This window comes from Xenorhabdus sp. Sc-CR9 (genome assembly GCF_963897815.1).
Classification (GTDB): domain Bacteria; phylum Pseudomonadota; class Gammaproteobacteria; order Enterobacterales; family Enterobacteriaceae; genus Xenorhabdus.
Map to the genome: position 1 here is coordinate 1 of NZ_CAWQTY010000168.1, position 43,948 is coordinate 43,948.

Annotated in this window: 36 protein-coding genes, 1 rRNA gene and 1 pseudogene; 21 read left to right on the forward strand and 17 right to left on the reverse strand. The window is 41.4% G+C overall.

What is annotated here, in order from left to right:
- Positions 1–10 precede the first annotated feature (10 nt).
- Positions 11–126: ribosomal RNA gene (gene rrf, locus AACQ81_RS08850) — 5S ribosomal RNA — on the forward strand.
- Between the two features lie 163 nt (positions 127–289).
- Here rrf and AACQ81_RS08855 read toward each other — a convergent pair.
- Entirely contained in the window at positions 290–955 is a 666-nt protein-coding gene (locus AACQ81_RS08855; protein ID WP_443089541.1) for a GntR family transcriptional regulator, read from the reverse strand.
- 531 nt (positions 956–1,486) lie between these two features.
- Here AACQ81_RS08855 and AACQ81_RS08860 point away from each other — a divergent pair.
- The 4 genes from AACQ81_RS08860 (at position 1,487) to AACQ81_RS08875 (ending at position 7,907) form a co-directional block, all read left to right on the forward strand.
- Positions 1,487–2,254 (forward strand): LamB/YcsF family protein, encoded by a 768-nt coding sequence (locus AACQ81_RS08860; RefSeq protein WP_237386964.1) that lies wholly within the window; start codon positions 1,487–1,489, stop codon positions 2,252–2,254.
- Positions 2,255–2,297: 43 nt separating this feature from the next.
- A complete protein-coding gene (locus AACQ81_RS08865; protein ID WP_237386965.1) occupies positions 2,298–3,896 on the forward strand; it encodes a 5-oxoprolinase subunit B/C family protein in 1,599 nt (532 codons plus the stop codon).
- A complete protein-coding gene (locus AACQ81_RS08870) occupies positions 3,893–5,692 on the forward strand; it encodes an ATP-binding protein (RefSeq protein ID WP_237386966.1) in 1,800 nt (599 codons plus the stop codon). The genes AACQ81_RS08865 and AACQ81_RS08870 overlap by 4 nt, the downstream gene beginning before the upstream one ends.
- 154 nt (positions 5,693–5,846) lie before the next feature.
- Positions 5,847–7,907, forward strand: a complete 2,061-nt coding sequence (locus AACQ81_RS08875; protein WP_237386967.1) for a TonB-dependent receptor domain-containing protein — start codon at positions 5,847–5,849, stop codon at positions 7,905–7,907.
- An 80-nt stretch (positions 7,908–7,987) separates the two neighbouring features.
- Here the strand turns inward: AACQ81_RS08875 and frdD are convergent, their stop codons facing one another.
- From frdD to frdA, 4 genes are read right to left on the reverse strand one after another with little or no spacing between them, the layout of a single operon-like run.
- Positions 7,988–8,341 (reverse strand): fumarate reductase subunit FrdD, encoded by a 354-nt coding sequence (frdD, locus tag AACQ81_RS08880; RefSeq protein ID WP_237386968.1) that lies wholly within the window; start codon positions 8,339–8,341, stop codon positions 7,988–7,990.
- Positions 8,342–8,357: 16 nt separating this feature from the next.
- On the reverse strand, positions 8,358–8,753 hold the full coding sequence (frdC, locus tag AACQ81_RS08885) for a fumarate reductase subunit FrdC (protein ID WP_237386969.1): 396 nt from the start codon (positions 8,751–8,753) through the stop codon (positions 8,358–8,360).
- Positions 8,754–8,767: 14 nt separating this feature from the next.
- A complete protein-coding gene (locus tag AACQ81_RS08890; RefSeq protein WP_237386970.1) occupies positions 8,768–9,502 on the reverse strand; it encodes a succinate dehydrogenase/fumarate reductase iron-sulfur subunit in 735 nt (244 codons plus the stop codon).
- Positions 9,495–11,291, reverse strand: coding sequence for a fumarate reductase (quinol) flavoprotein subunit (gene frdA / locus AACQ81_RS08895; RefSeq protein WP_237386971.1), 1,797 nt, complete (start codon positions 11,289–11,291; stop codon positions 9,495–9,497). The genes AACQ81_RS08890 and frdA overlap by 8 nt, the downstream gene beginning before the upstream one ends.
- Positions 11,292–12,141: 850 nt before the next feature.
- On the opposite strand from frdA, the gene AACQ81_RS08900 reads away from it, so the two are divergent.
- The 5 genes from AACQ81_RS08900 to epmA all read left to right on the forward strand — a co-directional run bounded on the left by AACQ81_RS08900 (position 12,142) and on the right by epmA (position 15,330).
- Entirely contained in the window at positions 12,142–12,459 is a 318-nt protein-coding gene (locus AACQ81_RS08900) for a hypothetical protein (protein WP_237386972.1), read from the forward strand.
- 62 nt (positions 12,460–12,521) lie between these two features.
- Positions 12,522–12,869: a hypothetical protein gene (locus AACQ81_RS08905; protein ID WP_237386973.1), complete on the forward strand. Its 348-nt coding sequence runs from the start codon at positions 12,522–12,524 to the stop codon at positions 12,867–12,869.
- 297 nt (positions 12,870–13,166) lie between these two features.
- Positions 13,167–13,496: a hypothetical protein gene (locus AACQ81_RS08910; RefSeq protein WP_237386974.1), complete on the forward strand. Its 330-nt coding sequence runs from the start codon at positions 13,167–13,169 to the stop codon at positions 13,494–13,496.
- A gap of 68 nt (positions 13,497–13,564) precedes the next feature.
- Positions 13,565–13,915 (forward strand): hypothetical protein, encoded by a 351-nt coding sequence (locus AACQ81_RS08915; RefSeq protein WP_237386975.1) that lies wholly within the window; start codon positions 13,565–13,567, stop codon positions 13,913–13,915.
- A 437-nt stretch (positions 13,916–14,352) separates the two neighbouring features.
- The gene (gene epmA / locus AACQ81_RS08920; RefSeq protein ID WP_237386976.1) at positions 14,353–15,330 is read left to right on the forward strand and encodes an elongation factor P--(R)-beta-lysine ligase; all 978 of its coding nucleotides are present in this window, start codon (positions 14,353–14,355) and stop codon (positions 15,328–15,330) included.
- A gap of 47 nt (positions 15,331–15,377) precedes the next feature.
- On the opposite strand, the gene glpQ is transcribed toward epmA, so the two are convergent.
- Positions 15,378–16,457, reverse strand: a complete 1,080-nt coding sequence (gene glpQ / locus AACQ81_RS08925) for a glycerophosphodiester phosphodiesterase (protein WP_237386977.1) — start codon at positions 16,455–16,457, stop codon at positions 15,378–15,380.
- Positions 16,458–17,233: 776 nt separating this feature from the next.
- Entirely contained in the window at positions 17,234–18,586 is a 1,353-nt protein-coding gene (glpT, locus tag AACQ81_RS08930) for a glycerol-3-phosphate transporter (RefSeq protein WP_237386978.1), read from the reverse strand.
- Positions 18,587–19,557: 971 nt separating this feature from the next.
- On the opposite strand from glpT, the gene AACQ81_RS08935 reads away from it, so the two are divergent.
- Positions 19,558–22,728 carry a thioester reductase domain-containing protein gene (locus AACQ81_RS08935; RefSeq protein WP_237386979.1) on the forward strand — a complete coding sequence of 1,057 codons (3,171 nt, stop codon included), beginning with the start codon at positions 19,558–19,560 and terminating at the stop codon, positions 22,726–22,728.
- On the forward strand, positions 22,725–22,907 hold the full coding sequence (locus tag AACQ81_RS08940) for an MbtH family NRPS accessory protein (protein WP_237386980.1): 183 nt from the start codon (positions 22,725–22,727) through the stop codon (positions 22,905–22,907). Before AACQ81_RS08935 ends, AACQ81_RS08940 begins: the two co-directional genes overlap by 4 nt.
- A gap of 158 nt (positions 22,908–23,065) precedes the next feature.
- Here AACQ81_RS08940 and AACQ81_RS08945 read toward each other — a convergent pair whose 3' ends face one another.
- The 3 genes from AACQ81_RS08945 to AACQ81_RS08955 all read right to left on the reverse strand — a co-directional run bounded on the left by AACQ81_RS08945 (position 23,066) and on the right by AACQ81_RS08955 (position 27,689).
- Positions 23,066–24,166: a glycerol dehydrogenase gene (locus AACQ81_RS08945; RefSeq protein WP_237386981.1), complete on the reverse strand. Its 1,101-nt coding sequence runs from the start codon at positions 24,164–24,166 to the stop codon at positions 23,066–23,068.
- A 330-nt stretch (positions 24,167–24,496) separates the two neighbouring features.
- Entirely contained in the window at positions 24,497–26,245 is a 1,749-nt protein-coding gene (locus tag AACQ81_RS08950) for an acyl-CoA dehydrogenase family protein (protein WP_237386982.1), read from the reverse strand.
- A 778-nt stretch (positions 26,246–27,023) separates the two neighbouring features.
- Positions 27,024–27,689 (reverse strand): 7-cyano-7-deazaguanine/7-aminomethyl-7-deazaguanine transporter, encoded by a 666-nt coding sequence (locus AACQ81_RS08955; protein WP_237386983.1) that lies wholly within the window; start codon positions 27,687–27,689, stop codon positions 27,024–27,026.
- 170 nt (positions 27,690–27,859) lie between these two features.
- Between AACQ81_RS08955 and tusA the strand changes: the two genes are divergently transcribed.
- Positions 27,860–28,114: a sulfurtransferase TusA gene (tusA, locus tag AACQ81_RS08960; RefSeq protein ID WP_237386984.1), complete on the forward strand. Its 255-nt coding sequence runs from the start codon at positions 27,860–27,862 to the stop codon at positions 28,112–28,114.
- Between the two features lie 209 nt (positions 28,115–28,323).
- Here tusA and AACQ81_RS08965 read toward each other — a convergent pair whose 3' ends face one another.
- From AACQ81_RS08965 to rsmD, 4 genes are all read right to left on the reverse strand, one after another.
- Complete coding sequence (locus AACQ81_RS08965) at positions 28,324–30,564, reverse strand: zinc/cadmium/mercury/lead-transporting ATPase (RefSeq protein WP_237386985.1); 2,241 nt, start codon at positions 30,562–30,564, stop codon at positions 28,324–28,326.
- Positions 30,565–30,757: 193 nt separating this feature from the next.
- Entirely contained in the window at positions 30,758–31,384 is a 627-nt protein-coding gene (locus AACQ81_RS08970) for a lysoplasmalogenase (protein WP_237386986.1), read from the reverse strand.
- A gap of 226 nt (positions 31,385–31,610) precedes the next feature.
- A complete protein-coding gene (locus AACQ81_RS08975; RefSeq protein WP_092548321.1) occupies positions 31,611–31,880 on the reverse strand; it encodes a DUF1145 family protein in 270 nt (89 codons plus the stop codon).
- Between the two features lie 29 nt (positions 31,881–31,909).
- Positions 31,910–32,500, reverse strand: coding sequence for a 16S rRNA (guanine(966)-N(2))-methyltransferase (gene rsmD, locus AACQ81_RS08980; protein ID WP_237386987.1), 591 nt, complete (start codon positions 32,498–32,500; stop codon positions 31,910–31,912).
- Between the two features lie 231 nt (positions 32,501–32,731).
- Between rsmD and ftsY the strand changes: the two genes are divergently transcribed.
- The 6 genes from ftsY to AACQ81_RS09010 all read left to right on the forward strand — a co-directional run bounded on the left by ftsY (position 32,732) and on the right by AACQ81_RS09010 (position 38,094).
- A complete protein-coding gene (gene ftsY, locus AACQ81_RS08985) occupies positions 32,732–33,997 on the forward strand; it encodes a signal recognition particle-docking protein FtsY (RefSeq protein ID WP_237386988.1) in 1,266 nt (421 codons plus the stop codon).
- Positions 33,998–34,003: 6 nt separating this feature from the next.
- Positions 34,004–34,669, forward strand: a complete 666-nt coding sequence (gene ftsE / locus AACQ81_RS08990; RefSeq protein WP_237386989.1) for a cell division ATP-binding protein FtsE — start codon at positions 34,004–34,006, stop codon at positions 34,667–34,669.
- Positions 34,662–35,642 carry a permease-like cell division protein FtsX gene (gene ftsX / locus AACQ81_RS08995; RefSeq protein ID WP_237386990.1) on the forward strand — a complete coding sequence of 327 codons (981 nt, stop codon included), beginning with the start codon at positions 34,662–34,664 and terminating at the stop codon, positions 35,640–35,642. Before ftsE ends, ftsX begins: the two co-directional genes overlap by 8 nt.
- Positions 35,643–35,855: 213 nt before the next feature.
- Positions 35,856–36,710, forward strand: coding sequence for an RNA polymerase sigma factor RpoH (gene rpoH, locus AACQ81_RS09000; protein WP_237386991.1), 855 nt, complete (start codon positions 35,856–35,858; stop codon positions 36,708–36,710).
- A gap of 55 nt (positions 36,711–36,765) precedes the next feature.
- A complete protein-coding gene (locus AACQ81_RS09005) occupies positions 36,766–36,948 on the forward strand; it encodes a hypothetical protein (protein ID WP_237386992.1) in 183 nt (60 codons plus the stop codon).
- 12 nt (positions 36,949–36,960) lie between these two features.
- Positions 36,961–38,094, forward strand: coding sequence for a glycerate kinase (locus AACQ81_RS09010; protein WP_237386993.1), 1,134 nt, complete (start codon positions 36,961–36,963; stop codon positions 38,092–38,094).
- A gap of 247 nt (positions 38,095–38,341) precedes the next feature.
- On the opposite strand, the gene AACQ81_RS09015 is transcribed toward AACQ81_RS09010, so the two are convergent.
- Positions 38,342–39,517: an MFS transporter gene (locus tag AACQ81_RS09015; RefSeq protein ID WP_237386994.1), complete on the reverse strand. Its 1,176-nt coding sequence runs from the start codon at positions 39,515–39,517 to the stop codon at positions 38,342–38,344.
- Positions 39,518–39,688: 171 nt separating this feature from the next.
- On the opposite strand from AACQ81_RS09015, the gene AACQ81_RS09020 reads away from it, so the two are divergent.
- Positions 39,689–40,159: a MarR family transcriptional regulator gene (locus AACQ81_RS09020; RefSeq protein ID WP_237386995.1), complete on the forward strand. Its 471-nt coding sequence runs from the start codon at positions 39,689–39,691 to the stop codon at positions 40,157–40,159.
- A 106-nt stretch (positions 40,160–40,265) separates the two neighbouring features.
- Here AACQ81_RS09020 and AACQ81_RS09025 read toward each other — a convergent pair whose 3' ends face one another.
- On the reverse strand, positions 40,266–40,568 hold the full coding sequence (locus tag AACQ81_RS09025) for a helix-turn-helix domain-containing protein (protein WP_237386996.1): 303 nt from the start codon (positions 40,566–40,568) through the stop codon (positions 40,266–40,268).
- 1,595 nt (positions 40,569–42,163) lie between these two features.
- On the opposite strand from AACQ81_RS09025, the pseudogene AACQ81_RS09030 reads away from it, so the two are divergent.
- Positions 42,164–42,784: pseudogene (locus AACQ81_RS09030) on the forward strand (terminase TerL endonuclease subunit); the annotation flags it as partial.
- Between the two features lie 579 nt (positions 42,785–43,363).
- Here the strand turns inward: AACQ81_RS09030 and AACQ81_RS09035 are convergent.
- Positions 43,364–43,795, reverse strand: a complete 432-nt coding sequence (locus AACQ81_RS09035) for a hypothetical protein (protein ID WP_237386997.1) — start codon at positions 43,793–43,795, stop codon at positions 43,364–43,366.
- Positions 43,796–43,948: the final 153 nt, after the last annotated feature.

Below are 43,948 nucleotides of genomic sequence, written 5' to 3' on the forward strand. Positions count from 1 at the left end.
ACAGGATTTGTCTGGCGGCAAGAGCGCGGTGGTCCCACCTGATCCCATGCCGAACTCAGCAGTGAAACGCCGTTGCGCCGATGGTAGTGTGGGGTCTCCCCATGCGAGAGTAGGGCACTGCCAGACAATTATTTGCCAGAGAAGCCATCCTTTACCGGATGGCTTTTTTGCGTTTTAGAACTTAGTAGCCAACTAAACTACCACATCACCGCATTTCTTTAACCCTGCTTAGAATTTTTTGCGAAAAAAACGCATGTTAAAATATATAATTAGTTGATTTAAATTGGCCTTATGATTTTTGATTATTTTTACGTGTATAAGCTGCTAATATTGTTCTTTCTGATAGCTCCAGATAGTCTTTCATTTTTTTAGCAGCAAGTTCATTTTGCCCAGAATTAAGAAGTTCCAGAATATGGGTGTTTTTATCGATATAGGGCGCATATAAAAGTTCTGGATCGTTCAAAATACCAAAAGCCAGTCGAAGTTCCGCAGAGATATTGCGATAGAACGCAATCAACCTTTCACTATCAGTTAATTCCACAATTGCGGCATGAAAACGCATATTGGCCGTTCCGGCACCAATCCAGTCTTTTTTATTACGGCATTGTTCGGCTGTTTCGACGGCTTTTGTCATCTTGGCAACACTGGGATGTATTGAATAAGCTTGAGCAAGTGCCTGACACTCAACCAGTTGTCGAACCCGATAGATATCAATAATTGATGCAATATCGGGAGTCGCAACAAATACACCACGATTAGGCTCATGTTTGAGCAGGCCCTCTTGAGTGAGAAGCCGGAATACTTCACGTAATGTATTCCGTGAAATTTCAAGCTGTTCACTCAGAGTAGCTTCTGATAATCGCTGTCCCGGCAATAACTCCCCAGCAACCAACTTATTTCTTATAGTTTCGGAGATTCTATTGCTCAAAATCTGGGGGAAATGGTCTTTTTTCATAGTCATCCATTAGGTTAGTTGCTGATAACGAACACCTTCGAAGCCTCATAAACAAAAATCTTCACATATTCCCTGAAATCCAGCGAGTTATCGCCATTGAACCAATATAGGGTGATTTCACTGTATGCCTTGGACTAGATTGTGCATCTTGGCAATAAATTCAACAGTAAATGTTAATAAAGTGATCTCCCTTGGACTTTTGCAATTGATAGCATAATTTTGTTTGCTTATTTACTCACCAGATAGTATTTATTGTTCAACAATATGTTTTCTTTGATTAAACAATTTTTAATTTGGTTACATAATGGTACGAATATTGCCTAGAACATAATAAGTATAATAACGATGACAGGGGAGAATGAGCAATCTTTGTTTATGTTGGCTGGAAACGCGCTGATTTGATGGAAGGGTGTGTCTACCCACGCTGGCTTCTGTGGTCAAGTGCGATGACTTGTATGCTGACATAGTACATGGGCGTGATATCTATCGATTCTATCTTTGAGTTTTTGAAATCAGCTTAAGGGAATCATCATGATAAAAACAATCGATTTAAATAGTGATCTCGGTGAAAGTTTCGGTCAATGGTGTATGGGAAATGATGAAGCAATATTGGAGATTGTCAGTAGTGCTAACGTTGCCTGTGGTTTTCATGCGGGAGATCCGGTAGGAATTTTGCGTACCCTAAAATTTGCCCAAAAAAATAATGTGGTGATTGGTGCTCATGTTTCTTACCCTGATTTGGTTGGTTTTGGACGGCGTAAAATGGATATCGCTGCACATGAACTTACAGCAGACGTTATTTACCAGATTGCTGCCTTGCAAGGATTGGCTAAAGTGGCAGATACAAGGGTGAGCTATGTCAAACCTCATGGTGCGCTTTATAACACAATTGCAAATGATGAATATCAGGCGATTGCTGTTATTGAAGGTATTTTAGCGATTGATCCTAATCTTATTTTGGTTGGTTTGGCAGGATCAAACATCTTAAGATTAGCTCGAGAAAGAGGGTTGAAAACCATCGCAGAAGCATTTGCTGATCGTGCCTATACTTCTAAGGGGGAATTAGTCTCCCGTCGTGAAACGGGTTCTGTTCTGCATGATGCAGATCTTGTTGCTCGGCGCATGTTGCAATTGGTGACAGAGGGAGGTGTTGAATCGATTGATGGAAAATTCACATCCATTCAGGCGGATTCTATTTGCGTACATGGTGATAGCCCTGATGCGGTAGAGATGGCAAAACAGGTCAAAACCGTTTTGCAACAGGCCGGAGTTACCATCCGATCATTTGTTCATCCATAAATATGGTTTGAACTGACACGGTTGATAATTTAGGGAGATAGCCTTGCGTTTTTTACCTGTTAATTTTAATGCCATCATGGTTGAGCTAAGTGGGTTGGCAGAAACACTGGCACTGTTAGATTCAATGAGTGTGTCTCCTATTTTTGGGATTGAAGAAATTATTCCGGCCGCGAGAACTTTGATGATTCGTTTTCGGCCGACAAAAATATCAGCCCAGCAACTAGCGACAGAAATCAGTTGTCGTGATTTGCAGGCACGTGGTTATGCAATAGGAAAACATATTGAAATCCCGGTGCACTATAACGGTGATGATCTTACAACAGTTGCAGAAATATTGGGAATAACTGTTCAGGAAGTTATTCGTCAACATACGGAAAATGAATATACCGTAGCCTTTACTGGGTTCGCTCCCGGCTTTGCTTATCTGGCATCGGATGCCTCGCAGTGGAATATTCCCCGCCAAAAAACACCAAGAACACGTATTCCGGCAGGTGCCGTTGCCTTGGCGGGAGAATTCAGCAGTGTTTACCCACAAGCAAGCCCTGGGGGGTGGCAAATTATCGGTATTACAACCGAACGGATGTGGGATCTTTCCCGTTCATCCCCCGCCTTATTGCAACCGGGTTATCGTGTTAACTTTCGGGATACCGGGCATCTTCCTACAACAATAAGTTTGCCAGAAGTGCCTATCAAGCATGCAGTTTCATTACCAGAGTCCTCTTGTTATTTGGAAGTTTTGTCTGTGGGGTTACAAACTCTGTTCCAGGATTTGGGGCGCGTTGGTCAGTCAGGGTTAGGGATCTCAGAATCTGGGGCGATGGATAAAAGTGCTTTGCGTAGTGCAAACCGTATTGTTGGTAATTCTTCCGATCAAACCTGTCTGGAGATAGTACAGGGAGGCTTTAAGGCAATCGCACATGGGAAGATGTTAGTTGCAATTACGGGGGCACCATGTCCAATGAAGATAAAAACACCATTGGGAGAAACGTTATATGTGAATACTCACCAACCTATTGATCTCAACGATGGTGATGAAATTTCGTTAGGTATACCGAATGCTGGAATGCGCTCTTATGTGGCAGTACGCGGGGGTTTTGTTATTCCTGCCGTCTTATCCAGTCACTCATTTGATACTTTGTCGAATATCGGGCCTGCACCATTGAAAGTAAGTGATAACTTGGCCGTCAGAAAAGCCTCTCACTGCGCAGCGGTATCTTTCTCTGAAACACCGGCTTTTGACATGCCAAGTAGAGATGACGTCGTAGTATTAGATATCATTCTTGGTCCTCGTACAGATTGGTTTACCCAAAAAGCCATCGATTTATTGAGCAACCAAATTTGGCAGGTAACTCCTCAATCCAACCGTATTGGCTTGCGATTAAGCGGTAAGCGTTCACTATCACGCCTTAAGCAACAAGAACTACCCAGCGAAGGAACTTGTGCGGGAGCAGTTCAAATTCCTGCCAGTGGGCAGCCTGTCTTATTTCTAGCTGACCATCCACTCACGGGCGGATATCCGGTTATTGCCTCAGTAGCCGATTATCATCTTGATCTTGCTGGTCAGGTTCCTGTCAACGCCAAAATTCGCTTTAACCCCATCAGCCAATTCCAAGAAATTCAAGGGAGCAAAAGTTCTCTATGAGCACAGCAAATAATCAATTTAAGAACAGTCAATTTAAGAACAATCAATCTAAGAAAGTACTGATCGCTAACCGTGGTGAGATTGCTGTTCGTATTATCCGTGCTTGCCGTGATTATGGAATACAGACAATCGCCGTCTATGCGGATGTAGATATCAATGCACAGCACGTACAACTGGCAGATGAGGCTTATGGTCTGGGTGGGAATAGCCCCACAGAAACCTATCTCAATATTCCCCGTTTACTGTCGGTGGCAAAGCAATCTGGGGCAACGATGGTGCATCCGGGGTATGGCTTTTTGTCTGAACGGGCTGAATTTGCTCGTGCCGTGATTGACGCAGGATTGATTTGGATTGGTCCTGACCCTGAAACCATTGATGAGTTGGGCGATAAAATCAAGGCGCGTAAAATTGCCCAGAAAGTAGGGGCTCCACTGGTGGTTGGAACAGCAGAGCCAGTTAAAGAAGTACAGGAAGTTGTCGCTTTTGCGGAACAGCATGGCTTGCCGATTGCCATTAAAGCTGCATTTGGTGGTGGTGGCCGTGGCTTGAAAGTAGCTTGGCGATTGGATGAAGTGGCAGAACTTTATCATTCGGCAGTGCGTGAAGCGACAGCTGCATTTGGGCGGGGCGAGTGCTTTATTGAGCAATTTTTGGATAAACCTCGTCATATAGAGGCGCAAGTGATTGCGGATAGGCAGGGTAACGTTGTGGTGCTGGGAACCCGAGATTGTTCCTTGCAGCGTCGAAATCAAAAACTGGTGGAAGAAGCTCCGGCTCCATTTTTAACGCAGTCACAAAGAGAACGTATTCATCAGTCAGCAAAAGCAATTTGTGCGGAAGCCAATTATGTGGGTGCTGGCACAGTAGAATTCTTGTTAAGTGCAGATGGAACGCTTTCTTTCTTAGAAGTAAATACTCGCTTACAGGTTGAGCATCCGGTGACGGAAGAAACAACAGGTATTGATCTGGTTATCGAACAGTTGCGAGTGGCGGAGGGTTATCCGTTGAGCATTCGGGAAACACCAGTACCAAGAGGACATTCGTTTGAATTTCGCATTAATGCGGAAGACGCAGGTAAAGGTTTCTTGCCGACATCTGGCATAATCAGCGAATTTATCCCGCCTTCTGGTCCCGGTATTCGTCTGGATTCAGGAGTGATAACGGGTTCCACCATTCCGGCTACTTTTGACTCATTGATGGCTAAATTAATCGTCACGGGGGAGACTCGTGAACAGGCCATTTTCCGTGCCCGCCGGGCATTACGGGAATTCAAAATCCGAGGGGTAGCATCGGTATTGCCTTTCCATCAAGCGGTGATGGAACATCTTGATTTTATTTCCAGTGATGCGTTTCATGTCCATACCCGCTGGATAGAAACAGATTTTGCCAATGAACTGGAAAGCTCACCACGCCAGGTTGTAACAGAAGATAAAAGCATCACCCGCACATTTATCGAGATTGATGGCCGCAGGCACGAGTTGGGATTACCGTCGAATTTATTGACTGGATTGGCGCAGTTAGCCCCTACGAGTGAGCAATCATTTTTTCATCCCCAATCTTCCACAAAGGAAAAAACATCGGCAGATCCCCATCAGGTGAAAGCCCCCATATCCGGTATCTTGCATTCATGGCTGGTCACAGAGGGCGAGCAAGTCAGTGAGGGTGATGTGATTGCCGTGATGGAAGCGATGAAGATGGAAGTACAAATCAGTGCTCATCGTTCGGGAAAAATCACATTTTGCGTTCGGGCAGGGGGTTATCAGAATGTAGAGTGTGCTCTGGCTCACATATACTAGTCGTATAGAGTAACCATATTGGTTAAAACAGCAGGATCTGTTGATCTTGCCTTTCATCCCCAGATATGTCCTATGTTCGCTTTTAAAGTTATTTACATTTTCTATATAAATGTAAATAATAACGATTCTCAATAGTATTTTTGATTGAAAATAAATGTCTAAAATTACCCAGATTTACGCTAGCCTGGCTAAAAGTGGCCTGTGTGTTCCTTTGATGTCAGCATCTATGTTGACAGTTGCTATCTCTACCAATGCATTTGCAACCACGGGAGAGTCAATCAAGAAATCAACGGTAACTGGCGATACACTCGTCGTTATTGCAGATAACAATGCAGAACAAGATAATGGAAAAGTCAACCGTAACGAAATCAAAGTCAGACAGGCACAAAGTGTCGGTGAGATTTTAAAGAATGTACCGGGCGTCCAAGCGGGTCACCCCAGCGCTTTAGGGCAGCGTTTTAAAATCCGTGGCATGGATGATCAATTCATCAACGTAACGGTTGATGGTGCACGACAAGAGGGATATCACTTCCATCATTCGGGTAGCTACGGCATCGATCCTGAAATGCTGAAGCAAATTGATGTCAGTGTCGGTACTAACAGTATTACTTATGATACGGGAGCCCTTGCTGGCGCATTAAAATTTGAAACCGTTGATGCTGGTGATTTATTAGAACCGGGCCAATTATTTGGTGCAAAAGGTAAATTAAGCTATGTCAGTAATGGTTCTGAGTTCCAGCAATCTTTAGCAACTTATGGAAGAGTGGGAGCAGTTGATTTATTAGGCTATTTTAATCATCGTGATATAAATGATGCTGATTCGGGCAGAGATAACCGCGGAAGAAGCTCAATTCCTACCGATGGGAAACTGGTTAATTATTTATTAAAAGCGAAATTCAACCTGACTGATGAGCAGTATATCAATGTATCAAAAGAACATTATCAAAATGATGCGGAGACTAATTTCAGATTGAATTTTGGTTCGGATATCAATAAAGGGAGAAAAGGAAAGTACGCTTCAGAGCGTGATGCCTATAATCTCACTTACAGATATGTACCAGTCGATAATGACCTCATTGACTTAAAAGTTTCTGCCTATCACACAGAACAAAACTTCAACCACATGAGGGAAATCGGTGGGCCTGGAAAGGGATTCGACAGTATTGTTGAAACCCAAGGTATTAGGGCGCGTAATGTCTCTAATTTTGATACCCAGAAATTATCCCATGTTTTAACTTATGGGTATGAATATTTTGATACCAGAATGGCGTACACTGATGTATCAGAAAATGTACACAAAAAAGCAGTAGAAACAGGAAAATCATCATCTGTTTATTTGGAGGATGACATTCAATTTTCTGATTTTCATGTTATTCCGGGTGTCAGATGGGATCACTACCAATACAATACCATTAATAAAAATGATAAGCCTTTTGAGAGAACTTATGTCCATTTCTCAAAAGCACTGGGTTTGAAATACGAACTTGGCGCGTCAACAACATTATTTGCCAATTATACCGAACTTTTCAGAGGCCCATTGGGTAAAGAGATTGGTATGGGGCAAAGTAATCACAACGCCAACTTAAAAGCGACGACGGGTTACAACTTAGAAACGGGTGCAGCGGGAACATATTCTGATGTTTTTGCTGAAAATGACTCATTCACTGTCATTGGTAAGGTCTTCCAAACCAATTTCAAAAATCTGGCTACAACTTTAGCTAAGAGTGAGCTGAATAATATCCCTAAATCCAGATTGGAAGGGTTTGAATTATCGACCAAATATCAGTTGGATAACCTATCTTTAAGAGCGACTTACGCGAAAGCGAATAACAAAATCCTTACAGGCAGTGCGCTATTTGACACAAGACGAGAGTTTACCCCAACTATAGGTGATGCTTTCACTATTGGCGGAAGCTACTTATTTGATAAAACTGATATTGAACTTGGTTGGAACTCTCGATTTGTCCGTGCCACAGATGCAAACGGGACTGATGATGGTAAGATTGTAAATATACATAAGCCTGGCTATGGTGTCAGTGATGTGTATATTTCCTGGGCACCGAAAGCCGGTTCATTTAAAAACACAGAAATTCAGCTTGGTATCGATAATGTCTTCGATAAACGTTACAACGAGCAGTCTTACTATCTGAATACTTATAAAGGGCAGGAAGAGAAAGGTCGTTCTTATAAAGCGACTGTTTCTTATAAGTTCTAAAGACAATGCCTTAATTTGTAGTACAAAGTCTGCGGGTAAGCCGCAGACTTTTTTCAAGATCATTCTTCCGATTATCACAATTACAGTGTAAACGTCCCAATCAAAGCGATAACACTCAAAATAGCTGCTGCACCATAGAACACCCATTGACTGGCTGGAATATGAATTTGCAGATCGTGCATTCCGTGATGGATTCGGTGCATACCGCACCATAGAGGTAGGCAGATCATCAGCAGCAAAAAGATACGACCAATAAAGCTCTGGCAGAATGTCAGGATGCGTTCATAAGAGAGTGATTCTGGCACCAGACCGAGTGGCAGCAAAATACCCAGCAACAAAATAATTGCAGGGCCAACAATGGCACTCCACATCCCGCCGGCACCAAACAACCCCCAGAAAATCGGTTCGTCGGAACGCTTAGGTACTTGATTCATTGGATCCTCCTTGGGGTCAGAAAAATAGCGCAATGCCGAGAATCGCGGCAGTAGCAATAATCATGGTTGCCCATAACAGCTTGATGATGGGACCCGGGGTCATTTTTTCATTTTTTACGATGATATTGAGCGCTTTTGGTGCCAGCTCAAACCACGTTTTCGTATGCAGCAAGGTTGCCAGCAAGGTGATGATATTTATCAATAACACGGCCGGATGTTGCAGAAAAGAGACAAAACCCGCCCAGCTTTCTGGGCCATTTTTCAGGGCAAATAAACCGTAAAGCACAAGCAGGCTGAACCACACGGTAGGAATAGATGTGCCTTCGCGCAGCATATAAAAGCGATAAAATCCCAGCTTATGCCACCAATTAGGCTTCATGCTGCGCACATAAGGTTTACGTTTCGTTGTCATTACTTCCTCCTCCCTTATTGTGGTTTCAGCATAGAGATAAGAAAATCTTTGGCACTTTCTGCCTTGCTTTGCTGAATGGCACCAGCCGGATCGACATGTTTCGGGCAGACTTCAGAGCAATAGCCAACGAAAGTACAAGACCAGACTCCATTGTTACTATTGATTTGCGGCATACGTTCTTTCTTGCCGTTATCCCGGTTATCAAGGTTATAGCGATGTGCCAGTGTGACTGCGGCAGGCCCGATGAACTCAGGATTCAGGCCAAATTGAGGGCAGGCAGCATAACACAGGCCACAGTTAATACAGCCTGAAAACTGGTGATACTTTGCCATCTGTGCCGGAGTTTGCATATTCGGGCCATCAGCGGGTTTGCGTTCATTGCCGATGATATAAGGTTTGATGGCTTCGAGGCTCTCAATAAAGTGTGTCATGTCCACAACCAAGTCCCGTTCAATCGGGAAATTACCCAGTGCTTCGACTTTCATTCCTTGTTCATAATCACGCAGAAAAGTTTTACATGCCAGTTTTGGTACGCGGTTTACCATCATGCCGCAGGAACCACAAATTGCCATGCGGCAAGACCAGCGATAGGAAAGATCAGGTGCCAGATTATCCTTAATGTAGCCCAACGCATCCAGCAGTGAGATTTGATCATCGTAAGGCACTTCATACGTAACAAAATGAGGTTCATTGTCAGTTTCCGGGTTATAGCGCATGACTTCCATTTTCAGGTTTTTTAGCTCAGCCATTCGCCTGCTCCTTCTGTTTTTTCTCTTGTGCTGCCGCTTCGCCACCATATACTCGCTTCGCTGGCTGAGATTTGGTGATTTTCACATCACTGTATTCCAGACGGGGAGAACCTTCAGGGTTATAGAAAGCCAGCGTGTGCTTCAAGAAATTTTCATCGTCACGTTCGGTACAGCCTTCATCAAGGCGCTGGTGGGCACCACGTGATTCTTTGCGATTCATCGCTGAATGCGCCATACATTCAGCAACATCAAGACCGAATCCCAATTCGATGGTATAAAGCAGATCGGTATTGAATACGCTGGAACGATCGCTAATTTCGATATGCTTGAAACGCTCTTTGAGTTCGGCAATTTTGTCGATGGTTTTCTGCATCAACTCTGGTGTACGGTAAATGCCGCACCCTTCTTCCATTGAAGTTCCCAGTTCATCGCGGATTTTCGCCCAATTTTCACCACCTTTCTGATTCAGCAGTTTATTGAGCTTATCTTCGATATCACGGACTTGGGCAACCAGTGCGCTGTCATTAGCTGGTTTCACATGCTGAATATACTTGACCGCTTCTTCCGCTGCCAGACGCCCAAAAACAACCAATTCTGCCAGAGAATTAGAACCAAGGCGGTTTGCACCGTGGAGGCCGACAGATGAACATTCACCAATAGCGAATAGCCCTTTGATGCTGGTTTCACAACGCTGATCAGTTTCGATTCCACCCATAGTGTAATGCGCGGTTGGGCGAACAGGGATTGGTTCTTTGACAGGATCAACGCCGACATAGGCTTTTGCCAGTTCACAGATAAACGGCAGACGTTCGAGCAGTTTTTTCTCACCCAAGTGGCGTAAATCCAGGTAAACCACATCACCGCGTAGCGTGGTGATAGTACGGCCCGCTTGCCATTCATGCCAAAAAGCCTGAGATACCTTATCGCGCGGGCCTAGTTCCATATATTTGTTTTCGGGCTGCCCGAGTGGAGTTTCTGGTCCCAAACCATAATCTTGCAGATAACGATAGCCATCTTTGTTCACAAGAATCCCGCCTTCACCACGGCAGCCTTCGGTCATTAAAATACCGGAACCCGGTAATCCCGTCGGGTGATATTGCACAAATTCCATATCACGCAATGGTACACCGTGGCGGAATGCCATACCCATACCATCACCGGTAACAATACCGCCATTGGTATTGTAACGATAGACACGCCCTGCACCACCTGTCGCCATAATGACCGCATTGGCACGGATCTGAACTTTTGTGCCTTCCATCATATTCAGTGCAACCAAGCCGCGAGTCTGTCCTTCATCTACCAGAATATCGAGTACAAAATACTCATCAAAACGCTGGATCTGAGGATATTTGAGGGATGTCTGGAACAGCGTATGGAGCATATGAAAGCCAGTTTTATCGGCGGCAAACCACGTGCGTTCAATTTTCATGCCACCAAAACGACGTACGTTCACGGAGCCATCTTCTTTACGGCTCCAAGGACAGCCCCATTGTTCCAGTTGGATCATTTCTGTCGGGCAATGTTTGACAAAATACTCAACAACATCCTGTTCACACAGCCAGTCACCACCGGATACGGTGTCATTGAAGTGAAAGTCATAGGAATCGTGTGATTGAGTGACTGCGGCTGAACCACCTTCTGCGGCCACAGTGTGACTGCGCATGGGATACACTTTTGAGATCAGGGCGATCTTGAGCTGGGGATTGGCTTCAGCAGCAGCAATGGCTGCTCGCAGTCCTGCGCCACCAGCTCCGATAATCGCGAGGTCGACATTGACGGTTTGCACTGCGCTTCTCCATTGTTCAAGTGGGAGCAAACAAAGTAAATAAAAATAACGATTTAGTTTTACTATCTGTTACTTTTTGTATGGTTTAATTATAGCGAATAGTGTTGGGGGTAAATTTGATATGAATGCGTATTTTGTGTGATTTTCTGTGTGATTCTCCCTATAAAATGTGATCTGAGACAAATTTTTACTTATTGGCATGATATGTGTGATGATGAAAAATAAAGTATCAAATTTTTTGATAAAAGTAATATATAAACATACTGCTATAATTAAGGACAAATTTATTTTTTTAAAAGTTATCAATCAGAATATTAATTGAATAAAAATACTTATTAAATAAGGCGTTTAATAATAAGGCATGTCCGTATTATATTTTCATGGTAAAGCTTTTTATATTATTTTATTTAATGTAACTATGGAGTTAAATATAAATATTGTTTTATTTTGATAATCGGAATTTTGTGATTTTTTATTACTGGTGGTTTCAATTGTTTTCTTTGACATATCAAGAATCATCATCTAACTTTTATATATAACTTTTTATTAGAATTTATCTCTTGGGTTCATTTAATAAGTTCTCAGTTTTATACTTATCCTAGGTTTAGGCTGGTAGAAATGGAATGTAATATATTCTACTGAATGGGAGTGAGAGAATTATTTCATAATCATAAATCAATATTTTTATCTCTATTCTATATAGGGACTTAGCGCCAATTAAAAATAGGGGGTACTTCCACTTAATTGATGGTTATATTCTGATGATATCGTGATTTTCAATTCAGAACTAGATCTCTACTGAATTTTGTTTGTATTTTTTATATAAATAATTATCTAAAGGAATAATCATATGAATATCAAAGATAAAACAACATCAGCCAATGAATTAACAGCTGGTGAGGTATATTACGACGTAAAAATTCTTAGGTTGCAGATTTTCGGTATGGAAAGCAGAGGTAGTGGTGTTAGGATCACAGTCCATCATGAGGAATATGGTGTTCTTTTTTATGAACTTTCAGCTCCTAATCAGGAGATAGGCGGAGTTACAGTATATATGGGGTTATTGGAGGCTTTACTCAAAAAATCTGTAGTGAGAATAAAAGCCACCGGATATCATGGTGAGGCAGTAGTTGGTTTTATTTCAGGTGCTACGTTTAGTAAAGTGTAAAAATAATCTTGACTAATCTATTTTTAAAATATTTATTAAAAATTAGTTAAAGGGGTAATTACATGAGCAGCAATGATAAATCAGTATCAAATAAGATACTAGAAGATAATGCTACAACTATTTACAATGTAAAAATTGTTGGAGTAGAGGCTGATGTTTTTTTTAGTAATGTTGAAATAAAGTTTGTGGATTCACACGGGCTTAATTTTGACGAATTTTATTTAGCATATCCTGAACACCGTATAAGTGGTGAAGGCATATATTTCACATTACTGTTAGCTTTAAACGGTTCATTTCTTGTATCATTAAAACTCACCAAATCTACTTATCCAGCAATGTCTCGTTATATCTCAGGTGTTAGAGTTGAAGTTCCGGATGTAATACCTGATCCTCATGATCCTTGGCATTAAGATGATAGACATTTTTCTATTTTCTATTTTCTATTTTCTTTTATTTCAATAGAATCCTTGGATTGAATTATTTTGGTGTGCCACAATAACAGGCTAACTTACATATATTTTGATGGTGATTTATTTTTTGATTAATGATGTTGGTGATTTTTTATTCATAATAATATATGATTCTCCTGAAAATATGCAAGGAGTTTTTAAGATAATCATAAATAAATGTTTTTATATCTTTTTTATATGGTGTATTACCACTATAAAAAAGTGATTAAAGTTTCTTTTCATTTAACAGGTGATTATATGAATATTAAAGATAAATCAGATTTAGTTGATACTTCAAAATTAGATGAAGAAAGTGAAGATGAAATAACTTATTACAATGTAAAAATTCGGAGGTTGCAGCTTTACCAAAAAGCGGATGGGACTTATGATATTAGAGTCACGATTTATGATCCACAATATAGGTATCTTTATTTTGAATTCTATTATCCTAATGAGGAGATGAGGGGAATTGCAACATATGCAGGGTTATTGGACGCTTTAGTCAAAAGCTATTCAGTATCATTAATAGCCACTAGATATCATGGTAGTCAGGAAGTTGGTTTCATTACAGGTGTTGAAACCTATTAGTCTTGAATTCATAGCTCACTCACTCACTCACTTATTTATTATTAGGGATAATTTTAAGGAATAATCATATGAACAGCAATGATAAACTAGGAAAATCAATATCAGACGATATGGCAAAAAATGATGATACAATTATTAGAAATGTAACAATTGATAGGATGCAAACTGATTATTTAAATAATAATCTTCTCGTGAGAATTAGAAGTCCTAATTTCTCTGGGTATCGCGAATATCTTTTAGCATATCCGGATCATAAGATAAGTGGAAGTGGAATATACCTCACGTTATTGGCAGCTATAAAAAATTCATTTACTGTATCATTAAAACTCACTGGATATGTTCCACCTAAAGATGGTTACATTTCAGCCATTATGATTGAGAGTCAGGGCATACCACCTGATCCATTCGCTCCTTGGTGACCCGTATCTTATTTAGGATTAAGATTAGGTTAATTTTTCTCTTGTTATACCTATTATCTTTTATCTTTGATTCTAAATAGTATCTTTTGGTATTTGGACACGGAGGTCCATATTAATCAATGGAACCACAACGAAGTTTTTACATTTTCTTTATAAAAATTAAATTAATCTGACTTTTATAATTCTTTTTGTAATTATTTTTTATTATCATGCTGGCATTTATCTCCAACAAAATCAGAGAATATGTTTAACAAAACTTTATCTTTTATGCCTTATGATTTTCCATATTCCCATATAGAGATAAAGGGTTTTCTATTCACTTGTATCGCAGAGAATAGCAGGAGAAAATGTGTTCACCCATTTAGTGTTGAAAATTTGTCTGGCGGTCTTGATATGAGTAAACTGCGCGTTTTGTTTTATTTTGGAGTCATAGGAATATGAACGAAATCGCGAATTGGCAGCCAAGGGCCCCTATCGCCAATTTATTGAAAAGGGCGGATATCTTAGCAGAAATACGGCGCTTTTTCGCAGATCGCGGGGTGTTGGAGGTTGAAACACCTGCCATGAGTCAAGCGACTGTCACCGATGTTCATCTGGTCCCTTTCCAGACACAGTTCGTTGGGCCTGGTGCGGCGGATGGCTTGCCCCTGTACCTGATGACCAGCCCTGAATACCATATGAAGCGCCTGCTGGCCGCGGGCAGTGGTTCCATTTATCAGATGGGGAAAAGTTTCCGTAATGAGGAAGCGGGTCGCCATCATAACCCGGAATTCACCATGCTGGAGTGGTATCGTCCACATTACGACATGTATCGCTTAATGAATGAAGTGGATGATCTGCTGCAACAGATTTTGGATTGTGAAAGTGCTGAATCACTTTCCTATCAACAGGCATTTATTCGCTATCTGAATATTGACCCACTGACTGCCAGTAAAGATAAACTGCGTGAAATTGCGGCGAAACTTGATCTCAGCAATATCGCTGCTCAGGAAGAAGATCGGGATACTTTGCTGCAATTACTTTTCATGATGGGAGTGGAAACTCAGATAGGTATTGAAAAACCGACGTTTATCTATCACTTTCCTGCATCTCAAGCGTCACTGGCAAAAATCAGCAAAGAAGATCACCGGGTTGCGGAACGTTTTGAAGTCTATTTTAAGGGTATGGAACTGGCGAATGGTTTTCATGAACTGACTGATAGTGATGAACAGCGCCTACGTTTTGATCAGGATAACCGTAAACGTGAAGCAATGGGGCTGACAGTTCAGCCGATAGATGAATACCTGCTTGCAGCTCTTACGCATGGTATGCCGGATTGTTCTGGTGTGGCATTAGGCGTGGATCGTCTGATTATGCTGGTGCTGGCTGCCGAGCGGATTAGTGAGGTGATTGCCTTTCCGGTGGGAATTTCTTAATCATGATTGGGGCAGTTTTAGGCTGCCCCTTTGATGATTTATTCTGATTATTTGTGTTCGTGGTGTTTTTCCAGAAATTTCACAGCTAAATCAGGGAAATCAGTGAACGCACCATCGACATTGGCTTTGTCGAAAATGATATCAAACAATTGGTTACCGTTGGTTGCATATTTTGGCAATTGATCGATACGAATGGTATACGGATGTACAGCCAGATGGCTTGCGTGAGCCTCTTTCACCATTCCGGTTAATTTAATGTTAGTTGGTGTAGAATCACTGGCGATCAGCATATGGTAATCAGGGCCAATACCGTCAGCGTATTTTGCTACTTCTTTCATTGCACCTGGTTTAAACATCCAGTCATAACTGTAATTTTGCCATGTACCATCTGTTTTTTGTTCGTAGGTTTCATTCCAGTCAGTGTAAGCAATAAGCTGAACCAGTTTCAGATCCATGCCCAGTTTCGGTTCCAGTTCATTTTTGATGCGTTTCAGTTCATTGGCATCAAAACATTGTAAATAAGCTTTATCACTCTTTTTGGTATAGCCATATTGTTTCAGAACTTCCAGCACCTTGGCGGTAATATCCTTACCCTCTTGGCGATGGAACCACGGTGCTTTAATTTCAGGGTAAATACCAATATCCTTGCCAGTGGATTTATTCAGGCCCTGAATAAACTCCAGCTCTTCCTGAAAAGTATGAATATGGAAATCCGATTCTCCCATTGGAAAACGTCCGGGATAGCTCTGTACTTTCTTGCCATCTTTGATATCAAAGCCTTCAGTGAATTTTAGTGACTTAATTTCTGGCAGAGTAAAGTCGATGGCGTAATAGCGACCGTTAGCACGGGCACGGTTTGGAAAACGTTCTGCGACATCCGTTACGCGATCGAGATAATGATCATGCAGTACAATGAGCTGGTCATCTTTAGTCATGACTAGATCTTGTTCAAGATAATCAGCACCTTGTGCATAAGCCATAGCTTTGGCGGGTAATGTGTGTTCAGGTAAATAACCGCTAGCACCACGATGGGCAATAACAATCTTATCTGCTGCTGCATGTACAATGCCTGACATTGATGATGCTAACAAAATACCTGCCATGATTGCCTTGATAGGGGTCTGCATTGGGATTCTCCATTTATTCTAATAAAAATCTTAAACAAAAAATGATGTTACTTATTGTTTCGCTGAATTTCAGTCAGCAGCCAGAAAAATAGGTTATTCATTCAAGTCGCTTTTTATATAAAATCATGGCATAACACAATCCTGAAATGTGATTTTATCAGCAGTATGTCACAGTTTTATGACATAAAAATTTCTCTTTGGATTATGTTTATATTTAGTCTATTTATTACTGTTATTAAATGAACAATATTATAGGGTGGAAAGGTTTTTTTATATTGAAATAAGAATTAAATGGCCACTATAAATCCTATGAATAGGCGATGACAAAGGAAGAAATGTTTAATAATATTTAATGTAGATGTAAATCTGAAACTTACGTTATCACTATTCTGGACTAAACTGAACCGTGAGATCTACTAATAAATAGATTTTCATAATAGGGGTATATTCAAATTATGAAGTTTACTTACACCTCGCCACGCAGGGTAATGTAAGCGATCGATAATTTTAGAATGCTACTTATACCAATGATTTATACGAATGATTTTTCTGAGTTAACGTTAAAAATTCTGAACATTCTATTGTTTGTTGAGCGAAATATTAATTCTATATTTGCTTCAATGAATATATGCCCTTATGAAAACAACAGATATAATCAAGAACAGATTAATGTGGTCAGGAGATATTCCAGAAAATCAGCGTTAAATCTATTTAATGAAATCGCAGTACAATAAACTGTACTGCGATTGATATTAATCAGTATTTTTGTCCCAAAGTTACTGACTCAAGTGAGACATTTCCTGTTTATGTTTGTTTTCACTTAACATAACAAACAGCAACAAAACAACAGACAATGCACTACCACCGATCATGATCATAAAACCACCATTCCAGCCAAAGTAGTCAACGGTGTAACCAACGATGGCGCTGGCAGCCACTGAGCCACCCAGATAGCCAAACAGACCGGTAAAGCCAGCCGCTGTTCCGGCCGCTTTTTTCGGTGCCAGTTCAAGGGCATGCAAGCCAATCAGCATGACAGGGCCGTAAATCAAGAAACCGATAACCAGCATACAAAGCGTATCGATAGTCGGGTTACCTGCCGGGTTCATCCAGAATACGATAGTGGCAATAGTCACCAATATCATAAAGAATACGCCGGTTGCCCCACGGTTGCCCTTAAACACTTTGTCAGACATCCAGCCGCACAACAGCGTACCCGGAATACCCGCATACTCATACAGGAAGTAGGCCCAGGAAGATTTATCCAGCGTAAAGTGTTTCACTTCTCTTAAGTAAGTTGGTGACCAGTCGAGGATGCCGTAACGCAGCAGGTATACAAATACGTTGGCAATCGCGATCATCCACAGCAACTTGTTGGGTAGAACATACTGCATGAAAATTTCTTTTGCAGTCAGTTCTTTTTCGTCTTTTTCAGTGTAATCAGGTGGATAATCATTTTTGTACTCTTCGATTGGTGGCAGACCACAAGATTGTGGTGTATCGCGCATCAAGGCAAAACTAATGATAGCCACGAGGATAGCTGCAAATGCAGGCATATACAGAGCAGCTTTCCAATCATTAAACCAAGCCATACCTAATAGGAACAATAATGGCGGTAAACCACCACCAACGTTATGGGCACAATTCCATATAGAAACAATCCCGCCACGTTCTTTTTGTGACCACCAGTGAACCATTGTGCGTCCACAAGGAGGCCAACCCATGCCTTGGAACCAACCACAGAAGAACAGCAATATAAACATAATAGCAATGCTGGATGTTGCCCATGGAACAAAGCCCATAAACAGCATGACGGCCGCAGCCATTATCAGACCAGCAGGTAAGAAAACACGTGGGTTCGAACGATCGGAAATAGAACCCATGATGAATTTTGAGAATCCGTATGCAATTGAAATTCCGGAAAGAGCGAAGCCAAGATCTCCTTTGGAAAAGCCTTGCTCTACTAAATAAGGCATCGCCAGAGTAAAGTTTTTTCTTACCAGGTAGTAGGCAGCATAACCAAAGAAGATCCCTATAAAAATTTGCCAGCGTAAGCGACGATAGAGTGGATCTATCTCTTGCACAGGCAATTGGGCTTTATGGGGAGCCGGTTTAAAAATACTTAACATGTCTGTCTCCACGTGACTTCTGTATGAGCGAATCACCACTTATTGAGCAATTGAGCAGTGATGGCATTAAACGAAAAAACTTAACAAAATATTTTCTATATCGAAGGAAATATTAGCCAAAATAACCTAATATGACAGTGAGGTATCGCTAGCATATAGATATAATTTCGTAAAGTTGATGATTTTGAGTGATTTAGAGGGTTTTTAAAATAGAATTTATTCATATTATCGTGATGTACGTCACAATAAAATGCTTTTCTTATTGTTTTTGTACGTTTAAAGTTCGTTTATGTTCTTTATCCTACAAAAACTCATTATTATTAAGGATACTTTTCCCACTAATCATAAATCTATATCAAAATAGTCCACGTAAATACAAATATTATAAGTTTAATTTAATAATGAATGGTGGCATTCTTGTGTCTGTAGGTGAGTGAAATATACTGTTTATCTAACAGTATTATTTAAATTATGTTTTGATTTATTCATCGGTATTTATTTTTTTATTTACATGTTTTGCGTTTTTTATAATGGGATTACAAATAAAATTATTGAAATTAAAATTCAAAATAATAGATATTACCACAAATAGTTATTCGTACTCATGATCGCAACGTTTATGCAGTATAGAATAGCTATTTAATATTAAAATTATAATTATATCAGTATGTTATGTGAGTTTGGCGACAGATTGTATAGGCGTAATACACACTGTTTCCGATAAACAAATAGCTTTATATAAGTTGATTATTTTATTAGCTAAGTATCACAAAATAATACTAATTAATATGTTTATTAAATTCATACTAAACTTTTGCAGTTTATTTTATTTGCTTCAGTTAAAGTCAACATAAGGTATTTAAAAATGCCGAATGTAGACCAAGGCTGAAAGATAACGACTACCAGCATTGATGTCTCCATTCATCATGAAAAATGATGAGAACAATGGAGCTAAAAATGAGAGCATTATTATGAATACTTACACACACAAGGCAATATTACACACAGCATTTACTGGGCAAAAATTCTCTCCTGCTATTGATATTGATATTGAAATTAATAGTGATGTCAGTCAAATGACAGAAGAGCTGGAACCGTGGTTTAAAAATGTCCCCTCTCGCTTGGCTGAGCTGGCAAATGTGATACCGAATGACATCGCCGTTTCTGATCCACATGAAACGCTGACATTTGGTGAATTGCACCAACGAATTGAAAATGCCGCATATGTCTTGCTCCATCAGGGTGTAAAAATGGGCAGCAATGTTGCCATTGCTGCCCAGCGGGGAATTGCATGGTTTGTTACCATGCAGGCAATTTGGCGGCTTGGGGCGGTGTATATCCCCCTGAACACCATGATGCCTGAAAAACGTCTGAATGATATTCTCGCCAGCCTGCCGGAAAGTATTCTGGTATCTGATGATACGGTGTCGTCGGGGCTCAAGGCAGCAACCTTAATCCCGATGGATATGGTATTAAATAATGTTAATGAGATGACAGAAGCAGAAATTGTAGGAAATATTGATATCCCTGTGCTGGGGAATCACCCTGCTTATGTGATGTTTACCTCTGGCTCCACTGGGTTGCCAAAGTCAGTGCAAGTACAGCATGAAAATCTGGCTGCCTGCTTATGCGGGTTCGGCAAACTGCTGTCAATCAGTCAACATGACCATATGTTGGCACTGTCCACATTCTCTTTTGATATCTCAGTTTTAGAATTGCTGCTGACCGTGGTGCATGGTGGCAGTATCTATATCGCTTCAATTGATACCCAAAGGGACGCGATAGCATTGTCTGAAACGTTGTCAAATCCACAATTTACCTTTGCTCAAGCGACACCTGTGACTTGGTCAATGGCTCTGAATGCAGGTTGGAAACCCCGCCCTGAAATGGTTATGCTTTGCGGTGGAGAGGCGCTGTCGCAAGATCTGGCAGATCAACTAATGTCTACCGATGGTACGTTATGGAACGTTTATGGCCCGACGGAAACAACTATCTGGTCAACGGCATTCCGCATGAAAAAAGGAGATAAAGTTCAATTGGGTGGTCCCATTCCCGGCACGAGTATTACGATTGTAGATCAGTACCTGCGTCCTGTTCCGAAAGGAACCGTGGGGGAAATTCTCATCGGAGGGATGGGTGTGACTGCGGGGTATCGCAATAACCCGACTGAAACCGCGAAAAGATATGTTCCCGATATGACCCAAAAAGGAAAAAGAGCATATCTGACGGGCGATATGGCGCGTATGTTGGAAGATGGTTCTTTTATTTATATGGGTAGACAGGATGATCAGGTAAAAGTGCGTGGATATCGGATCGAATTGGGTGAGATAGAAATTGCATTAAGAAAACAAGACAGTGTACAGGATGCGATTATCCGGGTAGCAGGCAATGGAGATCTCGCCAAGATCCAAGCGTTTATCCTGTTCAATCCGAATATGATTGTGCCGGAAGAGTGGGTACGCGAAACACAATTAGCGCTCAGGGAAATGCTGCATGAAGCCTGGATACCGACTGAATATTACCGTATTCCTTATATTCCGCTGACAAGCAGTGGCAAAAGAGATAAAAAGCGGTTGGACGAAGTTGCGGAACGACTGAACGCCAGTTATGACGTGGTACAGCCACAGACAGAAACTGAAAAACGCGTTTATGCCATTTGGCGTGATTTACTGGCAACAGATGTATTTGGGATCACTGATGATTTCTTCCAGATAGGGGGGCACTCCATCCTAGTCGCCCGCATGGTAGAGAACATTGAAAAGGCATTTTTATTGAGGATACCGATTTCTGGTATCTATGTGGAGCCGACAGTTGCCAGAATCTCAGCCATTTTGGATGAAATGACAGTCGCACGTCAGAAGAATCCCGCTCGGATTGTGGGAACTTATCATAGTGAAGCGTTGATTCGCCAACATGCTGAGACCCTCAGGAATGATGTTTATCTGAAAGAGGGAGTTCGCCCTGATGGATTGCCTCATGCCAACTGGTATCAGCCAGATGCAGTTTTGCTGACCGGTGCTACCGGATATCTCGGGCTACATTTGCTGGAGCAACTGTTAAAACAGACCTCAGCCAAAGTTATCTGTCTGTGCCGTGCATCCGATGAAGAACATGCCCTCGATAGAATCAAGGCAGGATTCACCAATTACCAGATTAATGTTGGTGATGGGCTAGACCGTGTGGAATTCGTGATCGGTGATTTGGGGCAGCCACGTTTTGGCCTGTTGCCGGAAACATGGGAGCAACTTGCAGAAACTATTGATGTTATTTATCACAACGGAGCACTGGTTAATTTTATCTACCCTTATAGTGCCCTGAAGAGTATCAATGTTGATGGAACCAGAACAGCGCTGGAGCTGGCTTGTACCGCACGCCTGAAACATTTCCACTATGTTTCTTCCGTGAATGCGCTATTTGCTACCGAATCACCTCGTCCTTATATGGAAGATGATCGTGCCATGAGTGAATCAGTACGTGATCCTTCCGGTTATTCTGGCAGTAAGTGGGTATCAGAAGGGATCATAAATATTGCCCGCAATAGAAATGTTCCCGTAAGTATTTATCGTCCGGGCCTGATTCTGGGGCACACCCGTACAGGGGCTGCACAGGGTAATGATTATCTGGTTGCGTCTTTGAAAGGTTATTTGTCAATGGGCTTCTATCCAAATCATGCTTTACTGCTTGATATCGTACCCGTTGATTATGTGGCTGCATCGCTGGTCCATATCTCCAGAAAACCGGAATCAAATGGGAAATTTTTCAATTTGTTCAATCCAGAACAAGTTTCCATCCGGCAATTTTTCAACTGGGTACAGGATTTTGGCTATATCCTCAACCCGGTGCCATTTGATGAGGGGAAAGAGAAGATCCTTGCATTAGATGATACTCACCCTTTGTACCCATTAATTCCCCTGATCAGGGATATGACAGAAAGACCTTATCGGGCATTGGATCCTGCTTATATCGACGAAATACATCCCGAATTGGAGCTGAAAAATACGTTGTCAGGGCTAACTGGAAGTGACATTCGTTGTCCAACAATTACGGCTGGATATGTCCATCAGGTATTGCGTTATTTGATTGGTACTGGGTTCTTGCCAGCTCTTCTGACGAAGAATTTCAGACAGGAGATTGTGGCATGAAACAGTTAAACGGAAGAAATACCATGAGTTGGATGGTGGTCATCAATGTCAAAAAACAGTATTCGGTCTGGCCGACGGAGTATGAAATTCCGATGGGGTGGATAGCAACGGGAAGAATGGGATCTAAAGAAGAGTGCTTGGATCACATTGCCAACATTTGGCCTGAGCCGACAAAATAGACCAAAGGTAGATACTCACAGATTGTAATAGATAATTATTAATCATCATTTCACCATAATCATGGGTATGTTCCTGCGGGGCATACCCATTTTTTTATGCTTAACGACGGGTCGTGAGTTCAGAGCGGGATTAGCCGCTCTGAAACCGCCATAATTACTTAATACAGCCAATCCTGCCCTATTCGGTCTGCGGCCAGAATTGCGGCATAAACTTGATCGGGTGTCACAGCAAAAGGCATATTGTGGATGGTTTCTTCTTCGGAACAGCTTGCTATAGCGACTTGCATGATTTTTTGATGCAGTTTTTCACTATCACGTAAACCGAGTTGCTCTAGTGTTACTGGCAGACCAACTTGTACACAGAAATCGAGTACGGCTTCCAGCTCTTCACTTGAGCTATTTTCCAATATTAATTGCGTCAAAGTGCCAAATGCCACTTTTTCACCATGATAGAGATGGTGACATTCTTCCAGCACCGTAAAACCATTATGGATTGCGTGAGCTGCGGCCAGGCCCGCACTTTCAAAACCGATGCCGCTGAGATAGGTATTTGCCTCAACAATATTTTCAACCGCGAGTGTACTGACTCCCGCTTCCACGGCTAATTTTGCTTTATAGCCTTCTGCTATCAAGGTCTCATAACAGAGTTTAGCCAATGCCAGAGCTGTAGTAGATGTGGCTCCTCCGGCCATAGTTGGTTTATGGGCTGAACTATTGGCTCGCGCTTCAAAATAGGTGGCAAGGGCGTCCCCCATTCCTGCCACAAATAAGCGAACAGGTGCTTTGGCAACGATACTGGTATCCATCAGCACAATATCCGGATTTTGTGGATAGCGCAGATAGCGGTCGAATTTTCCAAGTTCAGTATACAGGACAGAGAGAGCACTGGTCGGCGCATCGGTTGAAGCAAGAGTAGGTGAAATAATTACGGGGATCTTAGATTCATATGCTATAGCTTTGGCAGTATCAAGCGTTTTTCCGCCCCCGAGTCCAATGACGGCCTGACATTGGTTACTGACCAGAATGGCGGACAAGCGTTCTATTTCACTGCTGCTGCATTCACCATTGAAGATTTCAAAATGGCTGGTAACTTCGTTTTCTTCTAGGCTATTGCTGACGGTATCCCCAATAAGGCTCATCACGAAATTATCGGCAATCACGAAGACATGGTCAGCAATCATTTTGGTGTATCGGCCAATGTGAGATAACGCACCCGGCCCTTGGATATATTTGGATGGAGACTGGATCACTTTCAGCATAAGAAATATTCCTTCTTCACTGGAAACGAGTTCACTGAGAACTGAGTATGGAGTGTCACCATACAGGGGTATCGCAGGCTACGAATTGCATCATATATACCTTATATCTTGAAATCCAATGGGTATAGAAGTGTGTGTTTACCTGCTCACCAACACTATACGGCAAAATATCCAGAGAAGTTATGAGTAAAAGCAGGAATTGACTCTTTTCCCACCTGGACAGTGATCATGGCTCTCATTGTGTCTGGTTCCTGCTATAATTGAATCCAGGCTATTTAGCCTGGAAAAGTACCTCAAGAATAGGGAGTGTTTTTCTTCTTATGCAGATAACTAATTTTTTAACTGATCGTGATTTCCGGCATACCAACCTATATAGTCATTGCTTGATATGGGGGTTTCAATTCCTGACTTGTCCATTTCAAAATCGTAAATATAGTCGTTTATTATTTCCGTATGATCGCGAATATATGTTATGTGTCTTTCATTTAACTTTTTAGATTCTTGTATGTTAATGATTTCACTTATCAGAAGATCACGCATAGAACGGTGGATCCAGTTGAGAAGATAACCCTCAAGAATCATCCCGATATCGTCGGTGTTATATGAATCAGTGATTGTAGTTACAACGGCTAAAATGGCATATGTTTGGCTGAGAGTCAGAAAATCGTTGCTGTTTTTATTGATAATATCGAGAGTTATTTTTTTATTATCGTGTCCAGTTAATTTTTTAAGTTTATTTAATAGATGATTGGCATAATCAATAAGAATGGAAAGCAAATCATGCTCAATGTTTGTGCCGCTATTTTTCAGTCCATTAGTCAGGATCATCTCCCCTGCCTTCAGGGAGAGAACAAGATTATCACCTTCCGCAGTAATCGTGCCAAAATTGGAGATTAAATACTGGGGTATTTTATTGATGGAGAATAATCCATGGGCACCACAGCGTTCACGGCAATTAATCAGTATCTCTTGTGTACGCCAGGTAAATAATGATTTTATCGAGATTATCTCAACGAGTAACTCATCGGAGATTTTAAAGTTGTTAGTCGATTCTGACAGTAGGATTGAAATTTTTTTTGTCAGTTTTCTTAAATATAGAGTGTGAGCTATGGTAGTCAGTGTATCCCATGCGATACTTTCTTTAAAGTGACAGTAGTTGAGGGCTGGCATTGCACCAGAGTAACCGAAAGTCTGCCGTTTACTTCCATAGGTACTGGTAATATAAAGTGCTGATTTAGCTGCCCCGACTGAACAGATGGACATGCAGATTTTCCCGGTATGTATCCGATTGGTAATTAATGCAAATCGCTCTTTTAATTTCTTAACATGCAATGATATCTGACCATTTCGATCTAATGTCATTAGATTGCCTGCAAGCAGCCCTTCAAACGGAATTTCAACGTTATCAAAAGAAGTGATAGCGTTATCAAGATAGAATCCGGGTTTATCGCTTAGTGGCGTTATTTTAACCCCTTTAGTTAACTTGTCATTGATTGACAGAGGTAATACAAATGGGAAAATACCATATTTTCTGTTGGCTACATTAAGTTGGGCATACACCACTGCGATTTTGGGTAATTCACACGATACCGTATTAGGCATAAATTTATAGGCATTCGGATTAGGTGAATTAAGGATAAAAATGCCTTTTTCCGGGAGATAAGTAGCTTGCGTTTCCAGGTTTATCAGGTTATTGCCATATGCTAATTCAGTTGCCAGATAGACCCCAATTGCATTCCCTGAACAAAGTTTCTGGTAAAGTTCTTCTATATATGGCGTTCGCTTATTTAAATTGGCAATAGTACCGATAGTCAGATTAAAATGGATTGATAACATAGAAGCTACAGCACTATCATGGATAGCGACAAATTCATGAAGCTCAGCCAGTTTATCAAATGAAGTTATATCAATATTATTATTTTTGATATAGCAAAGTAGTTTTATAAATTTCTTTACTGATGCCTGATATGTGTTACTGTTGGTTTTAAGTATCTTTGTAATTCCATCAGATAGTTTTATATTGCTTATTCCTAAATAATTACTTATTTTTAGTGGAGAACTAGGTGCAGGCCGATTCATTTGATTGAAACCTCATTTTTTCACGGAAAAGACAGATGTACTTTTTCTTTTTAAGACTGCGTTTTTCAAGATTTTTTATATCATCCTTAGTTTTATTTGGTACAAGAATATATACCGAATAGATTTTAAAATGCCCATTAGTGGAAATAAAATCAATCGCATACCGTGACCTGAGTGAATTGGTCCAGATAATTAAAGAGACAATTTGAAAGACTAAAGGTATAGATTCTCTATCTAAGATTATACTCTAAACTTCAATTTCCCGGTCATGAGATGCAATCAGATTATTAACTTTCCGCACCACGGAGAAATAATAAATGCATCTTGAAGTATGGAGAGTATATTGGAAAAATATTTTTAACGATATATTTAAAATATCATGGGATGACTCAATAAATATTATTGTGGCAATCTATTCCATAGGTTTTTTTATCATTGAGGAAGAAAATAACCATATATACACTTTATAAACTTTAAGTTGCAGCTTGTAAGATGAAAGCAGACTATTATTCCCTCGCGTTGTCTGCTCTTAGTCTCTGAAATGTGGCTAATAGGATAGTCTCGTTGCGGAGAGATAATAAATGCATCCTGAAGTACGGCAGGTAGAATGTCAATATAATAATTGGCTAAATTTCATCCAGAATGCTTTTAAGGTCTTGCATCGTAAGGCAGAGCAAAACAGAGCAAAACATGGACTGTAATATGAATTCTGATTTGAAGTGTGCGTTTGAAATATCGGAATTTTTCCCCCTCTCGATTTAGAGAGGGAATGGCTATATCAGGCTTGAGGCAGAATATTCTTTTCTGTTCCAGAGAAAAAATATTTTATTATTAAATTCAACATAAATCCGTAAGCAGGCAGGAAAAAAAGCATACAGATAAATAGCTTGAACGCATAATCCACCAAAGCAATTTCTACCCAATGTGTTGCCATGAACGCATCGGTACTGCGGTAAAAGGCAATAAAGAAAAAGGCCAGTGTATCGAGCATATTACCGAAAAACATGGCGGTAGCCGGCGCTATCCACCAGCGGTGTTGTTGGCGCAGTCGGTTGAAGACACTAACATCCAATATCTGTCCAAGGACATAGGCCATAAAGCTGGCTGCTGCAATACGGGCGACAAACAGGTTGAACGTTCCCAATGCTTCGAATCCCTGCCATGTTCCCTGAAAAAATAGCGCTGAAATCAGGTAAGAGATCAGTAATGCGGGAAGCATCACGGAGATAATGATCCGTCGAGCCAATGGCGCACCATAAATCCGCACAGTCAGATCAGTTGCCAAGAAGATAAAGGGAAATGTAAATGCTCCCCAAGTGGTGTGAAAACCAAAAATGGAAATGGGTAATTGCACCAGATAATTACTGGAAGTAATGATCAAAACGTGGAAGAGCGAAAGCCAGATCAATGCAGTGATCCGCTGTTGTGGGGTCAATTGGAACATATTGTACCTTTTTGCTGAATGGGGTGAGGGAACCCAAAAAAATAAACGTGCCTGAAAGATCAGGGAGATAAATCATACTCGTCTTGCGAAACAAAAGTAAAGTACGGTAGTTGACGATATTTTGTAATATAATCCACCGCCATAGATTGTTTGAACTTACAGAGATTTTTATGTCAGATATTTTTGCCAATCCTGACAAAACGCTTGATACGTCAGGATTACGTTGCCCAGAGCCTGTAATGATGGTGCGTAAGACCGTCCGCCATATGACTGCGGGTCAGACGTTATTGATCATCGCGGATGATCCGGCGACAACCCGTGATATTCCAGGGTTTTGTCGTTTTATGGATCATGCGTTGGTGGCGCAGGAAATAGTGCAAACACCTTATCGGTATCTGCTCAGAAAAAACGAAAATATTGGATAATTGAGAAAATACAAAGCGGTTTTCTGGCAGAAAAAAGCAAGCATGCTATGCTTTAAATATGGCAGTTAGTTTCGACTTATTAGTTTACTGAATGCCATATTTCCTTTTTCCTTAATAGCAATTTTTAGTAATTGTAATTTTGAAAAGGTGCAAGGTATGCACCTTTTCGATTTGTTCTTTTTTCTATCAGCAGTTCCACCTGCTATTTATCACTTCTGCGACTTTATTCTCAACAGCCGGACAGCGTTGGCGGTGACCAGCGCGGTAGCACCGGAATCAGCCAGAACTGCCATCCATAGCCCAGTGATACCCAATAGACTCGTGATAAGGAATATTGCCTTTAAACCCAGCGCAATGGTGATATTCTGGCGGATATTGTAATGGGTGGTCCGGGACAGAGCGATAATTTCAGGTAATCCGGTCAGACGGTTATGTGTCAGAGCGGCATCGGCAGTTTCCAGAGCAACGTCAGTACCGCTGCCCATGGCGACACCGATACTGGCCGCTTTCATGGCTGGGGCATCGTTGATACCATCTCCGACCATCATAGTACGGTGTTTCTGGTTCAACTCAGTAACCGCTTTCACTTTATCTTCCGGCAATAACCCTGCACGATAATTTATTTCTAACTGACTGGCGATGGCCGCCGCCGCCCTGGGGTTGTCACCCGTTAACATAACCGCGTTTATACCTTGTTTTTTCAGGGTTCGGATGGCATCTATGGCACCCTGACGCAGAGTATCCTGCATGGCAATCAAGCCCATAAATTGCTCATCCTGCGTGACTGCAACCGCAGTTTTGCCACTGCTTTCCAGTTCGGTGACCCTTTGTTTCCATTCAGAAGACAAGGTATTTTCGGGTAATCGTGCAGGAGCGGTGACCAAAACTCTCTTCCCTGACAATTGCCCTTCAACTCCAATCCCTGCAAGCGCTTTGCGGTGTTCGGCCTCAATAATTGTCACTCCTTTGCTTTCAGCCGCGTTAAGGATAGCTTTGGCCAATGGGTGGTGAGAACCGCTTTCTACGGCACCAGCCAGCGCCAGTAGGCTTTCCGTATTGATGCTTGCTACTGGCTCAATCTCAGTAACCTGTGGTTTACCTTCGGTCAGTGTGCCGGTTTTATCCAGTGCGATTGTCGTTATTGCCCCAAGTTGCTCTAATGCTGCTCCACCCTTGATGAGGGAACCTCGGCGGGTTGCCGCTGCCAGAGCGGAAGTAATTGCTGCGGGAGTAGAGATAACCAAAGCACAAGGACAGCCAATCAGTAGCAGAGTCAGACCACGGTAGATCCACGTTTCCCACGATCCGGCAAAGAACAGAGGCGGAATTAGCACGACTAATGCTGAGAATAAGATAATCAGTGGAGTATAGATACGGCTGAATCGGTCGATAAAGCGTTCGATAGGTGCACGACGTTCTTCTGCCTCTTCAATCAATTGGAGAATACGATCAATTGCGTTGTGTCCTGGTTCAGAGACTACCTTCATCTGTACGGCACTATCGACAGAAAGACAGCCAGCAGCGACTTTTTCTCCTTGATGCCGTTCAACGGGAATAGATTCACCAGTTAGGGCACTTTCGTCAAAACTGGCAAATGGACTGAGTAATTCCGCATCGGTGGGTAAACGGGCACCAGGCGCAATCTCAATAATGTCGCCGGGACGCAGATCGGCAGCCGATACGGTTTTTTTATTGCCATCCTTAACCAATAAGGCTTGATCGGGGACTAAGGCCATCAAAGTACTGACACCGCGACGAGCCCGCCCGGCAGCATAAGATTCCAGAACCTCCCCTAATTTAAACAGTAAAATGACCATTGCGGCTTCGGCGGTGGCATCAATGAACAAGGCACCAATGGCAGCAACACTCATTAATGTTTCAATGGCAAAAGGTGTACCTGAACGAATAAGTTTGACGGCTTTAATCGCAACCGGATATAACCCGATTAGCGTGGTAATGATGAAAGCAATTTGCCCTGCGGGGGTATTGACTGTTGATATCCCCCAGCTGATGAGCATCAAGGCAGTGAGGATCAGGATCGGAGAGAATGTTTTCCAATGATTGGCGGCTGGAGGTAGCTTGGATATTGCATCCGTTGCCTTAATTTCAAAGCCGGCCTGTTTTACGGCTTGTTCAACGGCAGCACGAATATCAACATCAGAATCGACCACCAGTTTTTCTGTTGTAAACAGTACCTTGACCTGTTTAGCCTCCGGAAGTTTGTTTACGGCATTCTCGATTTTTCCTGCGCAACTCGGGCAATCCATACCTTGGATAATCCAGTTAAAGCGTTGATTGGCTGTTAATTCGAGTGGAGTCGTATCCTGTATGGCATGAGCATGATCGTGTGAACAATGCGCACCATCATGGGTGTGGTGATGCTCTTCTTCTTTCTGAGAAGGCAAAGAATTGTGTTCTGATTGCTTATGTTTTCGGGTTGTGGGGGACATAGGCGACCTCTCAAATAGAGTGAATTCTGACTAGTTGAGATTAACTCTACACTCTAGAGTTCACTCTAGAGTCAAACCCGATAAGAGGAATTTTTTTGATAATTTGTGCGATTTCATGATGGAATTTCATTATCAACGTCCTTCCTCTTGGTGCCGTTTGCTCCTTAAGATTTTACGTAATGAGATGAAAAAATTACAAGAACAGCGAACGAATAATCAAAAAGTGCCCTATAAAACCACAGGCAGCCACAATCGCTTTTGATAAATTAAAGGGGAAACGATATCGATCAATAATATTGATGCAATGCGCAAGGAGTAACAGGCCTGCCCCCGCCATAATAGAAAAGCGGTTTTCATTGCCGAGTGCAAAATATTGTTCTCCGGCGACCCAAACCATCAATAGTGCCATAATAAAGCTATCTATTATCCGCCAGCGCATATTATCAAGGCGGGTCCAGACAACGAGAATAACTGCGATGCCAACAGCCAGTAAGATGAGTGGAAGCGGGAAGAAGAAACTGAAGCCCATGTGTAAGGCAAAGCTGATGGTATATAACAAGTAACTCAGGAACAGCGTGATAAATGAGAACAGTAGATATTTACTTGGGAGCATTCGGATCGCATCAGAAAGCAAAGCTGTGAGAAGACCTGCAATAATGAGATAACCTGAAGCTTCAAGATTAGGAGCCTGACATGCCCACAATAACAAAAGCAGCATCGTGACAGGACGGAAAACCCATTGCTGCCAGTTGGTGCCACGATAGGCAGCATCAATATATAACCATCCAGAGAAAAACACAGCAAGAAATGGCCAACTCATATTTTTCCTTTCCTTAATTTTCAATACCCGTTTTATCAGGCAGTTACTATTTATGATGGGATTGGTGTGGAGAGTATACCGATTTTCAATATTAATTCGCTATTAACGAATAGATAACGTTTTATTATCAAAAGCAAAGAACGTCAATGAGTAATTATAGAACTACTGATTGACGTTCTTTGTTATTGTTTCCAATAGAAGGTTAAAAATAAACCACTGGTGGGGGTTATTTTTTTTCTCGCTGCTGCTTTTTCTGCCAAGCCAATAATTCAAAAACACCGAAAAAGAAAATTTTGGTTTGAAGAATAGTAGACAGTTTTTGCTCTTTAGGCTGAGAATGCTTTAGCAGTAATAACTGAAAAGAATGCATTACTGCTGTGAATATCATGGCGATATCCATAAAATATCTCAATGGCTTAGGGAACGGGTGAAATAAATTGAAGATCATGATCCCCCAAACAAAAACCATGAGAACTCTTCCTAATTGAATAAACATCATTGACTCCAAAGTAGTGTTTAATCGGGTCAGACACCAGATTGGTGGTGGCGAATATACAATCGGTAAGCAACTTGCCCAGAGATTTTTTCCTTGTGCAGTTGCCAGGTCGCGGGAACTTCTGTCGCAGCAGATTCAGATTCTGCCTCAACATAAATCCAGCTTTCTGCCGCCAGCCAGCCATTACTTTCCAATAAACGGATTGTCTCAGTAAGCATTCCCTTACGAAATGGGGGATCAAGAAAAACCACATCAAATGGTGCTCCTGCCTTACTAAGATATTGTAGAGCATTATCTTGCACAACTTCGGCATTTTCAGCATTCAGCAAGGCTAAATTAGACGATAGTTGTGTGGCCACATGGCGATCATATTCAATTAAAGTTGCGTGTTTTGCGTAACGAGACAAAGCCTCGAATCCGAGTGCTCCGCTGCCTGAAAAACAATCGAGACAACGAGCTTCCTGAATAATAGGCATAAGCCAGTTAAAGAGCGTTTCACGGACTCGATCAGTCGTTGGACGTAGACCGTCACTATCAGGAACCGGCAATTTTCTCCCGCGCCATTTACCGCCAATAATACGGATTTGTCCCAATGACGCACGTTGTGGTTTTTTAGCCATAATTTACATAATTTAAATATTTGTCATCCAACGCGATTAAATAATATTTGGCGGAGACAAAGAGTGAATGAAAATGAAGAAACCGATTGATTAATTTACCACGAAATCCGTGATAGATATGTGTTGTGGTGTGATGAAAATGTTAGACTGAATTTTATCACCGTTAGAACCTATCTCAGTGGGCATATTTATTGATAACGCCATAATTAACCGCGAGGAGTGTAGTGGCCGATGGCAAAAGAGAAAAAAAAAGGTTTCTTCTCTTGGTTTGGACTTGGTCGTCAAGAGAAGAAACAAGAAGAAGAACAAGCTGAACAAGAACGATTAGCTGCGGAAGAAGCCGAACAGCAACGTTTAACGGAAGAAACTGCCCGCCGGGCAGCCGAAGAAGCCGAACAGCAACGTTTAACGGAAGAAACTGCCCGCCGGGCAGCCGAAGAAGCCGAACAGCAACGTTTAACGGAAGAAGCTGTCCGCCGGGCAGCCGAAGAAGCCGAACAGCAGCGTTTAGCGGAAGAAGCCGCCCGTCAGGCCGAGGAGCAAACTGCATTACCTAAAGAACAGGAACGCCCAACCAAAGAAAGCTTCTTTGCTCGTTTGAAGCGCAGTCTAGTTAAAACCCGCCAGAATTTTGGCTCCGGTTTTTTAGGATTATTCCGTGACAAGAAAATTGACGATGATTTGTTTGAAGAGTTGGAAGAACAGCTACTGATTGCGGATGTGGGTGTCGAAACCACCCGCAAGATCACCACAAGTCTGACAGCTCACGCCAGCCGTAAAGAATTGAAAGATGCAGAAGCGCTTTACTCTAAACTGAAAGAAGAGATGTCAGACATTCTGACGAAAGTTGATAAGCCTTTGGAGATTGAAGGTAAATCACCTTACGTCATTCTGATGGTGGGAGTAAATGGTGTCGGCAAAACAACTACCATTGGTAAATTAGCGCGCCAATACCAATCTCAGGGCAAGTCCGTCATGCTGGCAGCAGGGGATACTTTCCGTGCAGCGGCAGTAGAGCAGTTGCAGGTTTGGGGTGAGCGCAACAAAATTCCTGTTATTTCTCAGCATACGGGAGCAGATCCTGCTTCAGTGATTTTTGATGCCATCCAATCAGCCAAGGCCAAAGGTGTAGATATCTTGATCGCTGATACCGCAGGGCGCTTGCAGAACAAATCTCACTTGATGGAAGAGCTGAAAAAAATCGTTCGTGTGATGAAAAAACTGGACGAAGAGGCTCCACATGAAATTATGCTGACACTGGATGCCAGCACAGGTCAGAACGCAGTAAGTCAGGCTAAACTATTCCATGAAGCGGTGGGATTAACGGGTATTTCACTGACCAAACTGGATGGGACTGCGAAAGGTGGTGTTATCTTCGCCATTGCCGACCAATTTGAGATCCCAATCCGCTACATTGGTGTAGGGGAAGGTATTGAAGATCTCCGTCCATTTAAGGCAGACGATTTTATTGAGGCTCTTTTTGCCAGAGAGGATTAATTATAAATGATTCGCTTTGAACAGGTCAGTAAAGCCTATCTGGGAGGCCGGCAAGCGCTTCAAGGGGTGGATTTTCACCTGCTTCCAGGGGAAATGGCATTTTTAACCGGTCATTCAGGGGCCGGTAAAAGTACGCTTTTAAAACTTATCTGTGGTATCGAACGTCCCAGCGCAGGCCATATTTGGTTTGCTGGTCATGACATCAGTCGATTGAAGTCGCGTGAACTCCCTTTTTTGCGTCGCCAGATCGGTATGATTTTTCAGGATCATCATCTACTGCTGGATCGTACAGTATACGAGAATGTAGCCATGCCTCTGATTATATCAGGGGCAAGTGCTGAGGATATTCGCCGGCGGGTATCTGCGGCACTGGATAAAGTCGGCTTACTGGACAAAGCGAAAAATTTTCCCATCCAGCTTTCCGGGGGTGAACAGCAGCGAGTTGGTATTGCCCGTGCTGTTGTGAACAAACCCACTGTTTTGCTGGCGGATGAGCCGACAGGAAATCTGGATGGTGAATTATCTGAGGGGATCATGCGCCTGTTTGAAGAATTTAACCGCGTTGGCGTGACGGTGTTGATGGCTACCCATGACACCACCCTTATTGAACGAAGAAACTGCCGTATCCTGACTTTGAATCAGGGGCGTATGCAAGGAGGGCAACATGGTTAAACATGTCCGTCATGCAGCGAAAAAAACGCAGCCCCCCAAACCTAAGTCCAGGTCATTGAAAGGTGGATGGCGTGTGCAGTGGCGCTATGCGTGGAAAAGTACTCTGTCAGATATGTTGCGCCAGCCGTTGGCAACATTGTTGATTATCATGGTGATTGCCATTTCGTTGACTTTACCAAGCGTATTTTACATCGTTTGGAAAAATGTGAATCAGGCGGTGGTACAGTGGTATCCTATCCCACAACTGACAGTCTATCTGGATAAGTCCCTGAATGACAATAGCGCAAAAAAAGTTATTGAGCAGCTGAAAGGCACGGATGGCGTCAAATCGGTGAATTATCTTTCCCGTGAAGAAGCAGTAAATGAATTCCGTGCGTGGTCGGGATTTGCTAATGCGCTGGATCTGTTGGAAGAAAACCCTTTGCCGGCAGTTGCCATTATCTCTCCCAAACTGAATTTTCAAGACCCGCAGGTATTGACGGTTTTGCGTGATCAGGTTGCCCAGATTAAAGGCATTGAAGAAGTCAAGATGGATGACAGTTGGTTTGATCGCCTGACCTCGTTGACTGCGCTGATTGGACAGATTGCTGCCGTAATCGGCATCTTGATGGTGGTTGCGCTGCTTTTGGTTATTGGTAATAGTGTTCGGCTGAGTATTTTCAGCCGTCGTGAAACAATTAACGTGATGAAACTGATTGGTGCGACGGATGGCTTTATTCTGCGCCCTTTCCTCAACGGCGGTGCTTTGCTGGGGATTATGGGAGCTATTTTTTCCCTGATCCTTTCATCCTTATTAGTGTGGAAACTTTCCAATGTTGTCATGGAAGTGGCGGGAGTGTTTGGGACGAGTTTTAAATTGTATGGATTGGGATGGGATGAAGCACTATTGTTAGTCCTTGTTTCAGGAATGATAGGTTGGATTGCTGCATGGTTTGCAACAATTCAGCACTTACGTCGTTTTAGGCCGGAATAAGAATATTTGTTGGTTTTCAGGTGAACTTTTCGGCTTAATCGCTGTCCAAATGACAGTGACAATTTTGTATCGATACCTACACAAATTTGACGATTTGAATATGATCTCTATGATGGTAAAATAGACGTATCTTTGTGCTTGAATAAACCTTATGGGTTGATTCAGACAAATTTGAAAGGCCATCAATTTGGATCTGATTTTGAGAGAATTTGAATGACAAAAGAAATGCAAACTTTGGCATTAGTTCCACAAGGTAGTTTGGAAGGGTACATACGTGCTTCCAATGCTTATCCTATGCTCACCGCAGAGGAAGAGAAGGAACTGGCAGAAAGACTGCATTACCAGGGAGATCTGGATGCAGCGAAAAAGCTGATTCTTTCTCACCTGCGCTTCGTTGTTCATGTTGCTCGCAGTTATGCCGGTTATGGTCTGCCACAGGCGGATTTAATTCAGGAAGGTAATATTGGCCTGATGAAAGCTGTTCGCCGATTTAATCCAGAAGTGGGCGTGCGCCTAGTTTCTTTTGCTGTTCACTGGATTAAGGCAGAAATCCATGAATATGTATTGCGTAATTGGCGTATTGTGAAAGTTGCAACGACAAAAGCTCAGCGCAAGCTGTTCTTTAATTTGCGCAAGGCTAAACAACGTTTGGGATGGTTCAATCGGGATGAAGTCGAGCTGGTGGCCAAAGAATTGGGCGTAACCAGCAAAGATGTCCGAGAAATGGAATCCCGTATGTCAGCGCAGGATATGGCATTTGATATGTCTTCTGATGATGACAATGATAGCCAACCTGTAGCACCAGTGCTGTATTTGCAAGATAAGGCTTCTGACTTTGCCGATGGCATTGAAGAAGATAACTGGGAAAACCATGCTGCGGATAAACTTTCTGTAGCAATGGAAGGACTGGATGAACGTAGCCAAGACATCATTCGTGCTCGTTGGCTGGATGATGACAACAAAACCACCTTGCAGGAATTAGCAGATAAATATGGTGTGTCTGCTGAGCGTGTTCGACAGCTGGAAAAAAATGCAATGAAGAAATTGCGATTGGCTATTGAAGCGTAAGCACCCATACTCTTAATGATTAAAAGCGATAATTTTTTATCGCTTTTTTTATTTTATGGCAGCTATTTTCGCTCTGGTTATTACAATTTTGCTGCTGGCATTGCGTCCGGTTGCCAACGAAACATTGGTGGATTTTACCATCGCCTTCGTCTCAACCTTACTCTTTGAGGTATTAGTTTTCTTGCTGGCAAGAGCTATCAGGGAATATACGTCAAAGTACCGGGGAAATAGAGAATAGAGAAAATTTGTGATGAAAATTGTGATAGCGCCTGATTCATTTAAGGAAAGTCTGAGTGCCTTACAGGTGTCACTGGCGATCGAGCAGGGATTCCGGCAAATTTTCCCGCAAGCGGATTATATCAAGTTGCCTATGGCGGATGGCGGAGAAGGCACGGTGGACTCACTAGTCGCTGCGACAGGGGGAAAACGTATCTTATGTACAGTCACTGATCCCCTGGGGCAGCCCGTTGAAGCATTTTTTGGTTTACTGGGAGACAGGAAAACCGCAGTGATTGAAATGGCTGCTGCTTCAGGCCTGCATTTGGTGCCAATAGAACAACGCAATCCTCTTATAACGACAAGCTATGGCACGGGGGAACTCATTCTGTCTGCGCTGGAACACGGCGTGCAGAAACTGATTTTAGGTATTGGCGGCAGTGCGACCAACGATGGTGGCGCGGGAATGATGCAGGCACTTGGCGCAAATTTAATGGATGGGGACTGTCGTATACTGCCATTTGGTGGGGCAGCCTTAACTCGATTGGAGAGTATAGATTTAACAGGGCTTGATCCCCGCCTCAAACAACTTGAACTCATTGTCGCTTGTGACGTGAATAACCCCCTGTGTGGAGAATTAGGCGCATCAGCGGTGTTTGGTCCACAAAAAGGAGCAACGCCAGAAATGGTTAAAGCTTTGGATTCTGCGTTACACCATTATGGAATGAAGATTGAATCCCTGACCGGCAAAAATGTGATTGATGAAGCAGGTGCGGGAGCGGCAGGAGGGATGGGCGCTTCTTTATTGGGATGTTTGGAAGCGAGGTTGCGTTCAGGTATTGAGATTGTTATCGATACCTCGAAGCTGGAAGAAGCCATTCAGGGAGCGGATTTGGTCATCACGGGAGAAGGCCGCATGGATAGCCAGACCATACACGGAAAAACGCCCATCGGTGTTGCCCGTATTGCTAAAAAGTTTGGTATTCCTACAATCGCTTTGGTTGGAGGAATGAGCCGGGATTATGATGTTGTCCATCAACATGGGCTGGATGCGGTATTTTCCATTGTACCAGAGGCATGTTCTCTTTCTGATGCCCTTGCCAATGGTGCCGAGAATCTACGGGTAACGGCACGTAATGTTGCTGTGCTTTGGTCTATTTCCCATTGAATGATATGCTATTTTTTTAATCTCTTCACACAAGCGACAATTCATTTTGATATTATCAAAAACGACAAATTTCTTAATGAGTTTAACGTTATGAAATAGTTAAAAAACACAACAAAATCAATTGCAAAGCAGGGATAACCAAATAAATAGATTAAAGACCAAAGTAGTCTTGGTAGATTTTATTACGATGGCAATGTTGGCACTGACTTGGTTTATCCGCTATTTGTGTATTAGGTGCCCTTACGCTTTATCTCTGAGTCATGATACGGGTAAAAGTAATAGATAAGGCAAGTAACGCAGCCCCGACTAAAAATATCCATTCATAGTGATTATTGAACAACAAAAAACTCCCCACTATTGGGCCGGTCGCCATGCCCATATATCTGATGAAATTATAAAGCCCAATCACGGTAGCGCGCTCTTTCACAAACTTTGCGAGTAGTAATGTAGCGTGCGTAGGAGTTGATAGACCTAAAGTGAAACCGTACAACGCCGTGACAATAATGAGCGTAGGAATACCAAATTGATATGTCATGGAAAATAGGAAAATTATGGATAAATTCAGCAGACTGCTGATAATCAATGCATTTATATGAGAAAGCCGATGATGGATTAGACGATAGCTATAACTGCCAGCAATCATAGCTAATGACATCGGAATATACATCCAACCAATGTCAGCAGGGCTGAAATGGTATTCACTATTTAGGATAATGGGTAAAAAAGTCAGAAAGCAAAAATAACAATAGAACAGCATAAAGCTAACGAAAAAAACGGATTGCGCAATACGATCTGACAAAATAAGACGAAAATGAAAGGATCCCCTTTGAACATTTTCGGGTTGTCTGGGATTAGTTTCTGGCAACCAAAGCAAGTTACCGATGAATAATAGCCCGCCAATCACCGCGATAAACTGGAAAATAGCAACATATCCATTTAATTCAGCCAAGTAGCCGCCAAGTAATGGCCCAGAAGCTGGGGCAAGTGTAAGTAACATTTGATAGGAACTAATGGCCTTTGCACGATCCTGCCCTTTATACAGATCACCAATAATTGTTGCAGCAATAACAGGGATGGCGGCAATCCCGAGAGCCTGTATTACTCGAAAGAAAATCAGCCAATAGATATCGTGAGTCATAGCACAACCGATGGAGCCGATAACAGAAACCGCAAGGGCCGGGAGCAGAACAGCTTTACGCCCTTTACTGTCAGCGAGTGGGCCGTACACGATTTGCATAACAGCTAAAACAAATGTGAATGCTGACACAGTGAGATTAACTAAAGGCAGGGATGTGCCAAATAACTCTTTGATGGTGGGTATCAAAGGAGTATAGATATTCTGTGCAAGAGAACCTAATAGGGCACTAAAACACACCAGATAGAAAACCATTTTTATATTGCGAATTGAAGGATGCTGATTCATCTTTTTCTCCATATTGTTTCCAAGGAAACAATATGGAGATTAATAAATTGGTAGATTTTGTAAAGATCTTTTTTCGTCTTCTTTGCTATGATGTCGAAAATCGTTTCTTTAGAAAGTGTGCTCTTTGGGAAAAGAGTTCTTTGGAAAAATCGTTCTTTGGGAATAGTAGTAATGATTAACAGCACTGCTTGTCAACGTGAAATCCTTGCCGCCATTCACCACTTGATACATTTAAGAAATGATGTGAAGCAAGGGCATGATAAAGAGAAACTCCGGGAATATGGAATCAGTGATTATTCACTATCTGAATTGCATGTTATTCAGTGCATTGGAGAGTCGGGGTTATTAAACATCACGGCTATCAGCCAAGCGATGAAAATGACCAAAGGTGCTATCTCGAAAATTTGTGCAAAACTTATTCAACGTGTAATTCTTGAGAAACTGAAAATGGTGGATAACCAGAAAGAGAGCTATTTCAGTTTAACTATTGAAGGTAAGAAAGTATTTGTTGCCCATGAAAAATTACACCAACAGGCGGAAGCAAAATGGCTGCAAATACTGGAAAATTACTCAGTGGAAGAACAGCTGATCATCAAGCAATTTGTTCTGGATGTAGTTGAGGCGGTAGATCACTCCCGATAATAAAATGCGCTATGCAGCAATATTAACTGACAAGAGTCAGAAGCCTGAAAAATTTAGAATTAAATCAGCCTCATAACAGGCTTCTGACAAATTGATCTTGAGCCATTTAGCGGCCATTTTTTCCTATAATTGTCTCTGCAATGGGAATGTATTGATCCGTGAGTTTATTGACAGTACTGTCCTGTTTGCCACTCTTGCTACAAAAATCAAAAAACCAACTAATCGGGGTATCCAATATTGCTGCAATATCAACAAGATGAACTATGTTAATTCGGTTCGTTCCCCTTTCATAACGTGAAAGCTGTTGCTGACTAATACCAATTTGCTTTGCTAATGCTGTTGCCGTGATACCCAACTCTTTCCTTTTGGTCTGAATACGTTCTCCGACTAATAGGTTTGCGTCTTCCATATCTTATCCTTTATTTTTAATCAGTAAGTTATGGCGTTATCAAGGAGGATAATCCGGGGCTTGAAAATAGTTAGATTTTCACCCCGCTAGTTATTTGTAAAATAGAGCCTGCCTTGACGGGTTCACTACCGTTCATGGTATGCCTATTGTTACCACCTGATTCGCCGCTTCGTTTTCTGACATGCGTCTTGTTTTTTTAATGACATGACCTTTTTTATTAACGTGTTGTAAAAAACATCCCCTCACCGAGGTAAGGTGTGTTCTTCCATGATACGAGTCACGTTTCTCTGTTTTGTCGTTGTCTCTGCTGCGTCTTCTGGCTGATTTCCTGTTGCAGAATACACAACATTTTTGTTCCCCTTACATAAGAGATAACCAATATGCTCCTAATTTTTATCCCATGGGATTTGTATATAATTTAATTATTTTAATTTGTTGATTTTTAATGATTAAAATTAATTTAAATAAGATAAATATGCAAATTACAGTAAATTTATATCTAATCCTTTATTAATTTGCATCTTCTATTCTTATTGCTATCTTTTTTGGGGTTATAAACTGGACAAAATATATCAAACTGTAAACATAATCCTACATAATATAACCTAAGTCAAATTTCATTACATACTACAAACCATTCTATTTAAGCACTTATAATATATGAATTTTTTTTGTTATTCACATATTTTATTACATTGAAATAGTATTGATGTTTAAAAGTTGTTACTTGATACCAATCAGGTTACACAGGTCTAACCAGAATTAATATCCTTAAAGAGTTACATATCTAAAATTAAATTCTATCTCGTAATTATCATTCGGATTATAAATCTAAACTAGACAGTTTGATATAAAATGTTTTGTTTTTTAAAAAAATTTCATTGATTTTTCTTATATAAGTAGATTTTAATATTTTGGCGAATTATTAGCGGTAAATTACTAACTTTTCATCATAAATATCATTTATTATTATTTTTTCCACTTAATAGGCTTTTAATTAGCCAGTAATTTGATTCTACTCGCACTTTTGAGGTTTACTAAAACAAAGGGGTTTTCACTGCCTGATATAGGGTATTGGTTTTATTTTTTTAAATAAAACCAATACGATAGTTATGATTGTATGATGGGAGTGTTTTGCATCAAGCTGAATGTTTTTTCTTTGATAATTCATCCATAGAAATCATCGTATTGAATAGAGTTTTTACACTATGTCTCAATTAGAAGGGAAAAATACTGACTATCGTTACCGAGTTTCCAAAAACGCTATCCCCGTTAGGGTCGGCTTTTGAGTGGAATTGCAGACTACGAAAAGTATTTATGTAATAAAGCGGTAATTGAACTCGAATTTTATCTAATAAGGCGCTATTTTGTGGAAAAGGACATTTATACCCCTCTCTTTCAAGTTGTAGTTTTGTTGCCTCGTTTACTCATATAAACATATGGTCAGCTATGCTTCTTGGGATTAATGAGAGGCTCCTGACTTTCACCAGAGGCCAGCCCCTTTGGTTGGGCAAATTCGCTCCTTACGAATTTGTCGTCCCCTTGTTGCATGAACGCATGGGAGTAGTACGCTTTTGATATTGAAAATGGAAAACTCCGGACTGGAATTGTCTTCAACGAGCGGTATTACCAGTATCTGTTACACCTTCCCCGTGGACAATAAACTGCTATTATTGACTTGTCATTACCTGCCCGAAGCGCAGTTACAAAACCCCGCCAATAAGAATCGGCCATCTGTCGCCAGGGGGCACAAGTGGGCTGGATACGCACCATATAAGGTGATTACATGGTTATGACCGTATTGATGATAATATGCTCAGAGACAATCAGTACTTTGATATCAAGCTGGCGGGTTTCGACACATTGAACACCCCGCATCTAAGAACATAATTACAGGGTTCGGGTCTGGGCATTGAACCCTTCCCGCAAACCTATATGCGCTTTAGCCCCGTCGCCGAATCTGCCGACGTATTCGTTAACCGTAAGATTATTCTTTTTAACGGCGATCCGGTGCTTGCGTGGGCGATATCCAATATCGTAATGGAGACGGATGCTAACACTAATATCAAACCAAACAAGAAGAAATCGGTAAACAAGATAGACTCCCGATTGCGTTTCTGATGAGTTTTGGTACATGGCAGCTTGAGCATGAAGAGTTTGCGTTTAGCTTGAGTGAGGAACAGCGGCAGCGATTGAATAACTTTGATGGAATTTAGATAACCGATTGATTTTTTAATACCTGTGCAGTATAGGTATTAATGAAATCAAATATTCAAAAGGTTAGATATTGCACACATTTTTGGGATTAGTCTCTAGTTTATTTGACAGTATTCTGTATAAAAGTGCGACTAAATCGGACAATAAGATACTTTATAACTGTATCTTTATTATCTGCAAGACGGTTCTTGGTTATTAATAATCCAATATTTAATGAGGTGTATTATGACGAGTCAAGCAACAGACGAGTTGAAAGAAATTTACCAAAAAATCAGTAAGAAAATGGTTAAATTAATACCTTATCTAACGATTTTGTCCGGCATAATGGTATGGAGTTACTTAAATAATATTGGTAGGTTAGATTTACTAATGGACTCTTTTTCAATTAATATAGGATTGATTTCTTTATTAATATCTGCGGTAATTCTCTCTACTGCTATAGTTATAATCCTCATTCTACCTAGCTCCATACTTATTTCTCACTATTCCATATTTCCTGATGTAATTAAAAATCCAATATCTATGCCTTGGCTAGGTTGGGGGTGTTCAACTTTATTCTTAACATTAGTATTCCTTCCTCATGTTCCTTTTATTAAAAAAATAATTTCACCTCCTTCTGTATTACAGGTCATCGCTATAATAGCAACATTATCTTTGTTGATTTTTATATCAACTTCATTATTTAAGGGGAATTTTGAAAATAATAGTATTTTTGATAAGTTTAGAAAGGTAGGCCAAGTACTAGTAGCTACATTCACAATAGTATTCGCTACATTATCAATATCGCTTCCTGTTAGTTTGCTGTTAAAGAATAGTACAGGAGAGAAAACAATATCATTGCTAATAGCATTGGCTTTCATGATTGCATTTGCACTATCATCATTTCTTCCAGCAATGGTATATTTTAATGATATAAAAAACACTCCATCAAGTAGTGAAAACAGAAGTAAAATTCTATTAGCAAAGAAACTATCAATCGCTGTTATTTTAACCACAATAACCACATCCATTCTATTTCCTAATATAACCTCTACACTAAATAGCTTGTCAAAATGGTAGGAGTATCAAAGAAACTCGATCCTAAATTTGCGAAATTTTTGTTCCCAAAACGCAAAATCACAGAAAAAAGGATCGAGTCATGCTTATCATACCATCCACTTCCC

Excerpts from the sequence above, each read along its gene's own strand:
- AACQ81_RS08950 (WP_237386982.1), bottom strand. The coding sequence starts at position 26,245 with ATGAATCGGCCTGCACCTAGTTCTCCACTAAAAATAAGTAATTATTTA.
- ftsE (WP_237386989.1), top strand. The coding sequence starts at position 34,004 with ATGATTCGCTTTGAACAGGTCAGTAAAGCCTATCTGGGAGGCCGGCAA.
- frdC (WP_237386969.1), bottom strand. The coding sequence starts at position 8,753 with ATGACAACGAAACGTAAACCTTATGTGCGCAGCATGAAGCCTAATTGG.
- AACQ81_RS08855 (WP_443089541.1), bottom strand. The coding sequence starts at position 955 with ATGAAAAAAGACCATTTCCCCCAGATTTTGAGCAATAGAATCTCCGAA.
- AACQ81_RS09020 (WP_237386995.1), top strand. The coding sequence starts at position 39,689 with ATGATTAACAGCACTGCTTGTCAACGTGAAATCCTTGCCGCCATTCAC.
- AACQ81_RS08935 (WP_237386979.1), top strand. The coding sequence starts at position 19,558 with ATGAATACTTACACACACAAGGCAATATTACACACAGCATTTACTGGG.
- AACQ81_RS08975 (WP_092548321.1), bottom strand. The coding sequence starts at position 31,880 with ATGTTTATTCAATTAGGAAGAGTTCTCATGGTTTTTGTTTGGGGGATC.
- rsmD (WP_237386987.1), bottom strand. The coding sequence starts at position 32,500 with ATGGCTAAAAAACCACAACGTGCGTCATTGGGACAAATCCGTATTATT.
- AACQ81_RS08955 (WP_237386983.1), bottom strand. The coding sequence starts at position 27,689 with ATGTTCCAATTGACCCCACAACAGCGGATCACTGCATTGATCTGGCTT.
- AACQ81_RS08860 (WP_237386964.1), top strand. The coding sequence starts at position 1,487 with ATGATAAAAACAATCGATTTAAATAGTGATCTCGGTGAAAGTTTCGGT.
- AACQ81_RS08905 (WP_237386973.1), top strand. The coding sequence starts at position 12,522 with ATGAGCAGCAATGATAAATCAGTATCAAATAAGATACTAGAAGATAAT.
- AACQ81_RS08875 (WP_237386967.1), top strand. The coding sequence starts at position 5,847 with ATGTCTAAAATTACCCAGATTTACGCTAGCCTGGCTAAAAGTGGCCTG.
- AACQ81_RS08945 (WP_237386981.1), bottom strand. The coding sequence starts at position 24,166 with ATGCTGAAAGTGATCCAGTCTCCATCCAAATATATCCAAGGGCCGGGT.
- AACQ81_RS09025 (WP_237386996.1), bottom strand. The coding sequence starts at position 40,568 with ATGGAAGACGCAAACCTATTAGTCGGAGAACGTATTCAGACCAAAAGG.
- glpT (WP_237386978.1), bottom strand. The coding sequence starts at position 18,586 with ATGTTAAGTATTTTTAAACCGGCTCCCCATAAAGCCCAATTGCCTGTG.
- AACQ81_RS09005 (WP_237386992.1), top strand. The coding sequence starts at position 36,766 with ATGGCAGCTATTTTCGCTCTGGTTATTACAATTTTGCTGCTGGCATTG.
- AACQ81_RS08970 (WP_237386986.1), bottom strand. The coding sequence starts at position 31,384 with ATGAGTTGGCCATTTCTTGCTGTGTTTTTCTCTGGATGGTTATATATT.
- AACQ81_RS08870 (WP_237386966.1), top strand. The coding sequence starts at position 3,893 with ATGAGCACAGCAAATAATCAATTTAAGAACAGTCAATTTAAGAACAAT.
- AACQ81_RS09035 (WP_237386997.1), bottom strand. The coding sequence starts at position 43,795 with ATGGATGTGGTTATTGTGGTTAAAATAACAGCGATTGATAGTTTCTTT.
- epmA (WP_237386976.1), top strand. The coding sequence starts at position 14,353 with ATGAACGAAATCGCGAATTGGCAGCCAAGGGCCCCTATCGCCAATTTA.
- ftsX (WP_237386990.1), top strand. The coding sequence starts at position 34,662 with ATGGTTAAACATGTCCGTCATGCAGCGAAAAAAACGCAGCCCCCCAAA.
- AACQ81_RS09010 (WP_237386993.1), top strand. The coding sequence starts at position 36,961 with ATGAAAATTGTGATAGCGCCTGATTCATTTAAGGAAAGTCTGAGTGCC.
- glpQ (WP_237386977.1), bottom strand. The coding sequence starts at position 16,457 with ATGCAGACCCCTATCAAGGCAATCATGGCAGGTATTTTGTTAGCATCA.
- AACQ81_RS08965 (WP_237386985.1), bottom strand. The coding sequence starts at position 30,564 with ATGTCCCCCACAACCCGAAAACATAAGCAATCAGAACACAATTCTTTG.
- ftsY (WP_237386988.1), top strand. The coding sequence starts at position 32,732 with ATGGCAAAAGAGAAAAAAAAAGGTTTCTTCTCTTGGTTTGGACTTGGT.
- AACQ81_RS08890 (WP_237386970.1), bottom strand. The coding sequence starts at position 9,502 with ATGGCTGAGCTAAAAAACCTGAAAATGGAAGTCATGCGCTATAACCCG.
- rpoH (WP_237386991.1), top strand. The coding sequence starts at position 35,856 with ATGACAAAAGAAATGCAAACTTTGGCATTAGTTCCACAAGGTAGTTTG.
- AACQ81_RS08940 (WP_237386980.1), top strand. The coding sequence starts at position 22,725 with ATGAAACAGTTAAACGGAAGAAATACCATGAGTTGGATGGTGGTCATC.
- AACQ81_RS08915 (WP_237386975.1), top strand. The coding sequence starts at position 13,565 with ATGAACAGCAATGATAAACTAGGAAAATCAATATCAGACGATATGGCA.
- tusA (WP_237386984.1), top strand. The coding sequence starts at position 27,860 with ATGTCAGATATTTTTGCCAATCCTGACAAAACGCTTGATACGTCAGGA.
- AACQ81_RS09015 (WP_237386994.1), bottom strand. The coding sequence starts at position 39,517 with ATGAATCAGCATCCTTCAATTCGCAATATAAAAATGGTTTTCTATCTG.
- AACQ81_RS08910 (WP_237386974.1), top strand. The coding sequence starts at position 13,167 with ATGAATATTAAAGATAAATCAGATTTAGTTGATACTTCAAAATTAGAT.
- AACQ81_RS08900 (WP_237386972.1), top strand. The coding sequence starts at position 12,142 with ATGAATATCAAAGATAAAACAACATCAGCCAATGAATTAACAGCTGGT.
- frdD (WP_237386968.1), bottom strand. The coding sequence starts at position 8,341 with ATGAATCAAGTACCTAAGCGTTCCGACGAACCGATTTTCTGGGGGTTG.